This window comes from Nesterenkonia muleiensis, assembly GCF_003600155.1.
Taxonomy (GTDB): Bacteria; Actinomycetota; Actinomycetes; order Actinomycetales; family Micrococcaceae; genus Nesterenkonia; species Nesterenkonia muleiensis.
Genome location: NZ_QWLD01000048.1, coordinates 1 through 56,526, shown reverse-complemented (window position 1 = coordinate 56,526; position 56,526 = coordinate 1). Strand labels below are relative to the sequence as shown.

Annotated in this window: 55 protein-coding genes, 2 tRNA genes and 2 pseudogenes (1 of these 59 only partly in view); 26 read left to right on the top strand and 33 right to left on the bottom strand. The window is 64.2% G+C overall.

Features of this window, described 5'->3' with window-relative positions; translation table 11 throughout:
• Together DVO78_RS14460 and dxr are read right to left on the bottom strand one after the other, a co-directional pair.
• Positions 1-522, bottom strand: partial view of a M50 family metallopeptidase gene (locus DVO78_RS14460; protein ID WP_120005856.1) — the beginning only. 945 nt of this gene lie to the left of the window's left edge; the window shows 522 of its 1,467 coding nt (coding positions 1-522); the start codon lies at positions 520-522; the stop codon falls past the left edge of the window.
• Positions 523-592: 70 nt separating this feature from the next.
• Complete coding sequence (dxr, locus tag DVO78_RS14455; RefSeq protein WP_120005788.1) at positions 593-1,831, bottom strand: 1-deoxy-D-xylulose-5-phosphate reductoisomerase; 1,239 nt, start codon at positions 1,829-1,831, stop codon at positions 593-595.
• Between the two features lie 325 nt (positions 1,832-2,156).
• On the opposite strand from dxr, the gene DVO78_RS14450 reads away from it, so the two are divergent.
• Positions 2,157-2,819: a MerR family transcriptional regulator gene (locus DVO78_RS14450; RefSeq protein ID WP_238385329.1), complete on the top strand. Its 663-nt coding sequence runs from the start codon at positions 2,157-2,159 to the stop codon at positions 2,817-2,819.
• 248 nt (positions 2,820-3,067) lie between these two features.
• Here the strand turns inward: DVO78_RS14450 and DVO78_RS14445 are convergent, their stop codons facing one another.
• A complete protein-coding gene (locus DVO78_RS14445; RefSeq protein ID WP_120005786.1) occupies positions 3,068-3,703 on the bottom strand; it encodes a TetR/AcrR family transcriptional regulator in 636 nt (211 codons plus the stop codon).
• A 115-nt stretch (positions 3,704-3,818) separates the two neighbouring features.
• On the opposite strand from DVO78_RS14445, the gene DVO78_RS14440 reads away from it, so the two are divergent.
• Both DVO78_RS14440 and DVO78_RS14435 read left to right on the top strand, forming a co-directional pair.
• On the top strand, positions 3,819-4,109 hold the full coding sequence (locus DVO78_RS14440; RefSeq protein WP_120005784.1) for a DUF4287 domain-containing protein: 291 nt from the start codon (positions 3,819-3,821) through the stop codon (positions 4,107-4,109).
• Between the two features lie 74 nt (positions 4,110-4,183).
• Positions 4,184-4,669 (top strand): GNAT family N-acetyltransferase, encoded by a 486-nt coding sequence (locus tag DVO78_RS14435; protein ID WP_120005782.1) that lies wholly within the window; start codon positions 4,184-4,186, stop codon positions 4,667-4,669.
• Between the two features lie 12 nt (positions 4,670-4,681).
• Here DVO78_RS14435 and DVO78_RS14430 read toward each other — a convergent pair whose 3' ends face one another.
• The 4 genes from DVO78_RS14430 to DVO78_RS14415 are packed head-to-tail and all read right to left on the bottom strand — an operon-like array spanning position 4,682 to position 7,849.
• A complete protein-coding gene (locus DVO78_RS14430; RefSeq protein WP_238385328.1) occupies positions 4,682-6,118 on the bottom strand; it encodes a sodium/solute symporter in 1,437 nt (478 codons plus the stop codon).
• Positions 6,115-6,465, bottom strand: a complete 351-nt coding sequence (locus DVO78_RS14425) for a hypothetical protein (RefSeq protein WP_120005781.1) — start codon at positions 6,463-6,465, stop codon at positions 6,115-6,117. Before DVO78_RS14425 ends, DVO78_RS14430 begins: the two co-directional genes overlap by 4 nt.
• The gene (locus DVO78_RS14420) at positions 6,462-7,157 is read right to left on the bottom strand and encodes a LytR/AlgR family response regulator transcription factor (protein WP_202912204.1); all 696 of its coding nucleotides are present in this window, start codon (positions 7,155-7,157) and stop codon (positions 6,462-6,464) included. Before DVO78_RS14420 ends, DVO78_RS14425 begins: the two co-directional genes overlap by 4 nt.
• Positions 7,154-7,849 (bottom strand): sensor histidine kinase, encoded by a 696-nt coding sequence (locus DVO78_RS14415; protein WP_120005779.1) that lies wholly within the window; start codon positions 7,847-7,849, stop codon positions 7,154-7,156. The genes DVO78_RS14420 and DVO78_RS14415 overlap by 4 nt, the downstream gene beginning before the upstream one ends.
• Before the next feature lie 175 nt (positions 7,850-8,024).
• Here DVO78_RS14415 and DVO78_RS14410 point away from each other — a divergent pair, with 175 nt between their 5' ends.
• The 3 genes and pseudogenes from DVO78_RS14410 to DVO78_RS14400 all read left to right on the top strand — a co-directional run bounded on the left by DVO78_RS14410 (position 8,025) and on the right by DVO78_RS14400 (position 11,183).
• Positions 8,025-8,429, top strand: a complete 405-nt coding sequence (locus tag DVO78_RS14410; RefSeq protein WP_120005777.1) for a DUF485 domain-containing protein — start codon at positions 8,025-8,027, stop codon at positions 8,427-8,429.
• The gene (locus DVO78_RS14405; protein WP_120005775.1) at positions 8,426-10,060 is read left to right on the top strand and encodes a solute symporter family protein; all 1,635 of its coding nucleotides are present in this window, start codon (positions 8,426-8,428) and stop codon (positions 10,058-10,060) included. The genes DVO78_RS14410 and DVO78_RS14405 overlap by 4 nt, the downstream gene beginning before the upstream one ends.
• A gap of 107 nt (positions 10,061-10,167) precedes the next feature.
• Positions 10,168-11,183, top strand: a pseudogene (locus DVO78_RS14400) (Gfo/Idh/MocA family protein).
• Here the strand turns inward: DVO78_RS14400 and DVO78_RS14395 are convergent.
• A complete protein-coding gene (locus tag DVO78_RS14395; protein ID WP_238385327.1) occupies positions 11,141-11,581 on the bottom strand; it encodes a winged helix-turn-helix transcriptional regulator in 441 nt (146 codons plus the stop codon). The pseudogene DVO78_RS14400 and the gene DVO78_RS14395 sit on opposite strands and share 43 nt — an antisense overlap.
• Positions 11,582-12,001: 420 nt before the next feature.
• Between DVO78_RS14395 and DVO78_RS18475 the strand changes: the two are divergent.
• From DVO78_RS18475 to DVO78_RS14380, 3 genes and pseudogenes are all read left to right on the top strand, one after another.
• A pseudogene (locus DVO78_RS18475) lies at positions 12,002-13,089 on the top strand (MFS transporter).
• The gene (locus DVO78_RS17675; RefSeq protein WP_162301598.1) at positions 12,999-13,220 is read left to right on the top strand and encodes a hypothetical protein; all 222 of its coding nucleotides are present in this window, start codon (positions 12,999-13,001) and stop codon (positions 13,218-13,220) included. The pseudogene DVO78_RS18475 and the gene DVO78_RS17675 overlap by 91 nt, the downstream one beginning before the upstream one ends.
• Positions 13,221-13,341: 121 nt before the next feature.
• A complete protein-coding gene (locus DVO78_RS14380; RefSeq protein ID WP_120005769.1) occupies positions 13,342-13,674 on the top strand; it encodes a putative quinol monooxygenase in 333 nt (110 codons plus the stop codon).
• Here the strand turns inward: DVO78_RS14380 and DVO78_RS14375 are convergent.
• From DVO78_RS14375 to rpsB, 6 genes are all read right to left on the bottom strand, one after another.
• Entirely contained in the window at positions 13,663-14,223 is a 561-nt protein-coding gene (locus DVO78_RS14375) for a DivIVA domain-containing protein (protein WP_120005768.1), read from the bottom strand. The two genes, DVO78_RS14380 and DVO78_RS14375, sit on opposite strands and share 12 nt — an antisense overlap.
• A gap of 2 nt (positions 14,224-14,225) precedes the next feature.
• Complete coding sequence (locus DVO78_RS14370; RefSeq protein ID WP_238385326.1) at positions 14,226-15,194, bottom strand: phosphatidate cytidylyltransferase; 969 nt, start codon at positions 15,192-15,194, stop codon at positions 14,226-14,228.
• Between the two features lie 4 nt (positions 15,195-15,198).
• The gene (gene frr, locus DVO78_RS14365; protein ID WP_120005764.1) at positions 15,199-15,756 is read right to left on the bottom strand and encodes a ribosome recycling factor; all 558 of its coding nucleotides are present in this window, start codon (positions 15,754-15,756) and stop codon (positions 15,199-15,201) included.
• A 154-nt stretch (positions 15,757-15,910) separates the two neighbouring features.
• Entirely contained in the window at positions 15,911-16,630 is a 720-nt protein-coding gene (gene pyrH, locus DVO78_RS14360; RefSeq protein ID WP_120005763.1) for a UMP kinase, read from the bottom strand.
• A gap of 300 nt (positions 16,631-16,930) precedes the next feature.
• The gene (gene tsf / locus DVO78_RS14355; protein ID WP_120005761.1) at positions 16,931-17,776 is read right to left on the bottom strand and encodes a translation elongation factor Ts; all 846 of its coding nucleotides are present in this window, start codon (positions 17,774-17,776) and stop codon (positions 16,931-16,933) included.
• A 102-nt stretch (positions 17,777-17,878) separates the two neighbouring features.
• Positions 17,879-18,817, bottom strand: a complete 939-nt coding sequence (gene rpsB, locus DVO78_RS14350; RefSeq protein ID WP_120005759.1) for a 30S ribosomal protein S2 — start codon at positions 18,815-18,817, stop codon at positions 17,879-17,881.
• Positions 18,818-19,306: 489 nt separating this feature from the next.
• Between rpsB and DVO78_RS14345 the strand changes: the two genes are divergently transcribed.
• A complete protein-coding gene (locus tag DVO78_RS14345) occupies positions 19,307-19,897 on the top strand; it encodes a M23 family metallopeptidase (protein WP_157984061.1) in 591 nt (196 codons plus the stop codon).
• Between the two features lie 76 nt (positions 19,898-19,973).
• Here the strand turns inward: DVO78_RS14345 and DVO78_RS14340 are convergent, their stop codons facing one another.
• A complete protein-coding gene (locus DVO78_RS14340; RefSeq protein WP_120005755.1) occupies positions 19,974-20,669 on the bottom strand; it encodes a HipA domain-containing protein in 696 nt (231 codons plus the stop codon).
• Between the two features lie 396 nt (positions 20,670-21,065).
• Here DVO78_RS14340 and DVO78_RS14335 point away from each other — a divergent pair, with 396 nt between their 5' ends.
• Positions 21,066-21,974: a DMT family transporter gene (locus DVO78_RS14335; protein WP_238385325.1), complete on the top strand. Its 909-nt coding sequence runs from the start codon at positions 21,066-21,068 to the stop codon at positions 21,972-21,974.
• Positions 21,975-22,237: 263 nt separating this feature from the next.
• Positions 22,238-23,287: a 2,3-butanediol dehydrogenase gene (locus tag DVO78_RS14330; RefSeq protein WP_120005753.1), complete on the top strand. Its 1,050-nt coding sequence runs from the start codon at positions 22,238-22,240 to the stop codon at positions 23,285-23,287.
• Between the two features lie 191 nt (positions 23,288-23,478).
• Here the strand turns inward: DVO78_RS14330 and DVO78_RS14325 are convergent, their stop codons facing one another.
• The 4 genes from DVO78_RS14325 to DVO78_RS14310 form a co-directional block, all read right to left on the bottom strand.
• Positions 23,479-24,333, bottom strand: a complete 855-nt coding sequence (locus DVO78_RS14325; protein WP_120005751.1) for an enoyl-CoA hydratase/isomerase family protein — start codon at positions 24,331-24,333, stop codon at positions 23,479-23,481.
• Positions 24,333-25,544, bottom strand: a complete 1,212-nt coding sequence (locus tag DVO78_RS14320) for a thiolase family protein (protein ID WP_120005749.1) — start codon at positions 25,542-25,544, stop codon at positions 24,333-24,335. The genes DVO78_RS14325 and DVO78_RS14320 overlap by 1 nt, the downstream gene beginning before the upstream one ends.
• Positions 25,545-25,680: 136 nt before the next feature.
• Positions 25,681-26,676, bottom strand: a complete 996-nt coding sequence (locus DVO78_RS14315; RefSeq protein WP_238385324.1) for a LysR substrate-binding domain-containing protein — start codon at positions 26,674-26,676, stop codon at positions 25,681-25,683.
• Between the two features lie 91 nt (positions 26,677-26,767).
• The gene (locus DVO78_RS14310; RefSeq protein ID WP_120005747.1) at positions 26,768-28,393 is read right to left on the bottom strand and encodes a helix-turn-helix domain-containing protein; all 1,626 of its coding nucleotides are present in this window, start codon (positions 28,391-28,393) and stop codon (positions 26,768-26,770) included.
• 243 nt (positions 28,394-28,636) lie between these two features.
• On the opposite strand from DVO78_RS14310, the gene DVO78_RS14305 reads away from it, so the two are divergent.
• The 5 genes from DVO78_RS14305 to DVO78_RS14285 all read left to right on the top strand — a co-directional run bounded on the left by DVO78_RS14305 (position 28,637) and on the right by DVO78_RS14285 (position 35,326).
• Complete coding sequence (locus tag DVO78_RS14305) at positions 28,637-30,277, top strand: flavin-containing monooxygenase (RefSeq protein WP_120005745.1); 1,641 nt, start codon at positions 28,637-28,639, stop codon at positions 30,275-30,277.
• Between the two features lie 52 nt (positions 30,278-30,329).
• A complete protein-coding gene (locus DVO78_RS14300) occupies positions 30,330-31,724 on the top strand; it encodes an aldehyde dehydrogenase family protein (RefSeq protein WP_120005743.1) in 1,395 nt (464 codons plus the stop codon).
• Positions 31,721-32,632, top strand: a complete 912-nt coding sequence (locus DVO78_RS14295) for a 3-hydroxyacyl-CoA dehydrogenase family protein (protein ID WP_120005741.1) — start codon at positions 31,721-31,723, stop codon at positions 32,630-32,632. Before DVO78_RS14300 ends, DVO78_RS14295 begins: the two co-directional genes overlap by 4 nt.
• Positions 32,633-32,818: 186 nt before the next feature.
• Complete coding sequence (locus tag DVO78_RS14290; RefSeq protein WP_120005739.1) at positions 32,819-34,039, top strand: CaiB/BaiF CoA transferase family protein; 1,221 nt, start codon at positions 32,819-32,821, stop codon at positions 34,037-34,039.
• 81 nt (positions 34,040-34,120) lie between these two features.
• Complete coding sequence (locus DVO78_RS14285; protein WP_120005737.1) at positions 34,121-35,326, top strand: acyl-CoA dehydrogenase family protein; 1,206 nt, start codon at positions 34,121-34,123, stop codon at positions 35,324-35,326.
• Between the two features lie 14 nt (positions 35,327-35,340).
• Here the strand turns inward: DVO78_RS14285 and DVO78_RS14280 are convergent.
• The 3 genes from DVO78_RS14280 to DVO78_RS14270 form a co-directional block, all read right to left on the bottom strand.
• A tRNA-Ile gene (locus DVO78_RS14280) sits at positions 35,341-35,414 on the bottom strand.
• A 152-nt stretch (positions 35,415-35,566) separates the two neighbouring features.
• Entirely contained in the window at positions 35,567-35,971 is a 405-nt protein-coding gene (locus DVO78_RS14275) for a 6-pyruvoyl trahydropterin synthase family protein (protein ID WP_238385323.1), read from the bottom strand.
• Positions 35,968-36,981, bottom strand: coding sequence for a zinc-dependent alcohol dehydrogenase (locus DVO78_RS14270; protein WP_120005735.1), 1,014 nt, complete (start codon positions 36,979-36,981; stop codon positions 35,968-35,970). Before DVO78_RS14270 ends, DVO78_RS14275 begins: the two co-directional genes overlap by 4 nt.
• A 58-nt stretch (positions 36,982-37,039) precedes the next feature.
• On the opposite strand from DVO78_RS14270, the gene DVO78_RS14265 reads away from it, so the two are divergent.
• Positions 37,040-38,128: a glycosyltransferase gene (locus DVO78_RS14265; RefSeq protein WP_120005733.1), complete on the top strand. Its 1,089-nt coding sequence runs from the start codon at positions 37,040-37,042 to the stop codon at positions 38,126-38,128.
• Here DVO78_RS14265 and DVO78_RS14260 read toward each other — a convergent pair.
• From DVO78_RS14260 to DVO78_RS14250, 3 genes are read right to left on the bottom strand one after another with little or no spacing between them, the layout of a single operon-like run.
• Positions 38,125-39,321: a glycosyltransferase gene (locus DVO78_RS14260; protein WP_202912207.1), complete on the bottom strand. Its 1,197-nt coding sequence runs from the start codon at positions 39,319-39,321 to the stop codon at positions 38,125-38,127. The two genes, DVO78_RS14265 and DVO78_RS14260, sit on opposite strands and share 4 nt — an antisense overlap.
• Positions 39,314-40,096, bottom strand: a complete 783-nt coding sequence (locus DVO78_RS14255; protein ID WP_120005842.1) for a CDP-alcohol phosphatidyltransferase family protein — start codon at positions 40,094-40,096, stop codon at positions 39,314-39,316. Before DVO78_RS14255 ends, DVO78_RS14260 begins: the two co-directional genes overlap by 8 nt.
• A gap of 10 nt (positions 40,097-40,106) precedes the next feature.
• Positions 40,107-40,922: a phage holin family protein gene (locus DVO78_RS14250; protein ID WP_157984060.1), complete on the bottom strand. Its 816-nt coding sequence runs from the start codon at positions 40,920-40,922 to the stop codon at positions 40,107-40,109.
• A gap of 108 nt (positions 40,923-41,030) precedes the next feature.
• Here DVO78_RS14250 and DVO78_RS14245 point away from each other — a divergent pair, with 108 nt between their 5' ends.
• On the top strand, positions 41,031-41,480 hold the full coding sequence (locus DVO78_RS14245; protein WP_120005727.1) for a hypothetical protein: 450 nt from the start codon (positions 41,031-41,033) through the stop codon (positions 41,478-41,480).
• A 31-nt stretch (positions 41,481-41,511) separates the two neighbouring features.
• Here the strand turns inward: DVO78_RS14245 and DVO78_RS14240 are convergent, their stop codons facing one another.
• Together DVO78_RS14240 and DVO78_RS17620 are read right to left on the bottom strand one after the other, a co-directional pair.
• Positions 41,512-42,381 (bottom strand): siderophore-interacting protein, encoded by an 870-nt coding sequence (locus DVO78_RS14240; protein WP_120005725.1) that lies wholly within the window; start codon positions 42,379-42,381, stop codon positions 41,512-41,514.
• A 47-nt stretch (positions 42,382-42,428) separates the two neighbouring features.
• Entirely contained in the window at positions 42,429-42,623 is a 195-nt protein-coding gene (locus DVO78_RS17620; protein ID WP_157984059.1) for a hypothetical protein, read from the bottom strand.
• Between the two features lie 45 nt (positions 42,624-42,668).
• On the opposite strand from DVO78_RS17620, the gene DVO78_RS14235 reads away from it, so the two are divergent.
• Complete coding sequence (locus tag DVO78_RS14235; protein ID WP_120005723.1) at positions 42,669-43,157, top strand: Hsp20/alpha crystallin family protein; 489 nt, start codon at positions 42,669-42,671, stop codon at positions 43,155-43,157.
• A 53-nt stretch (positions 43,158-43,210) separates the two neighbouring features.
• On the opposite strand, the gene purU is transcribed toward DVO78_RS14235, so the two are convergent.
• Positions 43,211-44,080 carry a formyltetrahydrofolate deformylase gene (gene purU, locus DVO78_RS14230; RefSeq protein ID WP_120005721.1) on the bottom strand — a complete coding sequence of 290 codons (870 nt, stop codon included), beginning with the start codon at positions 44,078-44,080 and terminating at the stop codon, positions 43,211-43,213.
• 64 nt (positions 44,081-44,144) lie between these two features.
• A tRNA-Asn gene (locus tag DVO78_RS14225) sits at positions 44,145-44,216 on the bottom strand.
• An 81-nt stretch (positions 44,217-44,297) separates the two neighbouring features.
• Between DVO78_RS14225 and DVO78_RS14220 the strand changes: the two genes are divergently transcribed.
• Positions 44,298-44,495 (top strand): LOG family protein, encoded by a 198-nt coding sequence (locus DVO78_RS14220; protein ID WP_120005719.1) that lies wholly within the window; start codon positions 44,298-44,300, stop codon positions 44,493-44,495.
• Positions 44,496-44,574: 79 nt separating this feature from the next.
• Here DVO78_RS14220 and DVO78_RS14215 read toward each other — a convergent pair whose 3' ends face one another.
• Positions 44,575-45,267, bottom strand: a complete 693-nt coding sequence (locus DVO78_RS14215) for an SDR family oxidoreductase (RefSeq protein ID WP_120005717.1) — start codon at positions 45,265-45,267, stop codon at positions 44,575-44,577.
• A 45-nt stretch (positions 45,268-45,312) separates the two neighbouring features.
• Between DVO78_RS14215 and DVO78_RS14210 the strand changes: the two genes are divergently transcribed.
• Together DVO78_RS14210 and menC are read left to right on the top strand one after the other, a co-directional pair.
• Positions 45,313-46,110, top strand: a complete 798-nt coding sequence (locus DVO78_RS14210) for a GNAT family N-acetyltransferase (RefSeq protein WP_157984058.1) — start codon at positions 45,313-45,315, stop codon at positions 46,108-46,110.
• 23 nt (positions 46,111-46,133) lie between these two features.
• Positions 46,134-47,267: an o-succinylbenzoate synthase gene (gene menC / locus DVO78_RS14205; protein ID WP_120005713.1), complete on the top strand. Its 1,134-nt coding sequence runs from the start codon at positions 46,134-46,136 to the stop codon at positions 47,265-47,267.
• Positions 47,268-47,275: 8 nt separating this feature from the next.
• On the opposite strand, the gene DVO78_RS14200 is transcribed toward menC, so the two are convergent.
• The gene (locus DVO78_RS14200; RefSeq protein ID WP_120005712.1) at positions 47,276-49,459 is read right to left on the bottom strand and encodes a TRAP transporter permease; all 2,184 of its coding nucleotides are present in this window, start codon (positions 49,457-49,459) and stop codon (positions 47,276-47,278) included.
• Positions 49,456-50,472 carry a TAXI family TRAP transporter solute-binding subunit gene (locus tag DVO78_RS14195; RefSeq protein ID WP_120005710.1) on the bottom strand — a complete coding sequence of 339 codons (1,017 nt, stop codon included), beginning with the start codon at positions 50,470-50,472 and terminating at the stop codon, positions 49,456-49,458. The genes DVO78_RS14200 and DVO78_RS14195 overlap by 4 nt, the downstream gene beginning before the upstream one ends.
• 379 nt (positions 50,473-50,851) lie before the next feature.
• On the opposite strand from DVO78_RS14195, the gene dapD reads away from it, so the two are divergent.
• From dapD to DVO78_RS18250, 3 genes are all read left to right on the top strand, one after another.
• Complete coding sequence (dapD, locus tag DVO78_RS14190; RefSeq protein ID WP_120005708.1) at positions 50,852-51,814, top strand: 2,3,4,5-tetrahydropyridine-2,6-dicarboxylate N-succinyltransferase; 963 nt, start codon at positions 50,852-50,854, stop codon at positions 51,812-51,814.
• A 38-nt stretch (positions 51,815-51,852) separates the two neighbouring features.
• A complete protein-coding gene (locus DVO78_RS14185; RefSeq protein WP_157984057.1) occupies positions 51,853-52,920 on the top strand; it encodes a hypothetical protein in 1,068 nt (355 codons plus the stop codon).
• A gap of 238 nt (positions 52,921-53,158) precedes the next feature.
• Entirely contained in the window at positions 53,159-54,115 is a 957-nt protein-coding gene (locus DVO78_RS18250; protein ID WP_338016584.1) for a hypothetical protein, read from the top strand.
• A gap of 973 nt (positions 54,116-55,088) precedes the next feature.
• On the opposite strand, the gene DVO78_RS14165 is transcribed toward DVO78_RS18250, so the two are convergent.
• On the bottom strand, positions 55,089-56,369 hold the full coding sequence (locus DVO78_RS14165; RefSeq protein ID WP_120005698.1) for a citrate synthase: 1,281 nt from the start codon (positions 56,367-56,369) through the stop codon (positions 55,089-55,091).
• Positions 56,370-56,526 lie beyond the last annotated feature (157 nt).

Sequence of the window (56,526 nt, the reverse complement as noted above, 5' to 3'; positions counted from 1 at the left end):
TGCCGGTCCGCCGAGCATCACGATGACTTTTTTCCAGGTGGCCAGGGTGTAGAACATGCGGTTCTCATCCCCGGGACGCAGCTCCTCGGCAGCCACCTCCCGGGCGTCCTGGGACATCTGCTGGAAGATGCCGGTGGAATGCGACATCACGGTCTTCCTGCCCTCAGGCACACGTTCGGCAGCAGAGGAGCGTTCAATGGGAGGGGCGACGTACTGGGCACCCACCTGCTGCAGATAGGGGTCGGTGGGCCCGGCGTCATCGCCCTGAGAGGCCGCCTCGTCGCGGCCTGGCTCTTCCGGCGGCGGGTACATCCCGATCATCGCCACGTACCCGCCCAGCGGCACCGCTTTGACCCCGTATTCGGTCTCCCCCTTGGTCTTCGACCACAGGGTGGGGCCGAAGCCGACCATGTACTGGGTGACCCGGACTTTGAACAGCTTGGCCGGCAGCAGGTGGCCGACCTCGTGCAAGGCGATGGAGACGATGATGCCCAGCGCCATGATGAGGACGCCTGCGGCCATCAGCAGGGCGGTGATCACCTTCGCTCACCTCCCCCTTCGTGCATCCACCCGCAGCGGGTTCCGTGTTCCCTCACTTGACGACCAGCTCCTGGCCGATGAGCTCATCGGCCCGTGCACGCGCCCACTGCTCCGCCCCCAACACATCCTCCAGCGTGATTTTCCCTGCAGAGGGCCCACTGTGTTCGGCCAGCACGGCCTCCACGGTGCCGACGATCCGGCCGAAGCCGAGCCGTTCGGCGTGGAATGCCTCCACCGCCTGCTCGTTGGCAGCGTTGTAGACGGCCATATGGGTGCCCGAGGCAGCGGCCGTGTGTTTGGCCAGCTGCACGGCGGGGAATACACAGTTGTCCAGGGGCTCGAACTGCCAGCTGGCGGCGATGCTGAAGTCGCAGGCTGCGGCCACGCCGGGCACCCGGTTCGGGAAGCCCAGAGCCAGGGCGATGGGCAGCCGCATATCCGGCGGGGAGGCCTGGGCGATGATCGAGCCGTCCACGTACTGGACCATCGAATGCACCACCGACTGGGGGTGGACCACTACGTCGATGCTGCTCAGCGGCACATCGAAGAGCAGATGTGCTTCGATGACTTCCAGCGCCTTGTTCACCATGGTGGCCGAGTTGGTGGTGACCACCCGGCCCATATTCCAGGTGGGGTGCGCCAGTGCCTGATCCGGGGTGACCGCGGCCAGGGCCTGTGCCTCCCAGCCGCGGAACGGCCCTCCGGAGGCGGTGAGGATGAGCTTGGCGACCTCTGACTCACCGCTCAGCCCAGCCTGCCCGACCTCAGGGTGCGCGCAGAGGCCTCTCTGGTGTCTGCCCGAGGCTAGCGCCTGGGCCAGGGCTGAGTGCTCGGAGTCCACCGGCACCACCTGCCCGGGGCGCTGCAGGGCCTCCTGGACCAGGGTTCCGCCGACCACCAGGGATTCCTTGTTCGCCAGGGCGAGCGTGGCGCCCGAACGCAGCGCGGCGAGCGTGGGCTTGAGCCCGATGGAGCCGGTGAGGGCGTTGAGCACCACGTCGGCTCCGGAGTTGGCGGCGATCTGCTCGGCAGCCTCCTCTCCGATGAAAATCTCCGGCCCGACCCGGCCATCTTCCAGCCGCTCGCGAAACCTGGCAGCGGCGTCGTCGTCGTGCATCCCCACCAGCTCGGGAGCGAACTGCTTGACCTGTTCGGCCAGCAGGGCGGCGTTGGTGCCGGCGCAAAGGGCGACGACGCGGAAGGCCTCCGGGTGTGCGGCAATCACCTCAAGGGCCTGAGTGCCGATCGAGCCGGTGGAGCCCAGGATGGCGACGCGGCGGGGTTGGGACATGCGCCCCATTATCCTGTCTCCGCTGCCATGACCAAACTCAGCGGGGACAGCAACCGCCCGCCGGGGGAATACACGGCGCGGCCCCAGGAATCGCCGGCGGGTTTTCTGCACTTGGTGGGCCTGAAGCGCCTGAGGTGCAAAGAACGCATCGGCAAACCGCCAGGACACAGGAAAGGGCCAAGCCGAGGAGTTCCGCAACATCCCTGCAGTGATCCTCGACATCGTCTCAGCCAGCAGCGCCAGACTCCGCGGTGCCTGAGCCTTGGTTATGCTCAGGACATGGCCGTGTTGACTCTGACACAGTGGCAGGCGATGGAGTAGAGACGTGTTAACCATTGGAGCTTTCGCCCAGATCGGCCAGGTCACCCACCGCATGCTGCGGCACTGGGACGCCGCCGGGCTGCTGGTCCCCGCTCATACCGACCCGTTCACCGGGTACCGCTCCTACGACCCCTCCCAGCTGGACCGGCTGCACCGGATCATGGCGCTGCGCCAGCTCGGCTTCGGCATCGAGGACATCGCCTCGCTGCTGGCCGACGGTGTGAACACCCATCAGCTGACCCGCATGCTGGGCCGGCGGCGCACCGAAGTTCAGCAGGAGCACCGGATCGCCGAGGCCCGCCTGGCTGATGTCGAGCGGAGGCTCCACCTCATCGAAAAGGAGAAGAACATGTCCACCATCGAAATCGTCACGAAGTCCCTTCCTGCCGTCCGGCTGGCCGCGCGCACTGCCACAGTCAAGGAGCAGCCTCAGATCGCCGGAGTCGTCGGACCCGCTTTCGACGGCATCGCAGCGATCATCGGCGACTTCTGTGGTGCTCTGGAGACTCCCATCGCCGCCTACAGCATGGTGGAGGACGGCACTGAGGTCACCGCCGGATACGAGTACAGCGGCCAGCCCCGCGAAGGCTTCGAGATCGTCACTCTTCCCGCAGAGGATGAGGCCTTCGTCACCGTGCATCTGGGCAGTATGAGCACCATTCATTAGAGCTGGCAGTCGCTTCACGAAGAGATCGTCGCCCGCGGGTACCAGCCTTCCGGCCCCTGCCGGGAGCTGTATGTGCGCGCTGAGTCAGCCGACCAGTCTGACTGGGTCACCGAGCTTCAGCAGCCGGTGCGCCGGGGCGGGTGAGCGTCTATGACCACCATCGCACAGTTGATTTCCCAGCAGGCCGCAGGTATCTGCCATGGGCGGGAACCCGACTGTGCACCTTGCCGCGGCCCACTCGAGTCGGATCATCGGTCTCCACCTTGGGCGCAGTGTCCATAGGCTCGGAGGAAGGCCGCGGCACCAGTCTCGATGATTCTGGTGAGCTCAGCTTCAGTGACCGGATAGGACCCTCCGGCGAACATCGTCTGATTGCTTGGAATCCAGAGCATCATGCCCGCGAAGTGGTGAGCGGCCAGCGTCGAGTCCGCAACGTCCAGCAGTCTGCGATCGTGGAGCGTATCCAGGCACCTGCTGATGGAGCCGATGACCCGCAGGAAACCTCGCTCCCAGTAGAGCTGTCCCAAGTGCGGAAAACGGCCCGCTTCGGCGATGACCAGGCGCCTGAGCTGCTGCACCTGAGGATTCATGATCGAGCGGGTGAACTGCTCGGCGATCAGTCCTACGGCCTCCTCCGCAGAAGCGGCCTCCTTCATACGCTCCACCAACGGCGCGAAAGGGTCGTCGACTCTATCGCAGGCAAATTCGATCAGAGCCGCGAAGACACCCTCCTTATCCCCGAACTCCTTATACAGCGTCTGCTTGGACACTGAGGCCGCGGCAGCCAACTGGTCGGTCGATGTACCGACATAGCCGTTCTTGACAAACACTCCCAGCGAAAGCTCGAGAATCGCGTCTCGTTTGTTCGCCTGATTGGGCCGCATAGCGACTGACCAGTCATCCTTTCCTCGCCTTGACCACTTCAGTACTACACGGTACCGTACCTTGTGAGTACTGATCAGTACTCACTGGCACACGCCCTCTTTGGAAGGATTTCCCATGTCATTTCAGGCATACCTCGACAAGGTCGAAGAAAAGACCGGCCTGACCCCGCGCCAGCTGGTCGACCAAGCCAAGGAACGCGGCTACGACTCTCAGGATGTGAAGGCCGGCGTCATCCTCGAGTGGCTGAAGAGCGACTATGACCTCGGCCGTGGTCACGGCATGGCCCTGGTGCATGTCATCAAGAAGGGGCCGAAGATCGATGCCAAGCACGTCGGCACCGCCGGGTCACACCGTGATGAATCCGATACCCTTCGGCTGGACGGAAAGGACACCAAGCCAGCATGATCGCCTCCGTCGGCGCATCACCCCGGTGAACCCCTGGGACAAGTGCGATCGACAGCGTCGAGTACGCTGGAGGCATGAGCACGCCCGAGATGAATGTGACGCTGCGTGATGTTGAGTCGGCCGACCTCGATGAGTTCTTCCGGTTCCAACAGGATGCCGACGCCGCGCATATGGCCGGATTCGCACCGACCAACCCCAAAGATCGCAGTATCTTCGACCACCATTGGGGTGAGCTGCTCAACGATGAGCGGTCCCTGGTGCGCACCATCGATGTGGACGGTCAGGCCGCCGGTTCCATTGCCGTGTTCCGTGACGGCGATGTGCACGAGGTGATGTTCTGGACCGACAAGCAGTTCTGGGATAAGGGAGTCACCACCACTGCCTTCGACCAGTTCCTGAAGGAGTTCGGCGAACGGCCGCTGCGTGCGCGCGTGGTCACCGACAACCTCGGATCGCTGCGAATTCTTGAGTCCCGCGGATTCACCGAGATCGGTGAGGAGCAGGTCTTCTCCAACGCACGCGCCCAGGTGGTCACCGAGAAGATCTTCGAACTCCACTGAAAGCCGGGCGCCCTACGGGCGGCTCTGCCCTCGGTGCTCCTCCGGCAGATGCAGTTTGGTGAGCACCGCCGATGTCGAAGCCGGCGGCTCAGTGGTCAGGCTGACTGCGATGATCACGGCAAAGGACAGCGGAATGCTCCACAGCCCCGGGTAGGTCAGCAGGACCGGCGCCTGCACGCTGACAGCTGAAACCACCACCGCCAGACCCGTAGAGGCAGCCCCGGTGAGCATCCCAGAGACCGCACCAGCGGCCGTGATCCGGGACCACCAGATGCCCAGCAGCATCACCGGGGCCACCGTAGAAGCGGCGAAGGTGAACACCAGGACCACCGCACCCGCCAGCGACACGTCGGTTGCTGCGGCGGTCAAACCTGCAGGAACACCCACTGCCGCCAATGCACCTATCCGGAAACCCCGTACGCTGCCGCCGAAGAGCTCCTGACTGATCACACCAGAGACCGAGACCACCAGTCCCGACGTCGTCGACAGAAAGGCGGCGAAGGCTCCCCCGACCAGCACCGCCACCAGCACATCGCCGGTGGCATCGCTGAGCACAGCCGCAGGAAGCTGTATCAGGGCGGTGTCGGCCTCCGTATTCGACGGGCCCAGGGCCCCTACTGCCGTCAGACCCAGAAGGACCGCGATCACGTAGAAGATCCCCACCAGGCCGACAAGCGCAGCAGCAGTGCGCCGGGCAGCGTGCCCATCGGGGTTGGTGTAAAAGCGCACCAGCACATGCGGCAGCCCCACCGCCCCGACCGAGAGCGCCAGCACCAGTGACGCCGCAATCAGCGGATCGCCCTGCACCGTGACACGCCAGAGCGGCTCGGAGAGAGCCTGACCAGCATCCTCCCCGCCTGCTCTGAGCACGATGAACACTGCCGGTATCAGCAACGCCGCCAGTTTGACCCAGTACTGGACCGCCTGGGCGACGGTCACTGTTCGCATCCCTCCGCTGAGCACCACGGCCAGCACCACCACGACCACCAGCCCCGCACCGACCCAGCCAGGCAGGCCGGTGGAGAACTCGGTGACGATCACCGCCCCGCGCAGCTGCGGCACCACGTACAACCAGCCGGTGAGCACCACCACCACAGTGGTCATCCGCCGGACAACTGCCGAGCGGAAACGCAGAATCATGAAGTCCGGCAGCGTGTAGGCCCCGGAGCGACGAAGAGGCGCAGCGACGAAGAGCAGCAGGACCAAGAAACCCGCTGTGTAGCCGATGGGCAGCCACAGCCCCTGGGGCCCCCAGAGGTAGATCAGACCCACCACGCCCAGGAAGCTCGCTGCTGAAAGATACTCACCCGCAATAGCCGAGGCGTTCGTCAGCGGCGAGATCCTCCGGGAGGCCACATAGAAGTCCCCCGTCGAGCGGGTCAGGCTCAGTCCGAAAACTCCCATCAGGATGGTCGCCGTGCAGATGACCGCGATGGCTGCACTGGTCACAGCGTCTCGATCCCCCGGGCTCTGCGAAGTGCCCACAGCGCCAGCAGCACCATGAGTGGGTACACCACCAGGGTGAGCAGGATCCCTTCGTAGCGGGCACCCACCCCCATCCCCACCAGAAGCACAGCTAAGAGGCCCACGGTGACGATGTTCAGACGCAGCTGACGACGGCGCAGCGACCTCGCCTGCTCCGCCCGGGCTCGCTCGGCGACAAACCCGCGGCGAGGGTCTCCCAGCACCTCATCCAGCGTCGGCGGGGTCTGCGGCCCTCGCACTGACACTCTGCGGTCGCGGACTGCCGGGGCGACGTCGTCCTCCCCCTCATCGCTGGCAGGCCGGGCAGTCACTGCGCCTCCAGACGGCGGCGCACCTGAGGCGTCAGCCGCCTGCTGACCTCCAGCTGCACATCCCCCAGGTCCAGGGCGAGCCGGCCACCGCGGTGCAGCAGCCGCCTGACTCTGCGGATGTTCACCATATGGGAGCGGTGCACCCGCAGAAAGCCGTGGGACTCCCAGTGCTCATCGAGTTCGGCCAGGGTAGCCCGCAGCAGATAGGAGCCTTTTGCCGTGAACAGACGAACGTAATCGCCCTGTGCCTGTATCCACCGGATGTCCTGAACCTCCAGCAGCATCGTGGAGTCCCCCTGGAGCACCGAGACCCGGGCCTCCTCCCCCGGGGCGGTGTTCGTCGTCTCCGCTGCCCGGCGCAGCGCTTCGCTGAGCCGGCGAGCGCGCACCGGCTTGAGCAGGTAGTCACAGGCATTGAGCTCGAAGGCCTCCACAGCGGGGCGCGCATCAGCGGTCACGAAGATCACCGGCACACCCCGCAGCCCTCTGGCGAAGTCCAAGCCGTTGGTGCCGGGCATATGGATGTCCAGAAGCACCACATCAATGGGCTCTGCCCCCAGGATCGTCTCCGCCGAACGGGCACTGTCTGCGGCCAGGACCTCTGCTGCCTGGGGGTCTGCCTCCAGCAGCCAGCGCATCTGAGAAACTGCCAACGGCTCATCGTCGACCACCAGAACATTCAGCGGCATCATCCGTGCAGCTCCTGGTTGAACTTGGGCACCCGGAACCACACGCGCATCCCCGCACCGGCAGCCGTCTCGCACCGCAGGCCATGAGCGCCGCCGTAGATGTGCCGAAGCCGCAGATCCACATTGCGAAGCCCCAGGTGGCTGCCCTCTGCAGTGCCGGCGAGGATCTCTTCGATGGCGCCGGGGTCGGCGCCTGGGCCGTCGTCGTCGACCACCACCACGATGTGCGTGCCCTCGTCATAGGCGTCGATCGCTACATGAGTCTTCCCACGCTCCGACCCCACGCCGTGCTGCACAGCGTTCTCCACCAAGGGCTGCAGGCTCAGATGCGGTATCGGCGCGCTGAGCGCCTCCGGGGCGATCCCCAGCTCGATACTGAACCGTTGTCCGAAGCGAGCCCGCTCCAGCTCAATGTAACGCTCCACCGCGGTCAGCTCCTCAGCCAGCGGCACCAGCTCCGCATCCGCCTGCAGGGTATAGCGGGTGAAGTCAGCGAAGTCCAGGAGCAGGTCTCTGGCCCGGGGCGGGTCCTGAGGGATGATTCCGGCCACGGCGTTGAGCGCGTTGTAGAGGAAATGCGGCGAAATCTGGGCACGCAGCGTGCGCAGTTCAGCGGCAATGACCTGAGCAGCCGCGTCAACCTCCTGGTTGAGCTCCCGACGCACCTCGGGACTGACAGTTCTTCTGCGCGGCATGTAAGGAAGTCTAGGGCCGGAATGTGTCGCCGGTGTCACAGTTGGTCCGTTCAGCGCAGATTAGCCGCCGCCCACCGACGCCCTGCACCAAACCGCTTCCCAGCATCCAGCGGCTGAGCCACTCTGGACTCTATAGATGTGACCGGCAACACACCGATATTCAGCAGGAGGACCAATGACCAATGTCTCAGCCCCCGCAGGGGGCACAGTGGACTACGTTCAGGTGCAGCAGCGCCCTGAATTCGCAGAGCTGCGCCGCACGCACCGCAGTTTCGTCTTCCCCATGACCGCGCTGTTCCTGCTGTGGTACCTGGCCTACGTGCTCTTCGCAGCCTTCCAGCCGGACCTGATGGCGATCAGCGTCTTCGGCAACGTCAACGTCGGACTGCTGCTGGGGCTCTCTCAATTCGTCACCACCTTCATCATCACCGGCCTGTATGTCTGGTTCACCAACAAGAGGCTGGACCCGAAGTCATCGGTGATCCGCCATGAGCTGGAGGCCAAGGGCGTCGGCCTCCCCCAGGACACCGCACAGGCACCCGCCGGTGCGGCACCCGCCGCAAAGGAGGCGACACGATGAGCACCCACGCAACGATTCTGGCCGGCGACCAGGAGACCCTCACCACTGACGTCGGCAACCCCTGGGCGAATATCGCCATCTTCTTGATGTTCGTGGTGGTGACGCTGTTCTTTGTGATCCGTGCCTCCCGCAACACCAAAACCGCTGCCGACTTCTACGCCGGCGGCCGCTCCTTCTCCGGAGGCCAGAACGGCACAGCGATCGCCGGCGACTATCTCTCCGCGGCGTCTTTCCTGGGTGTGGTCGGCGCCATCGCCATCTACGGATACGACGGCTTCCTGTACTCCATCGGCTTCCTGGTGGCATGGCTGATCGCCCTGCTGCTGGTCGCGGAGCTGATGCGCAACACCGGAAAGTTCACCATGGCCGACGTGCTCAGCTTCCGGCTGAAGCAGCGGCCGGTGCGCATCGCAGCCGCGACCTCCACACTGTTCGTCTGCGTGTTCTACCTGCTCGCGCAGATGGCCGGCGCAGGCGGACTGGTCTCACTGCTGATCGGCGTGGACAGCCGGGTCGGGCAGGCACTGGTGATCACCGTCGTCGGCGCCCTGATGATCGTCTACGTCTTCATCGGCGGCATGAAGGGCACCACCTGGGTGCAGATCATCAAGGCCACCCTGCTAATTGCCGGCTCCCTGCTGATGTCGGTGTGGGTGCTGGCCCTCTCCGGGTTCAACTTCTCCGAGCTGCTGGGCTCCGCCGCCGCCAACCATCCTGACGGTGAGGCCGTCCTGGCCCCCGGCATGCAGTACGGCGCCAGTCTGCTGACCCAGCTGGACTTCATCTCTCTGGGTGTGGCGCTGGTGCTGGGCACTGCTGCGCTGCCCCATGTGCTGATCCGCTTCTACACGGTGCCCACCGCCCGCGACGCACGGAAGTCCGTGGTGGTGGCGATCGGTCTGATCGGCGCCTTTTACCTGTTCACCCTGGTGCTGGGCTACGGTGCCGCCGCACTGTTGGACCACGACGCAATCCTGGCCGCACCCGGCGGGCAGAACGCGGCAGCCCCACTGCTGGCCTACGAACTCGGCGGAACTCTGCTGCTGGGTGTCATCGCCGCCGTCGCATTCGCCACGATCCTGGCCGTGGTGGCGGGGCTGACCATCACCGCCTCAGCCAGCTTCGCACACGACATCTGGGGACAGGTCATCAAGAAGGGCAACATCGACTCTCAGGGCGAGATGCGAGCCGGCAAGATCACCGTGGTCGTGGTCGGAGTGCTCGCCATCCTCGGCGGCATCGGCGCCCAGGGGCAGAACGTCGCCTTCCTGGTCGCGCTGGCTTTCGCCGTCGCGGCCAGCGCCAACCTGCCCACGATCCTCTACTCCTTGTTCTGGAGGGGCTTCACCACCCGTGGCGCGCTGTGGTCCATGTACGGCGGACTGAGCTCTGCCATAGTGCTGATCGCCTTCTCCCCGGTGGTCTGGGGGCGCGACACCAGCTTCTTCCCGAACATCGCTCTGGACATCTATCCGCTGACCAACCCAGGGCTGATCTCGATCCCGCTGGCGTTCTTCCTGGGTTGGCTGGGCTCGGTGACCGCCAAGACCGCGGAGGACCCGGTCAAACAGGCGGAGATGGAGATCCGCTCGTTGACCGGTGTGGGCGCGGAGGAACCGACCCGGCACTGATCAGACACGCCGCCTGACCATGGGGCACCTGCCCCCTGGCGCAGGGCAGGCAGGGAGCACAGACCCCCGCCTGCCCTGCGCAGCTGCGTCCTGATAGATTCCTCTGCATGACAGAACACAGACCGTTGGGCTGGGGCATTCTGGCCACCGGCTGGATAGCCCGGCAGTTCACCGCTGACGCCCAGCTGGCCGGGCTCCACGTCACCGCGGTGGGATCCCGCTCAGCCGATTCTGCTAGGAAGTTCGCTGAGACGTTCGGGATTCCCCAGGCCCACGGCTCATATGAGGAACTGGTCAACGACGACGCCGTGGACATCGTCTATGTCGCCACTCCGCACCCATGCACTGTGAGAACACCCTGATGGCGTTGGAGGCCGGCAAGCATGCGCTGGTGGAGAAGCCGTTCACCCTCAACAGGGCCCAGGCCGAAATACTGCGTGAGACGGCGATGGCCAAAGGTCTGCTGGTGACTGAGGCGATGTGGACCCGGTACCTGCCGCATATGGTAAGGATCCGCGAGATCATCGCCTCCGGTGCCATCGGTGAGGTTCGTGCCCTGTTCGCGGACCATACGCAGCTGTTCGGGGAGGACCCCGCTCATCGGATCAATGCCCTGCAGCTCGGCGGAGGGGCGTTGCTGGATCTGGGTGTGTACCCCGTCTCCTTCGCCTGGGACATCCTCGGCAGACCGGTGGACGTCAAGGCCTCCGGGCGGCTGGGCAGCACCGGAGCGGACACCGAGGTGGGCGTGGTGATGACCCATGCCTCCGGAGCGGTCTCCACCAGCCTGGCCTCCTCCCGCGCAACGGGCCCGAATACTGCGCATATTGTGGGCTCCGAAGGGCGGATCGACATCGACCGGATCTGGTACACCTCCGCCGGGTTCACCCACTACAGCTCAGCCGGCGACGTCGTGGAGCGGCACAATGCAGACGCCGAGGGCCGCGGCATGCATCTCCAGGCCATTGCCGCCGAACAGTACGTGAGTGCAGGGAACTTCTCCGGCGAGCTACTCACCCTGGACGATTCGGTGGAGATCATGGGCACTTTGGATGAGATCCGCCGCCAGATAGGCGTCGTCTACCCTGGCGAGGAGATCTTTTCGGCGCGCACTTCCCTGTAGGCCGGCTCCGGACAGCCCATGACCGACTCCTGGTCAGGGCCGCACTCAGCACCCAGGTGAATGATGCGCAGCTCATCCATGAAGTCCTCCCAGAGCTGCGGGCCGCCGTCTTCCAGGATCTTGGCCCGGATGCTGAGTTCAGGACCCACCGGAAGGAATTTCCGCCCCCAGGTGCCCAACTGCACAATCACCGGGACCAGGTGGATGGACTGCTCGGTGAGACTGTAGAGCTGCCACTGCCGATGCGTAGGGGCCTGCTGTTTAGTCACCAGTCCCCGTTCGGCCAACCGTTTCAGGCGGTCGCTGAGCATGTTGGAGGCGATGCCTTCCTCTGATTCGCCGAGCAGCTGCCGGTAATACCTACGGTCTCCGAACATGATGTCTCGGATGACGATCAACGACTAGCTGTCACCGAGCACTTCCAGCGAAAGGTTGCTGGGACAGCCTGAACGGTGCTGATCCGTCGCGATCACAGAACTCCTCTCGACGATCCCACAGAAACTGCTTGCAGTTTACATCCAGTTGTGATTCGATAAGCTTACCGATTGCACAATGCAATCAGCGTGAAGGAGCAGTCGTCAATGGGAGGCAACGATGAACACCCCACGCATCACCTGACCCACCATGGCGCACCCCACAGACCGCTGAGACCCGCCCCACCCCGAAGGAGCCAACCCATGCAGACCGCCACCTCCCCCGCACATGCGGCATTCACCGTTGAATAGGACTAACCCGCTGAGACCCGAACGCGTCTTCGCCGCTTGGTCGGATCCTGCCGAAAAGGCCCGCTGGTTCGCCGGCTCAAGACGCCGGGACTGATGGCGGGCAGGGAAGACACTGATGCGGGAGTGCAGCGGCGACGGTGGTGGTGCCTGGCCGTGGTGTGCATGGCGATGTTCATGGGGGTGCTGGATTCTACGAGCGTGTATGCCGCGCTGCCGGTGATCGCCGTCGATCTTGGCTTCGCCCCGGCTGAGGTGCAGTGGGTGGTCACCGCCTACGGTGTGGCGATCGGCGGCCTGCTCCTCCTGGGCGGGCGGCTGGCGGATCACCTGGGACGCCGCCGGGTGTTCATGGCAGCGGTCGGGGTGTTCGCAGCTGCATCGTTGGCCTGCGGCTTGGCCCCTCCAGCGGGATGCTGATCGCAGCCAGGGTTCTGCAAGGGCTCGGTGCTGCGGTCATGACCCCCGCGGGTCTCTCGATTCTGATGAGCGTCTTCCCCGATGGACCGGATCGGAATAAGGCCCTGGGCATTTGGGGCGGACTGGGTGGGACCGGAGCGTCGGTCGGACTGCCGGGTGGCGTGCTCACCGACTGGGCCGGGTGGGCCTGGATCTTCTTCACCAACGTTCCGGCCTGTTTATTTGGTGCTGTTCCTGTGCCCGGTCCTGCTGCCCGAAGGTTCCCGGAGCAGGCGGCGGCTCGACCTACCCGGAGCGGCTTCCGCAACCGGGGGTCTGATCATGCTTCTGCTGGCACTTTCCCCATCGCCGAACGTGGAATGGATTCTCGCGCACTGATCTTAGGGGACTGGTGCCGTTGTCCTGGGAGTGATGGCTGGACAACATCTGGTCAGCCGCTCAGGATTCAGGCTTATTGCCAGCGGGGGCCTGATTCTATTGGTGATCGCCTGCATGCTATTAAGCCGCGTATCCCCCGGAGGCACCATGACGGAGGCTCTGTTGACGGGCTTGCTGATCTTCGGAGTCGGTATGGGCGCGGCCTTCGTTGCGGGCCAGATCGCAGCGCTGACCGGCGTTGCCGAAATGCACGCAGGGCTTGCTTGCCGTTGGCCTTGAGGAGACTTCCTTCGCCGTGGGAACCACTCTGGGTTCGGCAATGGCAGCAGCAGTGGCGGTCGGCTACGCTGCGCAAGCAGCCGTTGCACCCTCGGCTGCAATGCTAACCGAAGGATTCGGGGTCGCTTTCATCGTTGTCGCCGGGGTTGCCGCGATCGGCGCGGTGCTCGCCCTGACTCTGCTGGGCCCTGGCTCGGCGGCCAGGGCCGCAGAGGAGTCCCGGCACCACAGTCCTTGACCCAGAACTCAACACGTGAGCTGGGGTTGCTCCTCACCGTCTGGAACACGCAGATCATCGACTTCTGCGGACCGATAACCGGGCACTTTCCAAGACTGCCAATGAGGGTTAACGTGAACTCATGACTTTCGCGAATGTCGGGACATTGGGTGTACAGCCAGGCCAGCGGGACGCCGTCGTCGCTATCTTGACCCGGCCGAATCTCGCACTCACTTCGGCCGGATGTCTCCTTTACGAGGTGGGCACCAACGAGGATCAGCCCAACACCGTCTTCATCACAGAGCTGTGGGAATCCGCTGAGGCACACAAGTCATCACTCCAGCTGCCCAGCGTACGTGAAGCGATCGCTGAGGCGATGCCCCTGCTCTCCGGGGAGCTGGGCGGGTTCCAGTTCGACATCTCCGGTTCACCGCTGCGCGATGAGGCACAGGGCCAGGGAGCCTCAGCCCACTGAGGCCATGATCTCAGTCATCCTGTCAAGGAACGCGTCGACCTGGGCTTCGTCGTAGGCCTCGGAGTTCGTGCCGGTGGAGAAGGTGATCGTCCGTATCTCGTCCACGCTCATCGGGTTCTCGCCGTCAAGGTACTTCTCCAGCTGACGGCAAAGCTGATCCACCTCGTTCTTGCGGTAGCCGGTGCTGCTCTCGCCCGCAGGCTCCCGGAAGCGCTGGGCATCGGGCCGCTCCATACGGCTGCGCAGCGGCTGGGATCGCAGGTGCAGCTGCTCATACCAGGCGTCCTCGCCGTACTGTTCGATGTACCGGTCCCGCTCCGCCCCGGCGAAGGCGTCCTCAAGCCGGTCCAGCGCCGAGTCGACCTCTGCGGGGTCGTATCCGCCCGGGCCCATCGAGAAGCTGGCCCCGCGAATCTCAGACAGTGGCATGCCGCGGCCGGAATCATAGGCCTCACGAGCCCGGGCCATGAAGTGGTCAACCTCGGCACGGTCATAGCCGTGGTGGTTGTCCTCCAGCAGAGTGAACAGCGGTGCGGAAGTGGTAGCCATGGCTATAAGCCTAACGGCAGTCCTGCCACGTCACCGGTCAACGCCACGATCAAGAAATAGGCAGCAGGCATGGCGAAGACCAGGGAGTCAAGCCGGTCCATCACTCCGCCGTGGCCGGGCAGCACACGGGACATGTCCTTGATGCCGAGCTCACGTTTGACCATGGACTCGCTGAAGTCACCGGCCGTGGAGCTGATCACCACCGCAACTGCCAACAGAGCACCGATGTAGAACTCCTCGTCGAAGATCAGCCATGAGGCCAGCACACCGACCAGAACGGCACCGGCCAGCGACCCTGCGAAACCTTCCCAGGACTTCTTCGGCGAAATCTGGGGCGCCATCGGGTGCTTGCCGAAGAGCACACCGGCGATGTACCCGAAGGTGTCATTGGAGACCACCAGCAGCACGACGACGACCAGGCGCCATTCGCCCTGATCCACCTGGAGCAGAAGCAGCGCGAAGGAGATGAGAAAGGGCACCCAGCAGGCCACGAAAAGTGAGGCGACAATGCTGCGACCAGGGTCCGGCACTCGCCAGGCCGCTGCACCGATCAGCACTGCGACTCCGGTGATCATCAGCGCCAGGGTCAGCGCCTCCACACCACCCCAGTAAGCGGCCACCGGCATCGCCGCAGCCCCCAAGTACAGCGGGATCTTGGGGATTCTCAGCCGCGGAGAATCCTCAGTGTGGTGGGCTTCCAGGGCCCGTGCCACCTCCCAGACCCCCATACACAGCACCACGATCCACACGGCGATCAGCAGGGGCTGGAACCAGAAGATACCGAAGACAGCCGGAACCAGCAGCACCGCACCAGTGGCAATGGCCGCAGGCAGATTTCGCCCGGCCTTGCTCTGCTGCTTCGGCTCAGGGTCAACCCTGGGTTCGACGCCGGACAACAGGCGCTCGCGCTCTTCCCTCGCCGATGTCCCGGTGCCTGAGGGCGCTGGATCGCTCTCTTGGGAAGTCATCATCAGCTCAGACGTCGAGCAGCTCTGCCTCTTTGCGCTTGGCCATCTCATCAATGCGCTCGGTGTGCTGTTTGGTCAGGCCGTCGAGCTCTTTGAGCGCCCGATCGCCGTCGTCCTCGCCGATCTCGCCGTCCTTGACTGCCTTGTCGATGGCGTCCTTGGCCTTGCGACGGGCATTGCGCACCGACACTTTGTGGTCCTCAGCCTTGGACTTGACCAGCTTGACGTACTCCTTGCGCCGCTCCTCAGTCAGGTCCGGCATGGTGATGCGGATCTGCTTGCCGTCATTCGACGGGTTGGCGCCGACCTCTGAGTCCGAGAGAGCCTTTTCGATGTCCCGCATGGCGGAGACGTCGTAGGGGGTGATAAGGATGGTGCGGGCGTCCGGGGTGTTGAAGGAGGCCAACTGCTGCAGGGGCGTGGGGGCACCGTAGTAGTCCACCAGCACCTTGGAGTACAGGGAAGGGTTGGCCCGTCCGGTGCGCACAGTGGCGAAGTCCTCAGACGTGGCCTCCACGGTCTTCTGCATCTGCTCCTCAGCCTCGAGCAGGGTCTCTTCAGTCACGGTCTCTCCTTGCGCGTTAGGGTCTTGGCCCACAGTCTATCGGGCGGTTAAGCACGACGCCGAGAACTCGCTTTCAGGCGTGAGGGCCAGCGGACTGCGAGGACCCTAAGATCGGGGTTCCCTGGAAGAAACACCGAGTAGGTGCAGGACCAGCTCACGGCGTGACCAGGGTGCCGATGTCCTCCCCCAGAAGAGCACGGGTGACGTTGCCCTGGACCTCCATGCCGAAGACTCTCATATCCAAGCCGTTGTCGTTGCACATGGTCATCGCGGTCTGGTCCATGACCCGGATGTTACGCAGCAGGGCATCAGTGTAGGTGAGCCGGTCCAGCTTCTGGGCGTTGGAGTCCTTCCGCGGATCAGCGGAGTAGACCCCGTCGACCCCCGACTTCCCCATCAGCACCATGTCTGCGCCAACTTCCAGCGCCCGCTGGGCGCAGACGGTATCAGTGGAGAAATACGGCATACCCGCCCCGGCGCCGAAGATCACTACCCGGCCCTTCTCCATGTGCCTGATGGCCCGCAGAGGAATATAGGGCTCGGCCACCTGCGCCATGCCGATCGCTGTTTGAACGCGAGTCGGCTGCCCGGACTGTTCCAGGAAGTCCTGAAGAGCCAGGGCATTCATCACCGTGCCGAGCATACCGATATAGTCGGCCCGGGCACGGTCCATACCGGCCTTGGACAGTTCTGCGCCGCGGAAGAAGTTGCCGCCGCCGACGACGACGGAGACCTCCACCTGGTCGCGCACCGCAGCAATCTGCTCAGCGATTCCGCGCACAGTGGCAGGATCCACGCCCACCGCGCCCCCTCCGAAAACCTCACCGGAGAGCTTGAGCAGCACACGGCGCCTGCTGGGTGTTGTCTCTGTCATCAGATGTTCTCCTCGGTGCTCTGCGGCATAGCGTTGTAGGTCTCGCGCAGCGCTGCAGCGCTGCGCCGGGCCAACAAGAGTATGCAGCCTGTGGCAGGCAGACGAAAAGGGGGTGACCATCTCAACCGGATGGTCACCCCCTCTGCGCTCGTTCAGCCGGACGGCAAAGCCGCCCCGGCCCTCGGTCAACTTCCGCTGACCTTCACACCTCAAGCTGTCGGTCAGACGCTAGGGGTAAGTCTAACCCTTTGCAGCTGACTCTGAGGCCCGTTGAGCCGTGAGCCGGCTGGACAGGTCAGGTCAGGGATTGCCCACACGGAAGCGGGCGAAGGCCACCGCAGTGGTGCCGGCAGTCTCCAGGACCTTGGCCACCGACTGCTTGGGGTCCTTGGCGAAGGGCTGGTCCACCAGGACATGCTCCTTGAAGTACGCGTTGGTGCGGCCTTCCACAATCTTCGGCATTGCCTGCTCGGGCTTGTTCTCAGCCCGTGCGGTCTCCTCGGCGATGCGACGCTCATTGGCCACCGTGTCAGCCGGCACCTCGTCCCGGGTGAGGTAGGCCGGGGCGAAGGCAGCGGCGTGAACAGCCACGTCGTGGGCTGCGGTCTTGGCCTCTTCGGTGTCGGCGTCGACTGCCACCAGCACACCGACCTGAGCCGGCAGGTCCTTGGAGGTCTTGTGCAGGTAGGCGTCCACGTAGGAGCCGGTGACCTTGGCCAGGCGACGCACCACGATCTTCTCTCCGAGGATGGCACCACCTTCCTCAGTCACGTAATCGGAGACCTTCTTGCCTTCGACCTCGGCCTCCAGCAGCGCCTCGACCGAGTCGAGCTGGTTGGCCACGGCCACGTCGATGATCCTCTCGGCCAGGCCGACGAACTTGTCGGACTTGGCGACGAAGTCGGTCTCGGCGTTGACCTCGAGCAGGTAGCCGGCGGTGCCGTCGACCACCTTCGCCAGCACGATGCCCTCTGCAGCAGAGCGGCCTTCGCGCTTGGCGGCCCCCTTCAGGCCCTTGATGCGGATAGCCTCAATGGCCTTCTCGACGTTGCCGTCGGCTTCGTCGAGGGCCTTCTTCACGTCCATCATGCCGGCGCCGGTCTTTTCACGCAGCGCCTTGATGTCGGCAGCGGTGTAATTCGCCATGGGTGTCTGGTGTCCTCTCAGTTAAGGATCAGTCGGATGTTTTAGGATCAGCGTTCACGAGCTTCCCGCAACATCCTCAGGATCTTGCGGGGCCCTGCTGGCTCAACTGTCGGTGGTCTCGACCGCTTCGCCGGCGTCAGCGTTGACGGGAACCTCGTCTTCGCCGGTCTCTGACTCGGCTGCGGCGTCGTTCTCAGTGCTCGGCGAGGCCTGAGCCGGCTGCTCGTCGACCTTCTGCGCTGCACTGTCTTGTGCTGCGCTGTTCTGCTCGGCGGCGTGCTTCTCCAGCAGTTCGCGCTCCCACTCGGCCATCGGCTCTGCAGCGGATCCGGAGCCACCGCCGCGCTTCTCCTCGCGGGCGATCAGACCGTCAGCCACGGCGTCTGCGACCACGCGGGTGAGCAGGTCCACCGAGCGGATGGCGTCGTCGTTGCCAGGGATCGGGTAGCTGACCTCATCAGGGTCGCAGTTGGTGTCGAGGATGGCGATGATCGGAATGCCCAGTTTGCGGGCCTCATCGACAGCGAGGTGCTCCTTGTTGGTATCCACCACCCAGACTGCCGAAGGAGTCTTGTTCATATTGCGGATGCCGCCCAGGTTGGCCTGGAGCTTCTCCAGCTCCCGCTGCAGCAGCAGCAGTTCCTTCTTGGTGTGGCCGGACCCTGCGACGTCCTCGTAGTCGATCTCTTCCAGCTCCTTCATGCGCTGCACGCGCTTGGAGACGGTCTGGAAGTTGGTCAGCATGCCGCCGAGCCAGCGGTGGTTCACATAGGGCTGGCCCACGCGGGTGGCCTGCTCGGAGATGGCCTCCTGGGCCTGCTTCTTGGTGCCGACGAACAGAATCGAGCCGCCGTGGGCGACCGTCTGCTTGATGAACTCGTAGGCACGGTCGATGTAGCTCAGCGACTGCTGAAGGTCGACGATGTAGATGCCGTTGCGCTCAGTGAAGATGTAGCGCTTCATCTTGGGGTTCCAGCGGCGGGTCTGGTGACCGAAGTGCACACCGGAGTCGAGCAGCTGGCGCATGGTGACGACAGGCATGATGTCCTTTCAGTGCCGGGCTTTGAACACGAGCTGTCAGGTCGCTTCGCCCGTGAAGGCGAGGCCATCTGACACTGTGCAGCACCGGCTGTGTTGTTTTGTCGGTTGCAGTCGTTGAAGGAGCCGGCGCCAGCGTGCCTGCGCAAGCCGGAGCCTCTTTGTCCGCTCCTTCATCGTGCCCGGTTCTCCCGGGCTCCTAGCGTGGGCAGAGGCTTTCGCCCGGTGTTCCCGTACACACAGCACTGCTGGTCAGAGCAGATTGGAATGGACCGAAGGGAACACCCCGCCTCAACCTCAGGCGAGCTTTCCACGCGCGTAGTCAGCCTTTCTGCGGGCACCTCAAGGCGCGCGCAGTCAAACTGCTTCGGTCAGTCTAGCGCGGGAGCAGAGTTTTCCCCAACTGAGTGCCCACCACGGCGGCGCGCCGGGCACTCCCCAATTCCGGGCCTGTTTGCTCAAAGTCCTGGCAGAGCCATCCAGCCTGGTGCTATGGACACTGCAGAGATGACGACGGCGCCGACACCCTTTCCGGCCTCCGGACAGCCTGTGCTGTGGTGGCCGCGGCCGGGACAGCTGCTGATGGTGCTGCTGGTGATGATGACACTGTTCGGGGTCCCTCCGGCCTCTGCTGGGGCCGGGCACCCGGTGTGGGCGAGACCGGCGGAGGGACAAGTGGTGGAGGATTTCGCCGCTCCGCCGGCACCGTGGGCACCAGGTCACCGCGGAATAGACCTGGCGGCTCCGGCCGGCGGCGACATTCGCTCCCCTGCTGATGGAGTGGTGAGCTTCTCCGGCGTCGTCGTCGACCGTGAAGTCCTCTCCATCGATCACGGAGCAGGCTACATCAGCTCCTTCGAACCGGTGGAATCCGAAATGGAGGTCGGCGATCAGGTCAGTACTGGCCAGACCGTCGCATCCCTGAGCAGCTACGACGACGGCAGCCCCCACTGCACAGCCGAGAATGCCACAGCCCAGCCCTGCCTCCACTGGGGCGTCCGCCTCCACGGCGATTACATCAACCCCCTGCTGCTCCTCGGCGAACTCGAACCCTCAGTACTGCTGCCACTGCGTGACCCGTGAGCGTGACGACTCAGGCCGCAGGGTTCATGTGCCTGATCCATCAGGAGAGGATGGTTCCCGCGGAGGGGACGGGCACTTACGTGCCGACTGCAGGGCTGGCAGGAAGAATCGCGTCGAAGTCCCGATAGTAGTTCTGCGCAACCTCACACATCCAAGCAAGCTTGTCGAGCAGTCGCCGACCCAACTCATCGGCTGCAGGCGCCTCGGCTCGGATCGTGTCACTGACCGCGTCAGGGAGAATCGTGGCCAGCTCATAGACCCGAGCGCAGAGCGCCTTCGGATCGAGACCAGTCTCAGCAGCGAAACGTTCCCAATGCCGAGGTTCGATCTTTCCGAACTGTGACTCTTTGCCGATCCTCATCGCCGCGAACCTCAGCCCTGTTTGCGTCGATGAGTCATAGGGATAACCGGAGGCGACGTCGTAGAGCGGTGCCAGCCTCGCCTGATCACCGGAGAGCATCACCCCGTAGTTCTTCGCATGAGCATCGAGGGCACCCAGGAGATAGTTCGCAATCAGGCCGTCCGTGAAGTGCTTGATATTGCGATCCCCACGATCTCCGGAGGTTTCGCGCAGCAGACGGACAATGTCAGCTGCCCGAGGCCCCCCACTGGACTCGTACTTGTCCTTGGGAAAAACCGATAGCGCCTGACACACGTCTTCCTGATGGATGCGCACCAGTCGCCCCTTGGGCGTCGTGCCACGATCGTGTTGCTTCACAATCAGAGCGGACTGGTCCTCGAACTCTCTGAAGTCCGTCTCGGCGACCGACAGGCCCGCTCGGGGTAGGCCACCGAGGCGCGGATCTTGCTGTTCCCGCTGGTGGTGAGATCCGTTCCCTCAGCGGATGGAGTGGAGAGCCTCTCCGGCGTCGTCGTCTGTCAACGGCCAGTGAGATGTGCCCGTGGGTGGCCATCACCAGCCGTGGCGGCATCCAGAATCTCCGAATACTTGGTGGTGCTGGAAGGGGCGGCAGCACGACCTACTCCTCGATGAGTAATCGCCTCCTCGCGCATTGGAGGCGGGGAACGGTGCGACAAGACCGGGTGGTTCCTGACGTGATGGACAGTTTCAGGGACAAGTCTGAAAACCGCCAGAGATTCTCCGCCGAATGCGATGGGCTAACGAGGACACAGCCGCCATCCTCCATGATTCAGGAGTATCCGTTCAGTGCCCACCGGAACCATCCCCCGTTTGTTGCCCTTTCAATTCGCCGCCTTGGCTTTGGCATGGGGATCAAGTTTCCTCTTCATGAGGATCGGCCTCGATGGTTTGTCCCCCATACAAGTCGTCGTGGTACGTATGACACTAGGCTCAGCAACTCTCTTAGCCCTCTGCCTGGCCCTGAGGGTGCGACTCCCGAGGGAGCCAAGAACTTGGGCTCACATCTCCGTGGTGTCCGTCTTCTTGTGTGTGATTCCGTTCTCGCTTTTCGCATGGGCCACGCAGTACATACCTTCCGGACTCGCCAGCATCTACAACGCGACGACTCCGCTCATGACTCTGCTCATCACGCTGGCAGCCCTCCGGTCAGAGCGTCCACATCGCTTCCAACTTCTGGGCATAGGAGTCGGGCTCACAGGGCTCATGACGGTCCTTGCTCCGTGGCAGCTGGAGAACAGCCTCAACAGTCCGAGTCTGGTTGCTCAGCTCGCGTGCCTGTTGGCTACCGCGAGCTACGGAGTCGCGTTCGTATACCTCAGAAAATTCGTCTCTCCCCTGGGAGTCGATGCCGTCTCAGTGGCGGCGATCCAGGTCACCATCGGGGCAGCGCTTCTGCTCTTCGCTGCTCCCTTCATGAACTGGGGTGGTGTCACCCTGTCCCCATCCGTGGTCGCCAGCATGATGGCGTTGGGCATCTTCGGAACAGGACTGGCGTACATCTGGAATACCAATATCGTCGCCGGATGGGGGGCCACTGTGGCATCGAGTGTCACCTATCTGAGTCCAGTCATCGGCGTAGCCCTCGGCGCCGTCATTCTTGGGGAAAGGGTCGCTTGGAATCATCCCGTAGGAGCAGCAGTAGTGATCGCCGGGATCATCTTGAGCCGTAGAAATCCAGCAGGAAGATGCGCATGACACCACAGCACCCAGCATGATGGACCAGCCGATCAGCCGACGGATCCCAGATCACACATCATTCGGGGCATCTAGGCCCGAGCAGAATCAGTGCAGCGCGTGACCGAGACGTCCGGCAGGGTGTTTCAGATCGGAACAGGCACTGCTCCCCATCTCATCCAGACTGGGACATGTCAGTGATTCACCTCACAAGCAGCTGGCGGGATGGCTCAGTCTGGCACTGCCGGTCCGGCCCACTGCTGTGGAGATAACCAGGAGGCACCATGCGCGCTGCCGTGTACCACGACCGAGAAACAGTCAGGATCGAAGATCTGCCCGAGCCCAGCCCTGGGGCCGGCGAGGTGAAGATCAAGGTCAGTCGCAACGGGATCTGCGGCACCGACCTGCACGAGTACTTCGACGGCCCAATCTTCATTCCGTCCAAAGGGCAGCATCCGCTGACCGGCAGGAGCATGCCGCTGGTGCTGGGCCATGAGTTCTCCGGCACGGTCGTCGAGCTCGGCTCAGGAGTGACTGCTGTGCAGGAGGGTGACCGCGTGGCCATCGAGCCCATCTACCGCTGCGGGCACTGCCGTCCGTGTACCACCGGCAACTACAACCTCTGCAATGACATCGGCTTCCACGGCCTCATGGCTGACGGCGCCATGGCCGAGTACACCGTGGTGCCGCAGTCACAGCTGCACCCGCTTCCTGACAGTGTCCCGCTGGAGATGGGAGCACTAGTGGAACCCATGGCCGTGGCCTACCACGCAGCCACCCTCAGCGGCATCACTGACCAGGGTTCAGCGGTGATCTACGGCGCCGGGCCGATAGGCATCGGCTTGTGGTTCGCGCTGCGGGGGATGGGTCTCACCGAGATCGACGTGGTTGAGCCCTCTGCGGCACGCCGGGCCTCCATCGAGGCCCTTGGTGCCAGGACTTTGGACCCAACGGCGGTGAACGTCCCAGAAGTGATTGCCGAGCAAACCTCCGGCCGCGGCGCTGATGCCGCCTTCGACGCCGCAGGGGTCGCTCCCGCGATCGAATCCGCTCTGGAAAGTCTCGGCGAGCGGAGAACCCTGGTCAGCGTGGCAATCTATGAGAAACCTCTGTCCACCCCATTGATCAACCTGGTTCTCCGGGAACGGCGCATCCAGGGCACCATCTGCTATACCGCAGAGGACTATGCCGCGGTGATCGAGCTGATGGCCCAGGGGCACTACAAGACCGACGGCTGGGTGGAAGACATCCCCCTCAGCACCGTCGTGCAGGACGGATTCGAACCGCTGCGAGCAGGGCAGAAGATGAAGCTCCTGTTAGACCCAGCTCGCTGACCGTCACCGTCCAGCAGAAGAGCAGACGGCATCCCAGAAGGAGGGACTATGGCAGCACAAGGACGGGTCTACGGTCAACGGATCCTCATCATCGGAGCAGGCAGCGGCATGGTTCTGGTCTGAGCACCCATGGGAGTGGGTGCCGAGGCCGCACCTGGACAAAGAGACTCCTCGGCACCCAGAAAAACCGCTCATCTCTTGGCAGCGTTCCTTCGGTCGAGGAAGGCTTGCATGCGGTCGAACTTGGCCTCAGACTCAAAGAGAATTGCCTGCGCCAGACCCTCCACGTGGGGGTGGGCCTCGCGCGGCATATGGAAGACCTGCTTAGTGAGGCGTACAGCCAGCGGGTCCTGCTCCGCGATTCGATCGGCCAGCGCATGGGCCGCGGTCAGCAGGTCCTCCGGCTCGTGCAGCTCGGTGACCAGACGCAGTTGCAATGCCTCCTCAGCGTCCAGGATGCGTCCAGCCAGCAGTAGCTCCAGTGCTACCGGCTCTCCGACGAGCTCCTTGAGTCGCCACATCGCACCCGCGGCAGCGGTGATCCCCAAGCCCGTTTCAGGCTGACCAAGCTTCAGCTTCGTGGTGGCCAGGCGAAAATCGGCGGCATAGGCCAGTTCGGCCCCGCCACCCAAGGCGTAACCGTCAATCGCGGCAATCACCGGCATCGGGAGGCGGTGGATGCGATCGAAGGCCTGCGAGTTGACTCCACGAAGCGCGTCGTCGCGACGACGCTCACGAAGTTGCTCAATATCGGCACCAGAGGCGAAGATTCCCTGCCTCTTGCCGGTCTTCGGATTCTCCACCTCAGTGCCGGTCATGATCAGCAGGCGGGGATGGTGCTCCAGCCAGCCACACAGGTCGTGGAACTCAGAGACCATTGTCTGGTCGATGGCATTACGCACCTCCGGCCGGTTCATCAGGGCGCATACCCGGTCTGGCCGATCAGCGTCGGTGGTCACGCGAAGAGCGATGAACCCTTCGGTCACCTCACTCAGCCCCGGGAAGTGCTCTTCATCGGCAGTCGTCTCAGGACCTCTCTCCACCATCAGACCCTCTCCAGCAGCGTAGACATACCCTGGCCCACCCCGACGCACATGGTGGCCAGGCCCCGGTCCGCGCCCTCTCGCTCCATCCGGCCCAGCAGAGTGACGATGATTCGCGAGCCGGTGGACCCGAGCGGATGACCCAGAGCAATGGCGCCACCATCATTGTTGACGGTCCCGCTGTCCAGCCCGAGGCCGCGGATGCAGGCCAGCGACTGAGTGGCGAAGGCCTCATTGAGCTCGACGGCGCCCAGGTCACTGAGCGACCAACGGGCCCGCTCCAGCACCTTCTGGGTGGCAGGCACCGGGCCGATGCCCATGATGTGCGGTGCAACACCGGCGGTGGCAGTGCCGGCGATGCGAGCACGAACGCTCAGGCCATACTTCTCTGCCGCGGCCTCTGAGACCACCAGTACCGCGGAGGCTCCGTCGTTCAGGGACGAGGAGTTGCCTGCCGTGACCACTCCCTCGGGCTTGACGACAGACCGCAACTGGTCCAGCACCTCTGCGGTCGTCCCCTCGCGGGGGCCCTCATCGGTATCCACCACTGTTGTAGCGCCCTTGCGGCCGTGCACAGTGACCGGAGTGATCTCCTCGGAAAACCGCCCGTTTCGCATCGCACCCAGCGCTCGCTCGTGAGAGGCCACGGCAAACGCATCGGCGTCTTCACGGCTGATTCCGTGGACCTCTGCAAGCTCTTCGGCCGTCTCGGGCATCGAGAACAGGAATTTGTCGCCGAAGTGCTCGGCGTCTCGGAATGCGGGGTTGACGAAGCGCCACCCGATCGAGGTGTCGAAGACCTCACCGGGACGGGAGAAAGCGGATGCGGGCTTCTCCATTGCCCATGGAGCCCGTGACATAGACTCCACGCCGCCGGCCACCACGATGTCCGCAGCGCCGGCCTTGACCATATGGGATGCCATCGCCACCGCACTCATGCCCGAGGCGCACAGACGGTTCACGGTTACACCCGGCACGGTCTCCGGGAAACCGGCCAGCATCCAGGCCATACGGGCAACGTTGCGGTTCTCCTCACCGGCGCCGTTGGCATTGCCCAGAATCACCTCATCGACAACGGACGGGTCGAGTCCGGCATCAGTCACCACCTGTTTGACCACCAGGGCGGCCAAATCGTCGGGGCGCATAGCGGAAAGGGCCCCACCGTAGCGTCCGACCGGGGTGCGTGTGCCTCCGACGAGGAACGATTCACTCATGAGCTGTCCAACCTCCAGATTACAGACTGAGGGTCATCGCCGGAATGAGGCGACAATCATCATGGTGCCAACTCATGACAGGCTGGTCCAATACCAATCAACCCCCTATTGATGATTCATGGGCATAAATCGGGGGTCAGCGAGTCGCTCCCCTGGACTCTCTGTCCGCCGATGCACTACGGCGCCTCCTGCCTTCGCCGGACTCCGCGCTTTCCGGACTGGGTTCGCGCAGCACCATTCCCGCAGCCCTGATGACGGTCTCTAGTCCGGGATTGCGATTGCTCCGATGCCAGATAGCTCGGACCTCCAAAGGCGGATTGTGGCCGTCAACGGGCTTAAAGATGGCACCGTCGGCTGTCACATTGTCCCGGACTGAATCCAGGGTGATGGCACATCCCATGCCCGCGCCCACCAGGACAACCAACGTCCATGAGTCAGGGGCGGTCTGGGTGATGCGCGGAACGAATCCAGCCTGCATGGCCAGCTGGGTGAGCCGGTTGGGCAAGGCGGAGCCGAACCCGCTGGGCAGGGAGATCCAGGGGTCAGCAGCCAGATCATGCATACGGACAGAGTCCTGGGTGGCGAGTCGGTGACCGGCAGGCATAGCGACAAGAACCTCCTCGAGCCGGAGGACTCTCGAATCCATCTCATGGGGAATGAAGTCCCAGCGCCCGATGGCCAGGTCCAACGATCCGTCAAGTACCCGCTCCATCCCCAGATGGGAGAACTGTGACCCATGGAAGTCCAGGCGAAGATCCGGGCTGCTGAGCCGGACCTGCCGGGCAAGCTCGCCCATTGCGCGGTGCACAGAAGTACCGGCGAAACCGATACGCACCCGCCCCCGTTCGCCGGACTGCGCATCCAGCACTGCCTGATGCGCCTGTTCCGCTGCGCGAAGAAGCCCCTGCGCCGGCTCCACCAGGGCCCGGCCAGCGTGCGTGAGTTCGACGTGCCGTGTGCTGCGCTCGAACAGTTCGGCACCCACATCCTTCTCCAGCTGTTTGATGAGCCTGCTCAAGGGCGGCTGACCGATATGGAGCCGAGCTGCGGCACGCCCGAAATGAAGCTCTTCGGCCACTGCCAGGAAGGCCTCGGCTTGGGCCACGTGCACCAGGCCTTTGCGTCCTTGCACCTGAAACTCCTCGCCCAGAGATGACGGACCCTAGTAAGGCCCATTACCGAGGATGCTATCGGGAGGGCACCGGCGCGCACAACGAACGCGTCTAACCAAGCGGTCTCTTCACCAGGGCATCGATCTGATCCTGGTCGATGGACAACGATCGGAGCTTTCGGTACAAGGTGGTCCGGCCGATTCCCAGAAGCGCGGCGGCATCTGATTTGTTGCCTTCGGCTTCGGCCAGCGCCTCCAGCATCGAGTCACGCTCCGCCTGTTCCCAGCGAGTCAGCTCCCGCCTCGGCAGGGCCAGGAAATGCGGGGGCAGGTCAGTGGCCTCGACCAGCCACGCCCCCGTGCTGCGGCGGGAAAGGCCGTTGACCAACTCTGCCAGCTCTGCCACGTCGCCGGGCCAGCTCCAGGCGAGCAATGCGCGGAAGGCCTCAGAGCTGAATCGGGGCGCCGGACCCTTACCCTGGTAGCAGGACTTGACCAGAGTTGCCAGACCTGAACGCCGCCGACGCAACGGCGGGAAAGCCGGAGCGCCACGCGCCTCGTGCGGGGCCCCTTCCCGAGGAGAGGCTGCGGTGACAACCGCCCGTCCAGGCTGTCCCGACGCCTGCGACCACCTCCTGACCCACTGTTGCCCGTCGGACCCTGGCGGCACCCCCACAGCCAGGGGCTGAGGCACCTGCTGCGCCACCTGATTCATCGCTTCCCACCAAGAACGGACGGCATCATCGGCATCCTGTGGCGGCGCCGGCGTCCCCCGCGCTGTCCCCGCCTCGACGCGATCCTTCGAAGCTGCTGTGCGCTGTTGCGGTGGGGTCTCCACAGCCGTGGTGCGGAGTTCAAGCACCGGCTCGGAGTTCGTTCCGATGTTGGTGACCAATCCGGCCAGCCCCACTTCGGGAAGGTTGATGCGACGCTGCTCACCACCCCCCAGACGTCCCACCAGCTGATCCCAAATCTGGGCATGGGTCTCGGTGTCGATCCGCGAAAGGGCAGGTAGGTCGGACATGATGGCGTCTCGGTTCATGACCAGCACGCCGCGTCGATGCGACCGGGCCTTCCTGAAAGCTAGCGCAAGGGCCATATCCTCACTGTCAGAGCCGTGGAGCAGAACATCGGCGATCTCGCGGCTGGCCTGGCGGGCCACAGCGACCATATAGTCATTGGCCTGCTCTGCGGCGACAGTCAGTGACACTGAGCCCACTATCCGTCCGGTCAGCGGGTGAATGACCGGGGCAGCTGCGCAGGCCACATTGCGCAGCGACTCCAGGAAATGCTGACCGCCGCGAACCAAGATGGGCGACCGCGCCTCTATGGAGGTTCCCAGCCCGTTGGTTCCTGAAGCAGACTCGGAGAAGTCACCTCCTTCAACCGCTCCCACGCGATCAAGGGTCAGGTGATCACGGGCGTCGATGGTCCTTCGCCAGACTATCCGCCCCTCAGCATTGCCCAGCAGCAAAGTGGCCCTGGTGTTGGTCAATGAACTGTACCAGCGGTCCATCACTCGAGCGGCAACCTGGCTTATCAGCTCTTCTCTGGCGCCGAAGTCCTCCACCCTGGGCTCCCCGGCTGGATCGACCTTGGAGGCTATGGAACGCCGCCAACTGCTCTGAATCTCCGCGGGCACCACCTGGTCGATGTCCAGATCAGCGGTCAAACCATGGTCTATGAGCCTGCGCAGCGCAGCACGCACAGGGTCTGAGTGACCGCCTCGGCTCACCATGACTCTCCTCACTTCCTCGTCTCATCCATGATGGCGTTCCGATGCACCGATGTCTTCCCTTCTCCGGCATTGTTGCCGGCAATAGCTGCGGCTGATGCCGAATATGAAACAGTCCCCAGAAGTGGTGGCTCTGTACCAAAGTGGAACACCCGGTGACGTGAATCACTTCCTACCGTAGTTCATCAAGGTGGTGCGGATCACAGGGATCTGCGGCCGCAGTCACAGAATCACAGGAGGAACTCCATGGACACGCACAAGAAAGTCGACGCCGTCGTCATCGGAGCCGGTTTCGGCGGCATCTACGCCATGCACAAGCTCGCCAACGAGCAAGGACTCAATGTCATCGGCTTTGACCGCGCCCACGGTCCCGGCGGCACGTGGTACTGGAACCGCTACCCAGGAGCGCTGTCGGACTCTGAGAGCTACGTGTACCAGTACTTCTTCGACAAGGAGCTGTACCAGGACACCACCTGGGAGAACAACTACCTGACCCAACCGGAGATCCTCGCCTACTTGGAAGGAGTCGTCGATCGGTTCGCCCTGCGCCAGCACTTTCACTTCGGCACAGGAATCACCGCTTCGCACTACGACGACGCGACGAATCAGTGGGAGCTGACCACAGACAGCAACGAGGTGATACGGGCCACCTATGTCATCAACGCCGTGGGACTGCTCGCCGCCGTGAACCTTCCAGAGATCCCCGGCCGCGATACCTTTGAGGGCGATCTGGTGCACACTGCCCAATGGCCGGAAGAGCTGGACGTCACCGGCAAGCGTGTGGCAGTCATCGGCACCGGCTCCACCGGCCAGCAGGTGGTCACCGCACTGGGTCCGCAGGTGGCAAGCCTCGGCGTGCACGTGCGCACCCCGCAGCACTCGGTGCCGGTGGGCCTTCGCCCCGTGCGCGAAGGCGAGGTCCAGGAGCAGCACGCGAACTTCGAGGCGATCCGTGACGAGGTCTTCGGTTCGGCCCTGGGTTTTGGCATCGACGAGGTAAGCCGCTCCCTGTGGGACCACACCGAAGAGCAGCGGGAGCAGATCTTCACCGAGGCATGGAACGAAGGCGGAGGATTCCGCTTCATGTTCTCCACCTTCGGTGACCTCGCCACCGACGAGGAGGCGAACAAGGTGGCGGGAAAATTCGTGCAGGACCGAGTCAACGAGATCATCAAGGATCCGGAGACCGCTAAGAAAGTGATGCCCTCGGGCCTGCACGCCCGCCGGCCGCTGTGCGACAACGGCTACTACAACACCTTCAACCTGCCGCATGTGGAAGCTGTCAATATTTCAGACACGCCGATCGAGGAGATCACCCCCACCGGCATCCGCACCTCCGACGGCACCCATCGCGAGTACGATGTGATCGTCTTCGCCACCGGCTTCGACGCCGTGGACGGCAACTATCGCCGGATGGATCTCACCGGCCGCAACGGTGTGCACATCAATGAGGCATGGAAGGACAACCCGACCAGCTACTTAGGCATGACCACTCCGGGCTTTCCGAATTGGTTCATGGTCTTGGGCCCGAAGGGTCCGTTCTGCAACCTGCCCTCAGCCATCGAAGTGCAGGTGGGGTGGATCTCGGATCTCATCGCTCATGCGCGCCAAAACGGTATTGCGACCATCGAGCCCACCGCTGAGGCAGAAGCCGACTGGAGTGAGCACTGCCAGGAGCTGGCCAAGGACTCGCTCTTCGGCCGGGTGGACTCCTGGATCTTCGGCGCCAACATTCCCGGCAAGAAGCCCAGCGTGCTGTTCTACCTGGGCGGGTTGGCCAGCATGCGGGAGCTGCTGGCCGAAGAGAAGAAGGCCGGCTACCCCCACCTGATCCAGTCCTCGGACGGATCGGCCCACAAGCAGGAGCTCACCTCATCCGCTGTGTGACGCCAAGCCGCATACGCCCCGACAGACGACCCCACTGAGAAGAGGAAACCACATGGGTGTATACACCTCGATGAACCCAGCCACCGGGGAGGTCCTCGCGACCTATCCAGAGATCGACGACGACGGGGTCGATACGCTGGTGCAGCGCGCTGCCGCCACGCAGCGGCGGTGGGCAGCGACACCTGCTCAGCAGCGCAGCGCCGCGTTGCGCCGAGCCGCGGAGATCCACCGTGAGCGAGTGGACGAACTGGCTTGGCTGCTGACAGTGGAGATGGGCAAGCCCATCACCCAATCACGCAATGAGGTCAAGCTGGTGGCCTCGATCTATGAGTATTACGCCGATCATCTGGAAGCGTTCCTCGCAGACCATCCGCTGCCGATCACCGGTGAGGGCACCGCCGTCGTCCGCTCCGAGCCGATCGGAGCGCTGCTGGGCGTGATGCCGTGGAACTTCCCCTACTACCAGGTGGCCAGATTCGCCGCGCCGAACTTGGCGCTGGGAAACACTGTGATCGTCAAGCACTCCAGGAACTGCCCCCAGTCGGCACTGGCCATCGAGGAGGTACTGCGTGAAGCCGGTGTCCCCGAGGGGGGCTACGCCAATGCCTTCATCTCCTCAGGCCAGGTGGCGGGCGTGATCGGCGACCACCGCATCGCAGGAGTCTCCCTCACGGGATCCGAACGCGCCGGTGAGGCCATCGGAGCCGCCGCAGGCCGGGCCCTCAAGCGCTGTGTGCTGGAGCTGGGCGGCTCCGACCCGTTCCTGGTCCTTGACGACGCCGACGTGGCCAAGGCCGCCACAGTGGCCGCCGCAGGCCGTGTCTACAACGCAGGCCAGGCATGCACAGCCTCGAAGCGCTTCATTGTGGACGAGTCGGTGTACGAGGAGTTCCTCACTCACTTCGCGGACGCGATGAAATCCTACGTCCCGGCCGACCCGGCCACAGATGAGTGCACCATGGGTCCGCTGTCTTCTGCCGATGGTGCCCGGGAGCTTGACGACTACGTCCAGGAGGCGGTGTCCCACGGTGCGCGAATCGTCGTAGGCGGACGCAAGGAGGGCGACGAGAGCGCGTTCTATCCGCCCACCATCCTGGTGGACGTACCCGAATCGGCCCGCGCCTACCACGAGGAGCTCTTCGGTCCGGTGGCGGTAGTTCATTCCGTGGACGGTGAGGAGGCTGCCGTCCAGATGGCCAATGACTCGGTGTTCGGTCTCGCCGGCACCGTCTTCTCGGGCGACCGTGCGCGCGCCAGGGCGGTGGCAGACCGGATTGAAACAGGCATGGTGGGGATCAACAGCCTGATCCGCTCGGCACCGGATCTGCCGTTCGGAGGCGTGAAGCGCTCGGGGGTGGGGCGCGAGCTGGCCAGGGATGGCTTTGTCGCCTTCGCCAACCAGAAGCTGGTCCGCGACGTTGAAGCACCAGAGGCGGCAACACGATGAGCGGTTCCGAAAACAGCGCAGGAGCCGCCCACGGGGCGGCGTCGTTGACGAACGTTCGCCACGTCACAGTGATCGGCTCAGGCACTATGGGATCGCAGATCGCGATGGTCTCCGCCCTGGCCGGATTCGAGACGGCCCTGGTGGACATCGCCCAGGATCCCTTGGAGCTCGCCAAGGACCAGCTGTGGAAGAGGGTCGATCGGGATGTGGAGAAGGGACGCCGGGACGGCGGCGATGTGACCGCGGCGAAGAATCGGCTGACCTTCACCACCGACCGGGACGCGGCGGTGGCCAGCACGGACCTCGTGATCGAGGCCGCGGTAGAGGACCTCGCGGTGAAGCGAAGCCTCTTCACCAGCCTGGACGCGGTGGCGCCGGAACGCACTGTCTTGGTCACCAACTCCTCCAACATCGTCTCTTCCCGCATCGCAGATGCCACCGGTCGTCCGGAGAAGGTGTGCAACATGCACTTCTTCAATCCCGCACTGATCATGGAGTGTGTTGAGGTCGTACCCCATCCGGAGACGTCGGCAGAGACGGTGGATACTGTCACCGCCCTGGCAGAAGCATTCGGCAAGTCGGTGGTGCGGCTGCGGCGAGAGATCCCAGGATTCGTGGCGAACCGCCTTCTCAACGCCATTCGGCGTGAGGCCCTGAGTCTGCACGATGAGGGCATTGCCGATGTTGAAGACATCGACCGAGCGGCCCGCACCGCGCTGAGGCACCCGATGGGGCCCTTCGAGCTGATGGATCTGGTGGGCATTGACGTGGTCTATCTGATCCGTATGGCCGAATACGAGCAGACCGGCGACCCCGGCAGCCTGCCTGCTGAGTCCGTCACACGCTTGTATGAGAAGGGCAAATATGGGCGGAAGACGGGCGAGGGCTGGTACACCTACAGCACGTGAGCTGACAACGCCTGTCTTCCCTCGCAGGCGATTGGTGCCCGGGCCGCAATAACGAGGCGACAAGAAGTATTGGACCGCTCAGAATGCGCGTGGTTTGGTAAGAGGCACTCGCCTGCCACTGGCGCTTGCGAGCGACCGCATGGGGCCGGTCTCTGACCAGCCAGCTCAGACCGACGAAGGAAGACGATGACCATACCCAACCCCACACACAGCCACACCGCAGCGAGCCGCCCTTTGGAGGGGGTCGTGGTGGCAGATCTCTCACGGGTGCTCGCTGGCCCGTACTGCACCATGCTGCTGGCGGACATGGGGGCCACCGTGATCAAGATTGAAGGGCCCGGAGGTGATGACACGCGTCAGTGGCTCCCCCCGCACCGTGACGGGGTGAGCACCTACTACCAGTCGGTGAACCGGAACAAGAGCTCCATAGTGCTCGACCTCAACGACGAGTCCGATCTGGAGACCGCCTACCGGGTGATCGACCGGGCAGATGTCTTCGTGGAGAACTTCAAACCGGGCAGCCTGGACCGTTTCGGGCTGGACCCCCAGAGCGTCGGACTTCGGTGGCCGCAGATCGTCCACGCCAGCATCACCGGCTTCGGGACCGCTGAGGGCAGGACGATGCCGGGCTATGATCTGCTGGCCCAAGCGGTCTCCGGTGCCATGTCCATCACTGGAGAGCCCGACGGCGAACCCCAGCGAGCCGGTGTTGCCATATTCGACGTGATGACCGGTCTGCACGCTGCAGTGGGCATCCTAGGAGCACTTTACGAACGCGACCGGTCGGGACAGGGTCAGCATCTTGAGCTGGATCTGCTGTCCTCGGCTCTCTCGGGCCTGGTCAACCAGACCGGAGGCTTCGCCGCAGCAGGCAACGTTCCCTCACGGATGGGCAACGATCACCCCAGCCTCTATCCCTACGGTCCATTCCCCGCAGCAGACCGGAACATCATCATCTGCTGCGGCAACGACCGCCAGTTCACCCGGCTGGTCACCTGCCTGGGCGCACCCGAGCTGTCAGAGGACTCCCGGTTCCAGACCATGGCTGACCGCAACGAGAACAGAGGAGAGCTGCGCAGGCTGCTGGTCCGGGCACTCTCATCGCGCACTGCCGACGAGTGGTTCGGGCTGCTCCAGGAGGCTGGCATACCCTGCTCACCGATCCTGCGTATCGACGAGGGCATCCAGTTCGCCCAAAGCCTTGGACTCAAACCGGTGGTCGAGGCCGGCTCCGGCACCACCTCGGTGCCGGCCATCAAGCATCCGGTGAGCTTCAGCCGAACCCCTGCCCGCTACGACAAGGCCCCTCCGCTGCTGGGCGCCGATCACGAGGACGTGCTGGCCTGGCTGGACCAGGAGCCTGTGCAAACTGCTGCCGAGCGCGCTCTTGAGCATCTCCCGCATTGACCTTCGTAGAGCCGAACTCGTGGCTCGAGACGGGCGTCAGCCCCGCAGAACCAACCGATATCTCATCCGAAAGACAGCGCCATGACCCATATGATCGAGGACCCCGACTACTTCCTGCTGGACAACGATCTCTCCGATGCTGCCCGTGCCCTGCGCGACCGGGTCCGTGATTTCGGCCGCACCCATGTGGAGCCGATCATCAACGAGGCCTGGGAGAAGGCCCGGTTCCCTGAGGCAGTCCTGCCGGGCTTGGCCGAACTGGGCATCATCGGCACCTTCATCCCCGGCTACGGATGTCCCGGCCTGTCCCGCCAGGAGGCCGGACTGGTTGCCCGGGAGATGGGCCGTATTGACGGATCGGTCAATACATTCCTGGGTGTGCACTCCAACCTGTGCATGGGGTCGATCTACATGCTCGGCAACGAGGAACAGCGCCAACGGTGGCTGCCGGCTCTGGCCGCGATCGAGAAGACCGGCGCATTCGCCCTGACCGAGCCCACGCACGGATCTGACTCGGTGTCCCTGGAGACTTCGGCTCGGCGCGAGACAGGCGGCTGGGTGCTCAACGGCCACAAGCGTTGGATCGGCAACGGACACGCCGCAGACGTCATCGTGCTCTTCGCCCGGGACGAGGCCGACGGAGACGTCAAAGCCTTCGTGGTGGAGAAGCGGCAGGACGGCACCTACCCCGGCGGCTACTCCCCCACGGTGATCACCGGCAAGGTCGGGAAACGGGCCATCAACCAGGCCGACATCGTCATCGACAACCTGCGGCTTGGCGAGGAGAATCGGCTGGAACACTGCGAATCCTTCTCCGGGGTGAACCGTGTGCTGCGCGCCACACGCGGCGGCGCCTCCTGGGAAGCGGTGGGCCATGGTATGGCAGCTTTCGAGATCGCTGCCAAATACGCACTGTTCCGTGAACAGTTCGGCGGCCCCATCGGCAGCTACCAACTGGTGCAGGAGAAGCTTGCCACCATGCTCTCTGACCTGACAGCGATGCAGCTGATGTGCACTCGTATGGCTGAGCTGCAGGAGCGCGAAGAGCTGACCACCGCGATGGCCTCGTTGGTGAAGATGACCACCTCGCGCAAGGCCCTGGAGATGTGCAGAACAGCACGTGACATGCTTGCCGGCAACGGACTGCTGCTGGAGAACCACATCGCCCGCCACCTGACGGACATGGAAGTGGTCTCCACCTACGAAGGCACCGACTCCATGCAGGCACTGATTGTCGGCCGCGACATTACCGGCATGTCCGCATTCACCCGGACGAAACGGCCCTGACCAGAACCTCAGAGTAGGGAGTGCGGGACTTGAACCCGCGACCAAACGATTATGAGTCGTCTGCTCTAACCAACTGAGCTAACTCCCCCCGGCCGCCTCTGCATCGCATCGGCAGCCGCTCCATCCTATCTGAGGTCGGGAAAACCTGGGCTGCGACGCTGCGGGATTCGGCACAGCGCGGAGTTATTCCACCGGCCGGTCTCCTCTGCGCTGCTGAGAGCATCATGCCCGGGCTGCGCATCAGCCGAGCTCAACCCTCGCTGAAGCACGCGCCCGGGGGTGCTCATCAGCGGAAACCTCCAAGCCACGCAGCCCGTGACCGGCCGGCAGTGTTTGAGCCAGTTGAGTGATCACATAGTGGCAGACCACCTCTGTGGTGGAGATCTTCTCCAAAAAGTCCGGGTGCTCATCCAGGTTTTGGTACCGAAACCGGTCCAGCACCGTGGAGAGCAGTTCGGAGGCCAGTCCGATGTCGATCACCACACCATGTTCATCGAGCCCTACGCGCTCAAAGGTGGCGGTGATGGCCAGGGTGGCACCGTGGAGCTGCTGTGCCGGGCCGAAGAACTCCCCGGGAAGCGAGTGCGCAATCATCACGTGATCGTCAACACTGACCCGGAAGATGGGCGTCTGCTGGAACATCATGGCTCTCCTTGGGTATCGGTGGGGCGATAGGTCACCACATGCAGCAACTCATCACGGGTCCAGTCTGCCCCATGCGCGAAAGCATCCAGCACCCCCGGAAGCTCCTCCAGAGGCGAGGACCCGGTCACCAGAGCGTCGAACCTGGCATCCAGCATGCTCAGCGCACAGGCAAGGCGCTGCTTCCGGGTGCGGCGCAGCCGTTTGGGCCCGGCCACCTCGCCGACCTGAGAGGCCAGCACCTTGAGCCTGCGGGCATGGAAATCCGCACCGAGCGGAACAGAGGGCGCATTGCTGCCGTACCAGGACATCTCAATCAGTGCGCCGTCGTCGCCGGTGATCTCCAGTGCCCGCGAAAGTCCCGATTCGGTCGCGGAGGTGTGGAACACCGCATCGTTGTCCCCTGCAGCCTGCCCAGGAGCCACCGCCTCAAGACCGAGCTCAGCGGCATAGGCTCGGCGGGCGGCATCGAGTTCGACCACCTGCAACCTGCTGGGGCTCAGACCGGAGAGCAGCAGCGCGGTGCTCAGTCCGACCAGCCCGGCACCGACCACTGCCACCCGGTCGCCGAGGGTGGCCTGGGCCTCCCAGACCGCGTTGAGCCCGACCTCGGCGATCCCGGTCAGCAGTGCACGCTGGCTCGGCATGTCCTCGGGCAGCCGATGGCAGGCAGAGACGGGGACGACGAGGTGGCTGCGGTGCCCACCCAGGGTGAAGACGCGCCGTCCGACCAGCTCCGGCGGCCCCTGGCGCACCACTGCGACATTGAGGTATCCGTGGGAGACCGGATAGGGCAGGCTGCCGAGCTGGTGCGGGGCGGCCATCAGCGGTGCCACCGCCGCCGGAACCTCTCCCCGGTAGACTAGAGACTCCGTGCCGGGGGAGATGCCGGAGATCTCAGTCTCCAGCAGCACCTCGCCGGGCCCGGGTTCGGGCACTGCCCTCCGGCGCACCCGGGCGGAGAAGGCAGCGTCGATCCAAAGCTCGCGCGCGATGGGGTTCGGTGACGTCATCACAGTTCATCGTCCCATGTCAGGCCATAAGAATTCTACGAATGCGAGACTTATGGCTATGAGGCTCTTCATCGACTGCCGGTATGTCCGCACGCGTGTGCACGACGGCATCTCCCGCTACACCGCCTCACTGACGCAGACCGCGGCCGAGCGAACAGAGGTCACCATGCTGATCCACGATCCTGATCAGTTGGCTCTGCTGCCGGATCTTCCCCATCTGCGCATCAGCTCACCCACCTCGGCGCGCGAACCCTTCGTCGCCCGGCAGATCAACCCCCACCGCCCCGATGTGGTGTTCTCACCCATGCAGACCATGGGCAGCTTAGGGCGGCGCTACCGGCTGATCCTGACCCTGCACGACCTCATCTACTACCAACACCGCACACCCCCTGGGAACCTTCCCGGCCCAGTCCGGCTGGGCTGGCGGCTCTACCACGTCAGCTATGCCCCGCAGCGGTTGACGCTGAACCGAGCCGATGCGGTGGCCACTGTCTCAGAGACCACAGCGCAGCTGATCGCCCAGCACCGGCTGACGGCTCGCCCGGTGCACCTGATCCCCAATGCTCCCCCACCGGTGCAGACCCCGCGGGATCCGGATCAGCGCCCGGAGAGAGACCTGGTCTACATGGGGTCCTTCATGGGGTACAAGAACGTTCCTGCACTCATTGCCGGCCTGAACCGGCTTCCCTGCTACCGGCTGCACCTGTGTTCTCCCGTCAGCCCTGCGCAGCGGGCACAGCTGAGCGCGCTGGCAGAACGGCCCGGCCAACTGGTCTTCCACGACGGAATCGCTGAGGCCGACTACCACCAGCTGCTGCGGCGGGCCACAGCCCTGGTCACCCGGTCCCGGGCCGAGGGGTTCTGCCTGCCGGTGGTGGAGGCGCTCAGCCACGGTACACCGGTGATCACCTCCAACCTGCCGATCTTCACCGAGGTGACCGGGAACGCCAGAAACCACTACGGAGCGCAGGTAGTGAGGGACGACGACGCGGCCTTCGCTGCCGCCGTACACGCTCTGGAGGACCCCCGCACCTTTGCTGCGGCCAGCCGTGCGGCCAGAGAGCGCAGCCAGGACTATTCCTGGGCGGCGTCCGCCGACCGGCTCATCGCACTAGCCACGCAGCTGGCACAGCCGGCCGCGCCCTAGTACTCGAACTGGTAGGTGTCGACCCAATCAGAGCCGTAGTAGAGCGCCTCATACGCTGCCATGGTCTTGCCGATGGCGTGCTGGCCGGCCTTCTCGCGGCTCAGCGCGCCCATTGCCGCCCTCTGCTGCGGCGTCTTGCGGAAGACTCGGTTGAGCTGCTGCGCCAGCTGGTCGCTGTTGAACGGCTCGAACAGATAGCCGTTCTCCCCCTCGGCCACCAGGTGCGGCAAGGCCAGTGCATCAGCCAGCACCACCGGATTGGCCGCGCTCATCGCCTCCAGCGAGACCAATGACTGCAGCTCCGCGGTGCCGGGTTGGCAGAAGACATCTGCTGCGATGTAGGCCTCACGCAGAGGGGCCTCGTCCAGGAAGCCTCGGAAGACCACCCGCTCCTGGATGCCGAGCGCGGCAGCCTGCTCGCGCAGCGCGTCGCGCTGTTCACCGTCACCGACGATCTCCGCAGTGATCTCTAGAGACGGGTCAGTCTTGGCCACTGCCTCCAGCAGCACATCCACGTTCTTCTCCACCGCGAGCCGTCCCACGAACAGCACCGTCGGCCTGTCCCGCTTCGGGATCCTCTCGCCGGGCCGGAGACTGTAGTAGTCCACATCGATCCCGTTGGACAGCGGCAGCACATGGTCGAACCCGCCTTTGACCCGCATCGTCTCGGCCGCCAGCGGGGTGGGGGTGGTCACCACGGCTGCTTTGCCCATGAGCCGTCTCATGTCTTTCCAGGAGTTCTTGGCCACAATCCGTTTGAACCACTGGGGGAACGGCAGGAAAGGGTCCAAGTTCTCGGGCATGAAGTGGTTGGTCGCCACGGTGCGCACCCGGGCAGCCTCGGCGGCGAGAATCGCTGCCTTGCCGATCATGTAGTGGCACTGCACGTGGACCACATCGGGCTGGATTGTCTGCACCAGCCGGTGCATGGCAGGCTCCACCAGCCAAGGCAGGCACAGACGGTAGTACTCGTGAGTGGGCGCTTTGAAGGACCGGAACCGGTGGACTGTCGCCTCGTCGCGCTGCTCCACCGTATCCGGCCCGGGGCCGGTCCTGGCCGCGGCAATATGCACCTGATGGCCGCGGGCGGCCATATGCTTGGCCAGCCGGTGGCCGAACACAGCAGCGCCGTTGATATCAGGAGGGTAGGTATCAGCGGCGATGAGTATCCTCAGGGGTGGACGGTCACTCACTGACGCTGCGTCCTCCCTGCCGCTCCGCGCTGTCCTGCGGCTGCTCAGGGGCCGCCGACGCTGCGGGTGCCCGGCCTTCTTGGTCCGGGTACAGCAACGGATCGCGCGGAGACACACGCACCCCAAGCTTCGCCCAGCTGCTGCGGCGCCAGGTATTGATGCCGGCTGTGCGCAACCGGCGGAACTTGGCATGGGCCTGGATGAAGTAGTCGATGGAGGCGATGACATGCATGACTGCCCCGGCAACCAGCAGGGAGTCGGCGACCAGCGGGAAGAGCCCGCCGAGCCATCCGGAGAACTCCGGCAGCTCAGCCAGCAGCAGCATCGGCAGGCTGATCATCAGGCAGGCGGTGCGCACCTTCCCCATTCCGGAGACGGGAAGATGCGGGCTTCCGGCGAACAGCAGGGCAGAGTTCGCAAAAAGCACCAAATCCGGAATGAGGATCGCCCAGATCAGCCATTCCGGGGCAATCTCGAAGTAGACCAGGGTCAGGGTCACAATCACCATAGCCAGCCGGTCGGCCAACGGGTCGAGCCAACGGCCTACAGTGGACATCTGGTCGAAGAACCGGGCGATGAACCCGTCGATCCAGTCGGTGGCGGCCAGTGCGACCAGCACCCAGAACGCCGTCATGTACTCGACCTGACTCACGAAGTGCACAAACACCGGAACCAGCAGGAACCGCAGAACCGTGATGACGTTCGGCACAGTCCAGAACGTCTCTCTGACGGTGTACTCGAAACCCTCGCGGGTCCCGGCACCAATGATTCTCACGGGGCTAAGTCTATTTCCTGATCAGCTCACGCAGGAATGCCCCGGCAGCGGCAGCCGATCCGGCGGCCACGGTGAGCGGCTTCCACCGCTGAGCCAAGAACTCCTTGGCGCCGGATGCCTGCTCCTCAGCTGCACCGTGGGAAGGCGACGGCGCCGCCTGTGCTATCGGGGAGCTGGCCAGCTCATCGTCCGCCGGCTTCTTCTTCGGAAACCGGGTCCGGATCTGGTCCTGCAGCCCGGCAATATGATCACGGCGCAGTGCGGTGCGGCGCAGCAGCTCTGAGTAGCTGGGCTGTTTCGGATCACCGGCCCCGGGAGTCTTGGCGTCACGCTTCTTCTGCTCAGCCCGCTCGCGCTTGGCCCGCTCTTTGGCTTGACGGCGCTCCTCGTCTGCCCGGTCCAAGGACTTGGGATCGAAGCTGGTGCCTTCCCGGGCTGCACCGAGATCGAGGCGGAAGCCGCGGATAGCGTCCTCCGGTGCCAGGGGCATGGCCCGCTTCAGCTTCACCAAACCGATCAGTGCGAACAGCAGCGCGATCAGCAAGAACGCCCCAGCCACAATGAGCGCAGCCGCCCAGAGGCGAAATCCAGCAGCGTAGAAGCCGGCGATGGCCGCCACGATCAGGGCCACCACCAGGAAGGTGACGAATACCAGACCGACCACCATCAGCGCCGCCGCGATACCGGCGGCCACACCCTTGGCCTTCAGCTGAGCCACAGCCAAGGTGATCTCATCGTTGATCTGCTTGGGCCCCAGGCGTGCCAGAACTTTCACCATCTCGATCAGCGAAGGCTTCGAGGCCGGGCTCTTGGTGTGCTGCGCCAAGACAGCGCCTCCATCCATAGTTGATAAGCGGATAATCACTTCCAAACTACCACCTGGGCCCCGTGCGGGCGGCTGATCCTACAGTCGGGGCGGGGAGTAGAATCATCCATGATGTCCGGTGACTATGATTTTGACGAGCTTTACGCGAACACGTACACCGATCAGGACCGGTTGGCCTTCGAGAATCAGCCGCTGTCGGAGAAGAAGTTTCTTCTCGCCTGGGCCCTTGCCCTGTTCCTGGGACCCATCGGTGCCCAGCGCTACTACTTGGGTTACTTCCCCACCGCGGTGCTGAAGACATCAATGTTCATCGCAGGTGCGGTGCTGTTGGTTCTCGAGATGTCCATGATCGGGCTGTCTATGCTCGGTGTCGTCGGCGCGTGGACCGTCATCGATCTGTTCCTGCTGATCTCGGGCACCATGCGTGACCGTGCCGACCACCGGCTTCAGGGCCACACCCGCTTCGGCGGCATCTGTTCTGCTGTCACCGTGCTGGTGCTGGTCGGCTGGATGATCGTTGCGCTGATCATCGGCACCAGCGCCGGGGTCTCCGGCTGAAGCCTCAGCCCGCCGCCGGGACTGGCCATCACTACTCTGGATCGATTTTGCCGATGGGCGTCCGCTTCTCGGCCTGGAACGCATCTTCTGCCCGGCCGTATGCCCAGTAGGCAGAGAGCGACATGCCGCGGCGCTCAAGGCCCCGCTCGTTCACCAGCAGCCGCCGAATGAGCTTCATCTGCTCACGCTCCCCGTGGATAAAGACCTGCACATCACCTGCGGGCAGCTCGATGCTCTGCAGGTGCTCAGCGAGCCGGGCGTTCTCCGGGGTAAAGTCCCCGCCGCGGTGCAGCCAGCGCACCTCTACATCCTCCGGCGCCGAAAGCGGGATGTGCTCGTGCGCATTGGCGACATCCAACACCACGAGGCCACGCGCCCCAGCGTCCAGGCTCTCCACAGCTGCCGCGATGGCCGGCAGAGCAGTCTCATCCCCGGCCATCAGATGAAAGTCAGCGTCTGCCCGCGGTGCGTACCCGGAGCCGGGACCGAAGAAACTGATCGTATCCCCTGGCTGCGCCTGGGCTGCCCAGGGACCGGCGACCCCGTGGTCCCCGTGGATGACGAAGTCCACCCAGATCTGCTTCTGCTCACGATCGATGCGCCGGATGGTGTACGTGCGGGTCACCGGCAGCTGTTCCGGAGACAGCTCCTGCCGGAGAGCCTCCAGATCATAGGGGCGGGTGAGCCCCAGCGCCGGGTCCGCGAAGAGCAGCTTGATGTACTGGTCGGTATCAGTCTTGAACTCGATCTGATCGAACTGCTCACCACCGAGCACCACCCGGATCAGATGGGGGGTCAGCTGCTCAGTGCCCACCACCTCCAGGAGGCGCTGCACCCTGGGCTTGCGGGGGCGAGCTGGCTGGGCGGTGGGCGGTGCGGCGGGGGCGGACTGAGTTGACATAGCCACCAGCCTACAAGATAGGTGACCCTAAGCACTTCGCAGTTTCACTACGCAAGACGAATGTAACTAAAAGCGCAGGGCACGACGACGCCCGAACCGCCCGGACAGGACGCACCGCCCGCCAGAGCCACCATCCACAGCAAGACGCGCAAAAACTTTAGTGACGTTGACTCAAGTTTGGGAATATGACTGTCCGCAACGGTGTTCTTCTTCAATGACAGCGCCGCCGTGGTGCTGTCCACCGTTGTAGGTGATGAGTTGCTTTCGACGAAAGGAGCTGATCGCTCATGATCAACTCACCGATTACCCGCCTCGATCCCTTCGCCCTGGTCGAGGACTTCTTCCGCCAAGCCCGTCCGGCACAGGTCAACTCCGAACAGCGCAGCTCCGGGTTCCTCCCCGCAGTGGACGCTCGCCGGGAGAACGAAGACCTGGTCGCGGCGGTGGATCTTCCCGGAGTGGATCCCGTCAATGACGTCTCTGTTGAGCTGTCCAACGGGGGCAGGACCCTGACCATCTCCGGCGAGCGAAAAGTCCGCAATGAGGCTGAAGGGTTTCGGGAGGTCCGCTACGGCAGCTTCTCCCGCACCCTCCATCTGCCTGAGGCTGTGCAGCAGGACAGCATCTCCGCCGACTATGACGCCGGGGTGCTGACGGTGCGCGTGGCCGGAGTCTACGCCGCGGAGCAGCCGCAGAAGATCCGGATCACCTCTGGCTCCTCAGCCACCCAGGTGAGCACCTCCGAGGCTGACAGCCAGAAGGAGATCGACGCCTGACTCGCTCAGGCATTCGTAGGGGCCGCCATCTGGCGGCCCCTTTTTCTCTGGGCTCAGAAGACGATGGTGGTGTTGCCGTGGCGGAGCACCCGGTCCTCACAGTGCCATTTGACCGCCCGGGAGAGCACCGCACGCTCCACATCCGCCCCGAAGCGAGTGAGCTGGGCGACGTCGTCGGCGTGGGAGACGCGGATGACGTCCTGCTCGATGATCGGCCCTTCATCCAGATCCTCGGTGACGTAGTGCGCAGTCGCACCGATCAGCTTGACCCCACGGTCCTTGGCCTTCTGATATGGACCCGCGCCGATGAACGCCGGGAGGAAGCTGTGGTGGATGTTGATGATCGGCACCCCGACGCGCTCCAGGAACTGCGGGGACAGGATCTGCATGTACCGGGCCAGCACAATGAGGTCGACAGAGTCGGCCAACAGGTCAAGATGCTGTTTCTCGGCGGCAGACTTTTTGCTGCGGTCCACCGGGATGTGGTGGAAGTCTATGCCGAAGCGGCGGACATCCTCCTCCAGATCCGCATGGTTGGAGATCACCAGCGGAATCTGCATGGGAAGATCGCCCCGCCGGTGACGCCATAAGAGGTCGAGCAGACAATGATCAGTCCTGGAGGCGAAGATCGCCACCCGTTTGGGCTGGGCGGCCTCGGAGAGGCGGAACTCCATGGAGAACCGCTGGGCGAGGTGGGACTGGATCCTCTGCTCAACCTCTTGGCGCCGCTGGTGCAGCCCGGGCAGGTGGAACACCGTGCGCTGGAAGAACTGACCGCCCTCCACCCCGGTGGAGTACTGGTCCAGGGAGATGATGTTGCCGTCAAGCTCCGCGATGAGCTCGGAGACGGCAGCGACGATCCCGTGCTGGTCCGGGCAGGAGATGATCAGACGGGCGATATCGGGACGCTGCTCAGTGTTCATGGGGCTCCGAGTCGGCAGTGCGGTCAAAAAAACACCCCCACCCGTGTGGGTGAGGGCGGATTCGCTCCCCCGGCTGGACTCGAACCAGCAACCACTCGATTAACAGTCGAGTGCTCTGCCATTGAGCTACGGAGGAATGGACCTAGAAATCTTAGCAGGAGGTCCGTGCCGATGAGAAATCGCCGGCTCCGAGCCGCGCCACTCATAAGATGGTCGAGTGACTGAACTGAGCCGCATCACGGTCTTCACCGGAGGAACATCCGGTCACGATCTTGCCTATCAGCAGGATGCCCGCACCCTGGGCGCAGAGCTGGGGTGGGCTGGCATCGGACTCGTCTACGGCGGCGGCAAAGTCGGGCTCATGGGGCAGGTCTCCGACTCCGCCCTGGAGGCCGGCGGGCAGGTGGTGGGGTGACCCTGGAGATCCTGGTGGAGCGTGAGGTTGCCCAGCTGCGGGCCTGGCAGCCGTCGGCCCGGGACCTCTGATCAGCTGTTCACGCGCCGACGGGACGGATGGTGAGCTCCTCAATCACCGAGCCCGCCTCATTGTCGACAGCCAGCCGGGCGGTCTTGGCCACCGCCTCCGGTGAAATGTACCGGGCGCCGTCGTACTCGGTGTTCCCGTAGGAGGCCTGCAGGGCCACCTGCATCTCGGTATCCACACGGCCGGGATGCAGCGAGGTCACCCGCACCTTTCCGCGTTCCTCCTCGCGCAGGGCATCGGAGAAGGCTCGCAGGGCGAACTTGGTCCCGGAGTACAGGGCGCTGCCTGCGCCGGACCGGTAGCCGGAGCCAGAGTTGATGGTGATCACCTGACCGCCGGCTGCACGCAGCGCCGGCAGGGTGAGCCGGGTCAGCTCGGCCACGGCGAAGACATTGACCTCGAACATCTGCCGCCACTGATCCAGCGGGGCCTCGCCCACCGGACGCATCCAGGCCAGGCCCGCGGAGTGGACCAACACATCCAACCGCTCCAGCCCAATCGCTCCCCAGGCCCGGGCCACAGCATCGGCGTCGCTCAGGTCCGCGAGAAAAGGCTCTGCGCTGCGCAGCGAACTGACCACCCCGTGGACCCGGTCCGGGTCAGTGCCGCCGACCAGCACGTGATGGTCAGTGCCGAGTTCCGCAGCGATCGCCTTGCCGATCCCGCGCGAGCCACCTGTGATCAATGCAACCTTCTCAGCCATGGATCCACCATACAGCCGGGGACCGGCAGGACTAAGCTGGGAGACATGTCTTCTGCTTCCCACTCCCCCGTTGAGCGGGTGGTCCTCAGCTCCGGGCTCATGGTGCGCGAACTCAGCAACTACGGCGAACTCAAGCAGGCATGCCAGCTCTACCGCGGTGTCTTCGGATATGCAGGCGAGGACGAATCGCTCAACCCGAGGATGCTCAGCTCCCTGCTGAAGCACTCCGGCTCGGTGGTCGGCGCGGTGGACCCTTCCGGTACGGTGCTGGCCTTCGCCTACGGCTGGACTGCAGCGGAGGTCGGCGAGGAGGCACATATCTACCATTTCTCGCAGGCCGCGGTGGTCTCCTCCGTCCTTCAGGGCCAGGGCGTGGGCCGGTCCCTGAAGCGTGTGCAGGCTGCCATGGCCTCCCGCTCCGGCGCGGAGCGGATGCGCTGGACCTATGATCCGCTGCTGGCCCGCAATGCCCACTTCAACCTAGATGTGCTCGGAGCCAACGGCCGGTGGTACACCCCAGACGCCCAGGGCCTGCCCGGCACCGACCGGATCACCGTTGAATGGACTTTCGGCGGTGCCGCGGACTCCCAGGCCCCGGCGCCCGAAGGCGACGGCGCCGCCCAGGCACCCGCTGCCTTCCCGCCCCCGTCACTGACAGTCGGTGAGCTCCGGCAGGACGACGACGGCGCACACCTGGGGCTGCCTGCCGCGAAGCCGGTGGATCCGGACCTCGCTGCCGGTCTGCGCAACCAGATCAGCGGGCTGTTCGATCAGGGATACGCTGCCATCTCCTGCCTGCGCACCGACCCGCACACTGCCGTGTACACCTTTACGAAGGACTGAACAGAAAGAAGACCTGACTCTCTATGCGCATCACTGACGCCACTCTCCACGATGTGGAGCTTCCCCTGGTCCACTCCTTTGAGACGTCCAGCCACCGGAAGTCCTCACTGCGGCATCTGCTGGTGGAGCTGACTGACGCCAGCGGCGCCACCGGCTGGGGTGAGATCGCCACTCCTGCCGGACCGTTCTATGCAGCAGAGACCACTTCCATCGCCTGGCACACTGCCGCCGAGTACCTCATCCCTGCGGTGCTGGGCGCGGAATGGGAGCACCCCGACCAGCTCTCCGAGCTCTTCGGCAAAGTTCGGGGGCACTGGTTCGCCAAAGCAGGGGTGGAGATGGCGGCCTGGACGCTCTTTGCCGAGACCGCAGGACAGTCCCTGGCCCAAGCACTGGGCGGTACCCGCAGCACGGTGGTGGCAGGGGTCTCCCTGGGCATCGAGCCGAGCATCGATGACCTGCTGGCACAGGTGGCCATGCATGTGGAGTCCGGATATCCGCGGGTGAAGCTGAAGATCGCCCCGGCAGGTCCGGGTGGGCGAAGCTGGGATCTTGAGCCGGTCAGGGCTGTTCGCTCGGCCTACCCGGATCTCGATGTGCATGTGGATGCCAACGGCGCCTATCCGGGAACCCCAGAAGCCTTTGATGCCCTGCGCGCCCTGGACCCCTATGGGCTGACCATGATCGAACAGCCCTTTGCTCCGAGGAACCTCCTGGACTCTGCCACGCTGCACGCGCAGCTGGAGACTCCGGTCTGTCTGGACGAGTCCGTCGAGACCCTGGACGATCTGCGCACCGCGATCGAGCTGAAGGCCGGTGGCGTGCTGAACATTAAAGTGTCCCGCATGGGCGGACTCAGCGCGGCACGGGCTGCCCATGACCTTGCCCAGGCTGCAGGATGGCCGGTGTGGTGCGGAGGGATGCACGAATTCGGCATCGGCCGGCTGGCCAATGTGGCGATCTCCTCACTGCCGGGCTTCACCCTGCCCAGTGACGTCTCTGCCAGTGAGAAGTACTACGCCGCAGACATCATCGATCCCGCGGTGACTGCCGAGGCCGGCGTCGTCGCTGTTCCGGGCGCACCTGGTCTGGGGGCACAGGTGCGCACCGAGCTTATCGCCGAACACGCCACCCAGATCAAGCAGTTCACCGCATAAGGTGGCCCTCACCTGGTGGCGGAGGCTGTGGGAATATCCATGTCCAGGCTTTCGCCGGCGTCTGTGTTGGCCTTGTGGCCCCGGGCACGCAGCACAGCCTGGATGACCACACCCACGGCGACTACGGCCAGTCCGATGCCGGAGATCACGACGTCGGGGTAGATCAGCATTATGCCTCCGACCACCAGCAGGATACGGTCAGTCACTGTGCCTCGGGCGATCAGATAGCCGGCCAAGCCGGATGCCACACAGATCATGCCCAGGATAACCGTCAGCAGCGGAATGAGCGTTTCAGCGAAAGTGCCCTGCAGCAGCAGAGCTGGCTCCAGAATGAAGGCATAAGGGATGAGGAAGCCTGCAATGGCGATCCGGGTGGCGGTGACCCCGGCCCGCATCGGATTGGCTCCCGCAATGCCGGCACCAGCAAAAGCGGCCAGACACACTGGGGGGGTGACATCGGCCAGGATGCCGAAGAAGAACACGAACATATGCGCAGCAATATGCGGCACGTCGAAGTGGTTGATCAGGATCGGTGCGGCCACGGTGGCGGTGACCACGTAGTTGGCGGTGGTCGGCAGGCCCATACCCAAGATGATGCAGGCGACCATCACCATCACCAGCACCAACATGAAGTTCCCACCGGCCAGGTCCACCAGTCCGCGACCCAGCTGGCCACCCAGTCCGGTGGAGGTGACAGTTCCGGCCACCAGGCCGGCGGAGGCGCAGGCGGCGATCACCGGCAGGGCGGTGCGAGCGCCGGCGATGAGCATCTGCATCACCACATAGACCAGGGCCAGGGCCATCTTGCCGGTCTCGGCCACCGGACTCTTGCCCTGTGTGGTGGCCTCGCTGATGACCGGGAGCAGGTGCTCCACAAGGGCACGCAGCAGGCTGATGCCTAAGGCGGTGCCGATCCCGAACAAGGCTGCGCGCATGGGGCTCGCCCCACCGAGCAGGGTGCCGATGATGACCACCAGCGGCAAAAGCATGTCGATGCGGGTGACGATGGACTTCCAGCTGGGCAGCAGCTCCGGGGCGATGCCTTTGAGCTCATTGCGCTTGGCCTCGAAGTGCACCGACAGGAATGCACCGGTGAAGTACAGGAGGGCAGGGATGATCGCTATGACGATCAGATCGTTGTATTCGATCCCTTCGACATTCTGCGCCATGATGAACGCCGCAGCACCCATGATCGGTGGCACTAACTGTCCACCGGTGGAGGCGGTAGCCTCAGTAGCTGCGGCCACGTGAGGCTTGAACCCGGCCCGTTTCATAATCGGGATGGTGAAGGAGCCCGAAGCCACGGTGTTGGCCACTGATGACCCGGAGACCATGCCCTGCAGGCCTGAGGCGGCCACCGCGGCCTTGGCGGGCCCGCCGCTGAACCGTCCAGCAGCACGGAAGGCGAGGTCGTTGAAGAACTGGCCGATGTTAGTCCGCAGCAGCACCACGGCGAAGAACAAAAAGAGGAAGATGAATTCGGAGGAGACCCGGATGGGGGTGCCGAAGATGCCCTGTCCGGCCGACAGGAACATATTGGTGGCGAACTCGCTCCAGTCCTGACCGCGGTGGCCCCAGTCACCGGGCATCCGATCACCGGTGGCGAACAGTGCGTAGAGAATGGCCACCCCGGCCACTACCACAATCGGGATGCCCACGCAGCGCCGGGTGGCCTCCAGCACCAGTACCACGCCGAGGCTGGCGATCAGGATGTCAATGTCACTGTAGCCGAGGATGGCCACCTGGTTGGAGACCAGATACTCGTAGCGGAAGAAGATGTAGAGGCTGCAGGTGGTAGCGGCTGCAGCCAGCAGCACGTCGTACCATGGGATGCCTCGGTGCCTGCCGATGAGCAGGTTGACCCACATGTTCCCGTTCGGGTCGGGACGCAAAAGCCGCTTGGAGGCCGGGTAGAGCAGGAAGATCAGCGCCAGGGCGCCGGCCACGTGCAGGGACCCGTGCATCCATGCGTTGTAGGGACGGAAGAACGCCGCATAGAGATGATAGAGGGTGAAGGCGATCGAGATGGCTCCCACGAGCCAGCCCCACCAACCCAGCTCCGTGCGAAACCGGCTGGAGATGTCATGCTCACGGAGGACCTCCTCAGCCTTCTCCTCAGCCCCAGCCCCGGGGACGGCGTCTTCTGGAAATGCCGACGCCCGGGACTGGTCGGCTGGGGAGGTGCGGCTCACGGCCGGTCGATGCCCTGCTCTTCGAAGTAGCGCTCAGCACCGGGGTGCAGCGGCAGATCACCGATGCCGTAGAGGGCTTCCTCGACATCGATGTTCTCGCCCACATCCAAAGTGATCTGCTCGGCGTTGTCGAACAGAGCCGCAGTGATGTCGTATGCCAGATCCTCGCTCACCTGAGTGGTGGAGGCAGCCAGCACGGCGAACACCGAGAGAGTGGTGACGTCCTCATCCAGGAAGTCGTAGCTGTCGGCGGAGATGCTGTAGGGGTCGTAGAGAGCGTCCCCGGCGATCTCCTCGGCGTCGGCCTCGTCCAGCGTCAGCAGGGTCACATCAGTGGTGGCGGCCAGCTGGGTCAGTGCAGCCACCGGTGGCCCGGCCACGAACATAGAAGCATCGATCTGGCCGTCGGCGAGCATCTCGGTGGAGGCGCCGAAGTCGGTCACCTCAGGGGTGAAGTCAGTCTCGTAGTACTCGAGGATCGCATCGGAGATGATGCGGGTTCCGGACCCCACGTCTCCCACTGCGATGGTGGCGCCATCCAGGTCATCGATGGATTCGATGCCGGAGTCCTCCCGGACCACAATGTGCATGGCCTCGGGATAGAGGTTGGCGATCCATCCCACGTTGTCGATCTCGATGCCGTCCAGATCCTCCAGCTCACCGGTGAAGGCCTCGGCGGCGGTATCGTTCTGGGTCAGGCCCAGCTGCGACTGTTCGTTGTAGATCCGGCCCAGGTTCTCACCGGAGCCTCCGGACTCCACGTAGTTGACCGAGGCATCAGTCTCGGACGAGAAGATCTCGGCCAACTCACCGCCTAGCGGGTAGTAGGTGCCACCGGTGCCACCGGTGGTGAACTCCAGGTCGGTGATGAAGTCATCTTCGCTGCCGACTTCGACGTCGAGATCCTCGTCCTCGTCCCCGTTGGCATCCCCATTGTCGTCTCCGCCACATGCGGCAAGTGCGGTCATAGCGGCCACAGCAGTCATCGCTGCGGCAGTTCGGCGAATCGTCATTGTTGTTCCTCCTGATCGAGTGATCCTTCAGGTGCGACTGGCTCGGTTCGCCCCTCAACACAAGCCGTTGACAAGAATATCCCCCAGCCACCCCTGTCGGGTTTACCCTAAACTAGAGCACGGCAGTTCGGCCACCCCATCAGTGCACTGAAACGAAAACGTAACCTTGGCCCTGGCATCCGATCATCGCCGGGCCGTGATGGGCTCACGGCACATCGGTCAGACGCTCGACCAGGAGTACCCTCTGCTGAGCTCCGGTTCACCGGAGGCGCAGCCTGGAGGTCGGGGGACCCTCAAACGGCACTGGATGCCCCTCACCTGTGCGAGCCTGAGTTTTTTCTCCTGCATGTCATCCCACTGTCATACGTAGGATGGGATCATGACTTCTACCGCTCGTATCGCTTCAGGCCACGGACTCGCCACCATCGCCGCAGACGGCACAGTTCTTGACACCTGGTTCCCCTCCCCCGCGCTCTCCCCGCTGCGGGAGGATGAAGAACTGACGTCCCAGCTCACCGCAGCTGAGGGCGAGGACGCTGAACGGGGGGTCACACTGCAAGCTGTCTCCGTGGAGACCGATCTGGACGCAGAGGCCGCCGGGACCTCTGATGTGTGGCTGCGTCTGCACCTGCTATCGCACCGGCTTGCCGAACCCAACAGCATCAACCTGGACGGCATCTTCGGACATCTGGCCAATGTGGTCTGGACCAACTTCGGCCCCTGCCCGCTGGACGGCTTCGAGCAGACCAGGCTGCGCCTGCGCACCCGGGGGCAGGTCACTGTGCAAGCCATCGACAAGTTCCCCCGCCTGGTGGACTATGTGACTCCCCAAGGGGTGCGGATCGCTGATGCAGACAGAGTCCGCCTGGGTGCTCATCTGGCGGAGGGCACCACCGTCATGCACGAGGGCTTCGTCAACTTCAACGCAGGAACGCTGGGTGCCTCAATGGTCGAGGGAAGGATCTCTGCCGGCGTCGTCGTCGGTGATGGGACCGATATCGGCGGCAGCGCCTCCATCATGGGCACTCTCTCAGGAGGCGGCAAGGAACGGATCTCGCTGGGTGAGCGTGTTCTGCTGGGTGCCAACTCCGGGGTGGGCATCTCCCTGGGTGATGACTGCGTGGTCGAAGCCGGCCTCTACGTCACCGCCGGGACCAAGGTCACGGTGCTCAATGAGGACGGCAGCGTTCGCGGCACAGCCAAGGGCTCAGAGCTCTCCGGGTCAGCAGGGCTGCTGTTCCTGCGCGACTCAGTGACCGGCCGGGTGCAGGCACGCCCCCGTAACCTTGACCCGAGCACAGGTCAGAAAGTCGAGCTCAACACCATTCTGCACGTCAACTGAGGCTGACCATGACCCCCTTCCGCACAAGCCGGAATACGGTGACCACCCGGCCTGTGGCCCGGCGCAAGAGGCGACGCCGGGCGTTGGTCGCCCTCGGTGTGACCACAGCGCTGGTGGCAGGAGCCTCCTACGGCACCTGGCAGTACATCGAGGAGAACGAGTTTCTTCTCGACGAACGCTGCGAGGTGGCCGTCGGCGAGGACGTTCACGAGCTGCCCCCGAACCGGGCGCATCACGCCGCGGTGCTCGCGGCCTCATCGGTGGACCGCGGCCTTCCTCCAGAGGCTGCCGTGCACGCCCTGGCCATCTCGCTGCAGGAGACTGAGCTGGCCCTCCGCGAGGCCGGCGAGGCCCCCGGGGAGCACGTGCTCTTCGCCCGGGGAGCCCCCGACTGGAGCTCCGGCTCCGAGGTGCAGCAGGTGGCGGTGACCGTCGACGGATTCTTCGACGTCTTGGAGGACTCCTGGAACGCAGGCCATGAGGAAGAGGATGATGAGGACAGCGGTGAGGACTCCGAGTCGGAGGAGGAGACTTTCTGGAATCCGGACATGCCGCTGGATGAGACGGCCGAGATCCTGCAGCGCCCGCACAACCCACAGTTCTACCCCCGCCACAGCTCTATGGCTCAGGCTTTCGCATGGCCGCTGACCGGGCAGACCGGAGGGCCGGACATGACGTGCTACATCTCTCAGCTGGAGGTTCCCGGGCCGGATCCCAGCGGCGTAGCCGATGAGCTGGCCAGTGTGCTGCCCCGCGCCCTTGACATCCCGTTCACCGCACCCGAGGAGGACGGGGAGAACGGAGACGATGAGGACGGCGAGGAATTCGTCCCCGAACCCATTCTTGAAGGGATCATCGAGGTCACCGAGGCGGACGGAGAGCCTCTGGTCTACGTGGCGCTGCCAGAGTCCGACGGCGCCTCCGACTACCAGTGGATGCTCGCCCACTGGGCTATTACCGCCGCCCGGGACTATGGCATTCAGTCCGTGACCTCGGCCCCCTACCGGTGGGACCGTGACTCCGCGCGCTGGAACCGCCTTGATGAAGAGGCTGGGGCAGCGACCCCCAGCGGCACTGTCCTGATCGGCTTCACCCGCGAGAGCTGAGCGGGGCATCACACCAGCGCCACCCTCCCCTTTCCCTCCCATCGACTGGCCGCGTGGGACGCTAATTCGCGCCGAAAAGAGATGAATTAGCGTCCCACGCGGCCAGTCAACGAGGTGCGTCCTAGAAGCCGCGCAACCTTCTCCACAAGCTCACCGTTGAGCATCACGACGCGCCGGGTTCTCCACAGATATCTCTCCAGCACTCCTGCTCCCAGCTGAATCGTGAGATCACAGATACATGGCACAGTATCGCTTCCAACGACGACGCCCGCGCGACTACCCACTGCCGATCCGCGGTATGCAGCACAAGGAACTCAGCGATACGCTCATGCAGCGAGAGATCCGGCATGCCAGGCGCGCCGGAGAACTCCTTTCAGCAGCTCGTGGCCTCTACGCTCCGCGACGGGATACCACTGCGGAGCAGCACCTGACCACTTTGGAGGCGCTGTGCCGTGGGACACCTCACCTCGTCAGCCATCACACGGCTGCCTCACTCTGGGGAATCATCCAGGAGGAACTGGCACCGCCGTTTCACGTGACCACACCAGCCGCTGGCTCACGCATCAAGCGTCCCGGTCTGGTCACAGCGCACCGAAGCCACGTCTCGGAAGCCGACCAGCTGGTGGTCAAGGGCTTGCCGATCACCAGCCCTGCGAGAACCTGGGTGGATGTTGCCCTTTCCTGCACTGTGCTTGAAGCCTTGATCTACGCCGACCACTGCCGACGGCTCGGACGGCCGGAGTACGGTGAAGACCCTCAGCCTCTGGTATCCGGCCGAGAACTCGAAGCGGCGCTTCATCGGCGCGGGAGCGCTCGGGGCATCGTCGGCGCGCGTCTGGCCTTGGAGCTCAGCCGGGAGGGCGTCGACTCACCGCAGGAGACCAGACTGCGCTTCTACATGGGTAAGGCCGGATTCCCCCGGGCCGAGGTCAATGCATGGATCCGCGATGAACAGGGCAAGCGGGTTGTACAACCCGATCTGAGCATCCCGCAATACCGGATCGCCATCCAATACGAGGGCTGGGAGTACCACAGCGATCCGGAGCAGATGGTCAAGGATATCCGCCGTCAGGAGCGCACTGAGGCGCTGGGTTGGACCGAGGTACGAATCACCCGGGAGCATATGCGCAATGGCGGGACCGGAGCCATCGCCAAGATCAGGCGCGCCCTGCTGCACCAAGGTTGGAGCCCATAAGCGGAACTCCAGCTCAGTGCGGGGCGGCCGCGAATCCAGGAACCCCGGGCATACCGATCAACCGGTGAAACGTCAGGGCTGCGTCGGCTCAACGATGAAAGTGACCACATCAACCACGGCGTCATCGGACATCTCCGGGTAATGCCCACGGAGCCCCGCCTTGAGCGACTCCAAGCGGTGCCGGGAGTCAGATGTGCCTGCTCCACGGTGAGGCTATTCAGGGGGTATGGAGTCACCGAAGTGACTGTTCCGCGCAGTGGCCCGTGGGCGTCGTCGTCCTCGAAATAGAAAATGGCCGGACCGACGGCCACCAGTTCGTCGTAGCGGATGGTGACGGTCTTCGCGTCTGAAGCCACGGCATCGTAGTAACGCTTGTTAAACCGAAGTATGCGCTGCGCCTGGGCGTCCGGGAAGAAGTACGTATCAGGCAGCAGCTTGCGGATGGGCCGCATCTGTGGTCCGTTCTCTGTGGGCACTGCGACCAGAACGTCCGGGTGCAGGTCCAGCAGCGCCTGGCGGCAGCGCCCGCAGGGCGGGATGAGTCCGCGGCCCTCATCCCCGGCAGCGGCAATGGCCACCAGTGGTCCAGCGCCTGCAGTAGCAGCCACGCCTAACGTCACGAGCTCTGCGCAGGGGCCGCCGGTGAAATGGTAGACGTTCACCGCCGTGTGCAGCCGTCCTTGAGTGTCCAGCGCGGCCGCGGCCACCGTGTGATTGGGGTCGGCGCCAAGGGCACGGGCCAGTTCCTCGGCGGCCTCGATGACCCGCTGCTCGATTCCGTTCGGCATCATTCGGGCCACCTCCTTCGCCGAGTGGCCGGTTCTGTCGCTAATTCGGCCTTCAAAGGCATGAATTAGCGACAGAAACGGCCACTCGATTGTTGTGGAGGGCGAGGACGGACCTTCATCGTGCGGCCGGGACTACCGCAGGCAGGACGACGGCGGCTCGGCGGCTCAAGAACCGGGCTCGCGGCTCAGGCGGGGTAGTCGCGCTGGGGGTAGCCGGTGTAGATCTGCCGGGGGCGGCCGATCTTGGTGGTGCGATCCCCCATCATCTCCCGCCACTGGGCGATCCAGCCGGGCAGCCGCCCTAGGGCGAAGAGCACGGTGAACATCTTCTCCGGGAAGCCCATGGCCTTGTAGATCAGTCCGGTGTAGAAGTCCACATTCGGGTAGAGCTTGCGCTCGATGAAGTAATCATCCTCCAGAGCCTTCTGCTCGAGGCGCTGGGCGATGTCGAAGAGCTCGTCGTCGCCGCCGAGCTTGGCCAGCAGGTCATCGGCAATGCCCTTGACCACACGCGCCCGCGGATCGTAGTTCTTGTAGACACGGTGCCCGAAGCCCATCAGTCGGACCCCGTCCTCCTTGTTCTTGACCTTCTCCATGAAGGCCTCGGGGCTGACATCGCCGGCCTGGATCTGCCGCAGCATCTTCAGCACCGCCTCGTTCGCCCCGCCGTGGGCCGGGCCGTAGAGGGCGTTGACCCCTGCGGAGATGGAGGCGAACAGGTTGGCCTGGGCCGAGCCGACCAGCCGGACGGTGGAGGTGGAGCAGTTCTGCTCATGATCAGCATGCAGGATCAGCAGGACATCTAGCGCCTTGGCCACATCCGGGTCCACCTCATAGGGCTCAGCGGGCACCCCGAAGCAGCCGCGCAGGAAGTTCTCGCCCAGACTCAGGCTGTTGTCCGGGTACAGCATGGGCTGCCCCACCGATTTCTTGTACGCATAGGCGGCGATGGTCGGCAGCTTGGCCAGCAGCCGGTAGGTTGAGCGCTCCACATGCTCAGGGTCGAAGGGGTCCAGCGAGTCCGGGTAGTAGGTCGACAGTGCCGACACCGCCGAGGAGAGCACCGGCATGGGGTGGGCATCCCTGGGGAACCCTGAGAAGAAGTTCTTCAGCTCCTCGTGCAGCAGAGTGTGCCGCCGAGTGATGTGGTCGAACTCTTCCAGCTGCGCCGGGGTGGGCAGCTCACCGTAGATCAGCAGATAGGACACCTCGAGAAAGTTCGACTTCTCCGCCAGCTGCTCGATGGGGTAGCCGCGGTAGCGCAGGATCCCCTCATCACCGTCGATGTAGGTGATCGCCGATTTCGTATTGGCGGTATTCATGAACCCGGGGTCGTAGGTCACCGCGCCGGTGCTCTTCAGCAGCGGAGCGATGCTCAACCCGTCGTTTCCCTCGACGGCGGACTCCACTGGTAGCTCAAGTTCCTGACCCTGGTACTCCAGGCTCGCTGGGGTTTGCTCGCTCACATGGTCTCCTTATGCATTAAGCACGCGTAGGTGTCATCATCAGATAACCTACCGTGTTGCTGGTCACCGGCGGAAATATGTTTCTGTGCTGGTTCCGGCGGCGGGGAAACCCCGCTCGCCTCTCGGCCGCGTGACCGCGGCCATCACACCTGAAGCG

Coding starts and splice junctions, on each gene's coding strand:
- dxr (WP_120005788.1), bottom strand. CDS start 1,831: ATGTCCCAACCCCGCCGCGTCGCCATCCTGGGCTCCACCGGCTCGATC.
- DVO78_RS14445 (WP_120005786.1), bottom strand. CDS start 3,703: ATGCGGCCCAATCAGGCGAACAAACGAGACGCGATTCTCGAGCTTTCG.
- DVO78_RS14440 (WP_120005784.1), top strand. CDS start 3,819: ATGTCATTTCAGGCATACCTCGACAAGGTCGAAGAAAAGACCGGCCTG.
- DVO78_RS14435 (WP_120005782.1), top strand. CDS start 4,184: ATGAGCACGCCCGAGATGAATGTGACGCTGCGTGATGTTGAGTCGGCC.
- DVO78_RS14420 (WP_202912204.1), bottom strand. CDS start 7,157: ATGATGCCGCTGAATGTTCTGGTGGTCGACGATGAGCCGTTGGCAGTT.
- DVO78_RS14415 (WP_120005779.1), bottom strand. CDS start 7,849: ATGCCGCGCAGAAGAACTGTCAGTCCCGAGGTGCGTCGGGAGCTCAAC.
- DVO78_RS14410 (WP_120005777.1), top strand. CDS start 8,025: ATGACCAATGTCTCAGCCCCCGCAGGGGGCACAGTGGACTACGTTCAG.
- DVO78_RS14405 (WP_120005775.1), top strand. CDS start 8,426: ATGAGCACCCACGCAACGATTCTGGCCGGCGACCAGGAGACCCTCACC.
- DVO78_RS14380 (WP_120005769.1), top strand. CDS start 13,342: ATGACTTTCGCGAATGTCGGGACATTGGGTGTACAGCCAGGCCAGCGG.
- DVO78_RS14375 (WP_120005768.1), bottom strand. CDS start 14,223: ATGGCTACCACTTCCGCACCGCTGTTCACTCTGCTGGAGGACAACCAC.
- DVO78_RS14370 (WP_238385326.1), bottom strand. CDS start 15,194: ATGATGACTTCCCAAGAGAGCGATCCAGCGCCCTCAGGCACCGGGACA.
- pyrH (WP_120005763.1), bottom strand. CDS start 16,630: ATGACAGAGACAACACCCAGCAGGCGCCGTGTGCTGCTCAAGCTCTCC.
- tsf (WP_120005761.1), bottom strand. CDS start 17,776: ATGGCGAATTACACCGCTGCCGACATCAAGGCGCTGCGTGAAAAGACC.
- rpsB (WP_120005759.1), bottom strand. CDS start 18,817: ATGCCTGTCGTCACCATGCGCCAGCTGCTCGACTCCGGTGTGCACTTC.
- DVO78_RS14345 (WP_157984061.1), top strand. CDS start 19,307: ATGGACACTGCAGAGATGACGACGGCGCCGACACCCTTTCCGGCCTCC.
- DVO78_RS14330 (WP_120005753.1), top strand. CDS start 22,238: ATGCGCGCTGCCGTGTACCACGACCGAGAAACAGTCAGGATCGAAGAT.
- DVO78_RS14325 (WP_120005751.1), bottom strand. CDS start 24,333: ATGGTGGAGAGAGGTCCTGAGACGACTGCCGATGAAGAGCACTTCCCG.
- DVO78_RS14320 (WP_120005749.1), bottom strand. CDS start 25,544: ATGAGTGAATCGTTCCTCGTCGGAGGCACACGCACCCCGGTCGGACGC.
- DVO78_RS14310 (WP_120005747.1), bottom strand. CDS start 28,393: ATGGTGAGCCGAGGCGGTCACTCAGACCCTGTGCGTGCTGCGCTGCGC.
- DVO78_RS14305 (WP_120005745.1), top strand. CDS start 28,637: ATGGACACGCACAAGAAAGTCGACGCCGTCGTCATCGGAGCCGGTTTC.
- DVO78_RS14300 (WP_120005743.1), top strand. CDS start 30,330: ATGGGTGTATACACCTCGATGAACCCAGCCACCGGGGAGGTCCTCGCG.
- DVO78_RS14295 (WP_120005741.1), top strand. CDS start 31,721: ATGAGCGGTTCCGAAAACAGCGCAGGAGCCGCCCACGGGGCGGCGTCG.
- DVO78_RS14290 (WP_120005739.1), top strand. CDS start 32,819: ATGACCATACCCAACCCCACACACAGCCACACCGCAGCGAGCCGCCCT.
- DVO78_RS14285 (WP_120005737.1), top strand. CDS start 34,121: ATGACCCATATGATCGAGGACCCCGACTACTTCCTGCTGGACAACGAT.
- DVO78_RS14275 (WP_238385323.1), bottom strand. CDS start 35,971: ATGATGTTCCAGCAGACGCCCATCTTCCGGGTCAGTGTTGACGATCAC.
- DVO78_RS14270 (WP_120005735.1), bottom strand. CDS start 36,981: ATGACGTCACCGAACCCCATCGCGCGCGAGCTTTGGATCGACGCTGCC.
- DVO78_RS14265 (WP_120005733.1), top strand. CDS start 37,040: ATGAGGCTCTTCATCGACTGCCGGTATGTCCGCACGCGTGTGCACGAC.
- DVO78_RS14245 (WP_120005727.1), top strand. CDS start 41,031: ATGATGTCCGGTGACTATGATTTTGACGAGCTTTACGCGAACACGTAC.
- DVO78_RS14240 (WP_120005725.1), bottom strand. CDS start 42,381: ATGTCAACTCAGTCCGCCCCCGCCGCACCGCCCACCGCCCAGCCAGCT.
- DVO78_RS14235 (WP_120005723.1), top strand. CDS start 42,669: ATGATCAACTCACCGATTACCCGCCTCGATCCCTTCGCCCTGGTCGAG.
- purU (WP_120005721.1), bottom strand. CDS start 44,080: ATGAACACTGAGCAGCGTCCCGATATCGCCCGTCTGATCATCTCCTGC.
- DVO78_RS14215 (WP_120005717.1), bottom strand. CDS start 45,267: ATGGCTGAGAAGGTTGCATTGATCACAGGTGGCTCGCGCGGGATCGGC.
- DVO78_RS14210 (WP_157984058.1), top strand. CDS start 45,313: ATGTCTTCTGCTTCCCACTCCCCCGTTGAGCGGGTGGTCCTCAGCTCC.
- menC (WP_120005713.1), top strand. CDS start 46,134: ATGCGCATCACTGACGCCACTCTCCACGATGTGGAGCTTCCCCTGGTC.
- DVO78_RS14195 (WP_120005710.1), bottom strand. CDS start 50,472: ATGACGATTCGCCGAACTGCCGCAGCGATGACTGCTGTGGCCGCTATG.
- dapD (WP_120005708.1), top strand. CDS start 50,852: ATGACTTCTACCGCTCGTATCGCTTCAGGCCACGGACTCGCCACCATC.
- DVO78_RS18250 (WP_338016584.1), top strand. CDS start 53,159: ATGGCACAGTATCGCTTCCAACGACGACGCCCGCGCGACTACCCACTG.